At 65.2% G+C, this 57,046-nt stretch carries 50 protein-coding genes, 1 tRNA gene and 4 pseudogenes (1 of these 55 running past the window's edge); 25 read left to right on the forward strand and 30 right to left on the reverse strand.

Annotated features, from left to right (window positions below; genetic code table 11):
- Positions 1-29 precede the first annotated feature (29 nt).
- Together DIE13_RS13240 and DIE13_RS13250 are read left to right on the forward strand one after the other, a co-directional pair.
- Positions 30-1,859, forward strand: coding sequence for a glycoside hydrolase family 15 protein (locus tag DIE13_RS13240; RefSeq protein WP_124827629.1), 1,830 nt, complete (start codon positions 30-32; stop codon positions 1,857-1,859).
- A gap of 211 nt (positions 1,860-2,070) precedes the next feature.
- The gene (locus DIE13_RS13250) at positions 2,071-3,570 is read left to right on the forward strand and encodes a polyhydroxyalkanoate depolymerase (RefSeq protein ID WP_124827631.1); all 1,500 of its coding nucleotides are present in this window, start codon (positions 2,071-2,073) and stop codon (positions 3,568-3,570) included.
- Positions 3,571-3,660: 90 nt separating this feature from the next.
- Here the strand turns inward: DIE13_RS13250 and DIE13_RS13255 are convergent, their stop codons facing one another.
- The gene (locus tag DIE13_RS13255) at positions 3,661-4,293 is read right to left on the reverse strand and encodes a TetR family transcriptional regulator (protein WP_124827632.1); all 633 of its coding nucleotides are present in this window, start codon (positions 4,291-4,293) and stop codon (positions 3,661-3,663) included.
- Positions 4,294-4,449: 156 nt separating this feature from the next.
- Here DIE13_RS13255 and rsxB point away from each other — a divergent pair, with 156 nt between their 5' ends.
- Both rsxB and nth read left to right on the forward strand, forming a co-directional pair.
- Positions 4,450-5,409 carry an electron transport complex subunit RsxB gene (gene rsxB / locus DIE13_RS13260; protein ID WP_124827633.1) on the forward strand — a complete coding sequence of 320 codons (960 nt, stop codon included), beginning with the start codon at positions 4,450-4,452 and terminating at the stop codon, positions 5,407-5,409.
- Complete coding sequence (gene nth, locus DIE13_RS13265; protein ID WP_096502058.1) at positions 5,406-6,050, forward strand: endonuclease III; 645 nt, start codon at positions 5,406-5,408, stop codon at positions 6,048-6,050. The genes rsxB and nth overlap by 4 nt, the downstream gene beginning before the upstream one ends.
- 64 nt (positions 6,051-6,114) lie before the next feature.
- On the opposite strand, the gene DIE13_RS13270 is transcribed toward nth, so the two are convergent.
- Positions 6,115-7,044 carry a DMT family transporter gene (locus tag DIE13_RS13270; RefSeq protein WP_124827634.1) on the reverse strand — a complete coding sequence of 310 codons (930 nt, stop codon included), beginning with the start codon at positions 7,042-7,044 and terminating at the stop codon, positions 6,115-6,117.
- A gap of 142 nt (positions 7,045-7,186) precedes the next feature.
- Here DIE13_RS13270 and DIE13_RS13275 point away from each other — a divergent pair, with 142 nt between their 5' ends.
- On the forward strand, positions 7,187-7,654 hold the full coding sequence (locus DIE13_RS13275; RefSeq protein WP_390679620.1) for a DUF1841 family protein: 468 nt from the start codon (positions 7,187-7,189) through the stop codon (positions 7,652-7,654).
- 101 nt (positions 7,655-7,755) lie between these two features.
- Here the strand turns inward: DIE13_RS13275 and DIE13_RS13280 are convergent, their stop codons facing one another.
- Together DIE13_RS13280 and DIE13_RS13285 are read right to left on the reverse strand one after the other, a co-directional pair.
- Entirely contained in the window at positions 7,756-8,112 is a 357-nt protein-coding gene (locus DIE13_RS13280; RefSeq protein ID WP_124827636.1) for a c-type cytochrome, read from the reverse strand.
- Positions 8,113-8,152: 40 nt separating this feature from the next.
- On the reverse strand, positions 8,153-8,512 hold the full coding sequence (locus DIE13_RS13285; protein ID WP_124827637.1) for a c-type cytochrome: 360 nt from the start codon (positions 8,510-8,512) through the stop codon (positions 8,153-8,155).
- 244 nt (positions 8,513-8,756) lie between these two features.
- Between DIE13_RS13285 and DIE13_RS13290 the strand changes: the two genes are divergently transcribed.
- From DIE13_RS13290 to DIE13_RS13310, 5 genes are all read left to right on the forward strand, one after another.
- Entirely contained in the window at positions 8,757-9,599 is an 843-nt protein-coding gene (locus tag DIE13_RS13290; RefSeq protein WP_096502069.1) for an AAA family ATPase, read from the forward strand.
- A 21-nt stretch (positions 9,600-9,620) separates the two neighbouring features.
- Positions 9,621-10,796, forward strand: a complete 1,176-nt coding sequence (locus tag DIE13_RS13295; RefSeq protein ID WP_124827638.1) for a VWA domain-containing protein — start codon at positions 9,621-9,623, stop codon at positions 10,794-10,796.
- 57 nt (positions 10,797-10,853) lie between these two features.
- Positions 10,854-12,065, forward strand: coding sequence for a benzoate/H(+) symporter BenE family transporter (locus DIE13_RS13300; protein WP_124827639.1), 1,212 nt, complete (start codon positions 10,854-10,856; stop codon positions 12,063-12,065).
- Positions 12,066-12,232: 167 nt separating this feature from the next.
- Positions 12,233-13,186 (forward strand): transaldolase, encoded by a 954-nt coding sequence (gene tal / locus DIE13_RS13305; protein ID WP_124827640.1) that lies wholly within the window; start codon positions 12,233-12,235, stop codon positions 13,184-13,186.
- 248 nt (positions 13,187-13,434) lie between these two features.
- Entirely contained in the window at positions 13,435-13,890 is a 456-nt protein-coding gene (locus DIE13_RS13310) for a VOC family protein (RefSeq protein ID WP_124827641.1), read from the forward strand.
- Between the two features lie 76 nt (positions 13,891-13,966).
- Here the strand turns inward: DIE13_RS13310 and mctP are convergent, their stop codons facing one another.
- The 3 genes from mctP to DIE13_RS13325 form a co-directional block, all read right to left on the reverse strand.
- The gene (mctP, locus tag DIE13_RS13315) at positions 13,967-15,517 is read right to left on the reverse strand and encodes a monocarboxylate uptake permease MctP (RefSeq protein WP_124827642.1); all 1,551 of its coding nucleotides are present in this window, start codon (positions 15,515-15,517) and stop codon (positions 13,967-13,969) included.
- Positions 15,514-15,756, reverse strand: a complete 243-nt coding sequence (locus tag DIE13_RS13320) for a DUF3311 domain-containing protein (RefSeq protein WP_096502081.1) — start codon at positions 15,754-15,756, stop codon at positions 15,514-15,516. Before DIE13_RS13320 ends, mctP begins: the two co-directional genes overlap by 4 nt.
- Before the next feature lie 198 nt (positions 15,757-15,954).
- Positions 15,955-16,872: a spermidine synthase gene (locus DIE13_RS13325; protein ID WP_124827643.1), complete on the reverse strand. Its 918-nt coding sequence runs from the start codon at positions 16,870-16,872 to the stop codon at positions 15,955-15,957.
- 167 nt (positions 16,873-17,039) lie between these two features.
- On the opposite strand from DIE13_RS13325, the gene DIE13_RS13330 reads away from it, so the two are divergent.
- From DIE13_RS13330 to DIE13_RS13340, 3 genes are read left to right on the forward strand one after another with little or no spacing between them, the layout of a single operon-like run.
- Positions 17,040-17,318, forward strand: a complete 279-nt coding sequence (locus DIE13_RS13330; protein WP_124827644.1) for a YlcI/YnfO family protein — start codon at positions 17,040-17,042, stop codon at positions 17,316-17,318.
- Positions 17,315-17,623 (forward strand): type II toxin-antitoxin system RelE/ParE family toxin, encoded by a 309-nt coding sequence (locus tag DIE13_RS13335; protein WP_124827645.1) that lies wholly within the window; start codon positions 17,315-17,317, stop codon positions 17,621-17,623. The genes DIE13_RS13330 and DIE13_RS13335 overlap by 4 nt, the downstream gene beginning before the upstream one ends.
- Before the next feature lie 14 nt (positions 17,624-17,637).
- Positions 17,638-17,892: a hypothetical protein gene (locus DIE13_RS13340; RefSeq protein ID WP_124827646.1), complete on the forward strand. Its 255-nt coding sequence runs from the start codon at positions 17,638-17,640 to the stop codon at positions 17,890-17,892.
- 44 nt (positions 17,893-17,936) lie between these two features.
- On the opposite strand, the gene DIE13_RS13345 is transcribed toward DIE13_RS13340, so the two are convergent.
- The 4 genes from DIE13_RS13345 to DIE13_RS13360 all read right to left on the reverse strand — a co-directional run bounded on the left by DIE13_RS13345 (position 17,937) and on the right by DIE13_RS13360 (position 22,533).
- Positions 17,937-18,413: a DNA-deoxyinosine glycosylase gene (locus tag DIE13_RS13345; protein ID WP_124827647.1), complete on the reverse strand. Its 477-nt coding sequence runs from the start codon at positions 18,411-18,413 to the stop codon at positions 17,937-17,939.
- Positions 18,413-19,009 (reverse strand): chorismate--pyruvate lyase family protein, encoded by a 597-nt coding sequence (locus DIE13_RS13350; RefSeq protein WP_124827727.1) that lies wholly within the window; start codon positions 19,007-19,009, stop codon positions 18,413-18,415. Before DIE13_RS13350 ends, DIE13_RS13345 begins: the two co-directional genes overlap by 1 nt.
- A gap of 8 nt (positions 19,010-19,017) precedes the next feature.
- On the reverse strand, positions 19,018-20,916 hold the full coding sequence (gene htpG, locus DIE13_RS13355) for a molecular chaperone HtpG (RefSeq protein ID WP_124827648.1): 1,899 nt from the start codon (positions 20,914-20,916) through the stop codon (positions 19,018-19,020).
- Positions 20,917-21,072: 156 nt separating this feature from the next.
- Positions 21,073-22,533 carry a PLP-dependent aminotransferase family protein gene (locus DIE13_RS13360; protein ID WP_124827649.1) on the reverse strand — a complete coding sequence of 487 codons (1,461 nt, stop codon included), beginning with the start codon at positions 22,531-22,533 and terminating at the stop codon, positions 21,073-21,075.
- Positions 22,534-22,761: 228 nt separating this feature from the next.
- On the opposite strand from DIE13_RS13360, the gene DIE13_RS13365 reads away from it, so the two are divergent.
- The 7 genes from DIE13_RS13365 to DIE13_RS13400 all read left to right on the forward strand — a co-directional run bounded on the left by DIE13_RS13365 (position 22,762) and on the right by DIE13_RS13400 (position 31,133).
- Positions 22,762-23,454 (forward strand): VOC family protein, encoded by a 693-nt coding sequence (locus DIE13_RS13365; protein WP_124827650.1) that lies wholly within the window; start codon positions 22,762-22,764, stop codon positions 23,452-23,454.
- Between the two features lie 67 nt (positions 23,455-23,521).
- Positions 23,522-24,430 (forward strand): DMT family transporter, encoded by a 909-nt coding sequence (locus DIE13_RS13370; protein ID WP_124827651.1) that lies wholly within the window; start codon positions 23,522-23,524, stop codon positions 24,428-24,430.
- A 152-nt stretch (positions 24,431-24,582) separates the two neighbouring features.
- Positions 24,583-25,764: a PLP-dependent aminotransferase family protein gene (locus DIE13_RS13375; RefSeq protein WP_124827652.1), complete on the forward strand. Its 1,182-nt coding sequence runs from the start codon at positions 24,583-24,585 to the stop codon at positions 25,762-25,764.
- Positions 25,765-25,810: 46 nt separating this feature from the next.
- Complete coding sequence (locus tag DIE13_RS13380) at positions 25,811-26,269, forward strand: RidA family protein (RefSeq protein ID WP_124827653.1); 459 nt, start codon at positions 25,811-25,813, stop codon at positions 26,267-26,269.
- Between the two features lie 13 nt (positions 26,270-26,282).
- Positions 26,283-27,164: a PhzF family phenazine biosynthesis protein gene (locus DIE13_RS13385; protein ID WP_124827728.1), complete on the forward strand. Its 882-nt coding sequence runs from the start codon at positions 26,283-26,285 to the stop codon at positions 27,162-27,164.
- A gap of 218 nt (positions 27,165-27,382) precedes the next feature.
- On the forward strand, positions 27,383-29,722 hold the full coding sequence (locus DIE13_RS13395) for an EAL domain-containing protein (protein ID WP_124827654.1): 2,340 nt from the start codon (positions 27,383-27,385) through the stop codon (positions 29,720-29,722).
- Positions 29,723-29,924: 202 nt separating this feature from the next.
- A complete protein-coding gene (locus DIE13_RS13400; RefSeq protein WP_124827655.1) occupies positions 29,925-31,133 on the forward strand; it encodes a chromate transporter in 1,209 nt (402 codons plus the stop codon).
- 51 nt (positions 31,134-31,184) lie between these two features.
- Here DIE13_RS13400 and DIE13_RS13405 read toward each other — a convergent pair whose 3' ends face one another.
- Positions 31,185-31,631: a multidrug/biocide efflux PACE transporter gene (locus tag DIE13_RS13405; protein WP_124827656.1), complete on the reverse strand. Its 447-nt coding sequence runs from the start codon at positions 31,629-31,631 to the stop codon at positions 31,185-31,187.
- A gap of 112 nt (positions 31,632-31,743) precedes the next feature.
- Between DIE13_RS13405 and DIE13_RS13410 the strand changes: the two genes are divergently transcribed.
- A complete protein-coding gene (locus DIE13_RS13410; RefSeq protein ID WP_124827657.1) occupies positions 31,744-32,628 on the forward strand; it encodes a LysR family transcriptional regulator in 885 nt (294 codons plus the stop codon).
- Between the two features lie 46 nt (positions 32,629-32,674).
- Here DIE13_RS13410 and DIE13_RS13415 read toward each other — a convergent pair whose 3' ends face one another.
- The 5 genes from DIE13_RS13415 to DIE13_RS13440 all read right to left on the reverse strand — a co-directional run bounded on the left by DIE13_RS13415 (position 32,675) and on the right by DIE13_RS13440 (position 40,763).
- Positions 32,675-33,133, reverse strand: a complete 459-nt coding sequence (locus tag DIE13_RS13415) for a CopD family protein (RefSeq protein WP_096502111.1) — start codon at positions 33,131-33,133, stop codon at positions 32,675-32,677.
- A 249-nt stretch (positions 33,134-33,382) separates the two neighbouring features.
- On the reverse strand, positions 33,383-35,704 hold the full coding sequence (gene parC / locus DIE13_RS13420; RefSeq protein ID WP_124827658.1) for a DNA topoisomerase IV subunit A: 2,322 nt from the start codon (positions 35,702-35,704) through the stop codon (positions 33,383-33,385).
- A 224-nt stretch (positions 35,705-35,928) separates the two neighbouring features.
- The gene (locus DIE13_RS13425; protein ID WP_124827659.1) at positions 35,929-37,911 is read right to left on the reverse strand and encodes a DNA topoisomerase IV subunit B; all 1,983 of its coding nucleotides are present in this window, start codon (positions 37,909-37,911) and stop codon (positions 35,929-35,931) included.
- A 268-nt stretch (positions 37,912-38,179) separates the two neighbouring features.
- Positions 38,180-40,165, reverse strand: a complete 1,986-nt coding sequence (locus DIE13_RS13430; RefSeq protein ID WP_175751222.1) for an ATP-binding cassette domain-containing protein — start codon at positions 40,163-40,165, stop codon at positions 38,180-38,182.
- 193 nt (positions 40,166-40,358) lie between these two features.
- Positions 40,359-40,763 carry a DUF4399 domain-containing protein gene (locus DIE13_RS13440; RefSeq protein WP_124827661.1) on the reverse strand — a complete coding sequence of 135 codons (405 nt, stop codon included), beginning with the start codon at positions 40,761-40,763 and terminating at the stop codon, positions 40,359-40,361.
- Between the two features lie 197 nt (positions 40,764-40,960).
- On the opposite strand from DIE13_RS13440, the gene DIE13_RS13445 reads away from it, so the two are divergent.
- The 4 genes from DIE13_RS13445 (at position 40,961) to DIE13_RS13460 (ending at position 42,238) form a co-directional block, all read left to right on the forward strand.
- Positions 40,961-41,143 carry a rubredoxin gene (locus DIE13_RS13445; RefSeq protein WP_006478164.1) on the forward strand — a complete coding sequence of 61 codons (183 nt, stop codon included), beginning with the start codon at positions 40,961-40,963 and terminating at the stop codon, positions 41,141-41,143.
- A 156-nt stretch (positions 41,144-41,299) separates the two neighbouring features.
- Positions 41,300-41,374: transfer RNA gene (locus DIE13_RS13450), tRNA-Arg, on the forward strand.
- A 205-nt stretch (positions 41,375-41,579) separates the two neighbouring features.
- The gene (locus tag DIE13_RS13455; RefSeq protein WP_124492260.1) at positions 41,580-41,756 is read left to right on the forward strand and encodes a type II toxin-antitoxin system HicA family toxin; all 177 of its coding nucleotides are present in this window, start codon (positions 41,580-41,582) and stop codon (positions 41,754-41,756) included.
- A gap of 59 nt (positions 41,757-41,815) precedes the next feature.
- The gene (locus DIE13_RS13460; RefSeq protein WP_124827662.1) at positions 41,816-42,238 is read left to right on the forward strand and encodes a type II toxin-antitoxin system HicB family antitoxin; all 423 of its coding nucleotides are present in this window, start codon (positions 41,816-41,818) and stop codon (positions 42,236-42,238) included.
- 14 nt (positions 42,239-42,252) lie between these two features.
- On the opposite strand, the gene DIE13_RS13465 is transcribed toward DIE13_RS13460, so the two are convergent.
- The 13 genes and pseudogenes from DIE13_RS13465 to DIE13_RS13525 form a co-directional block, all read right to left on the reverse strand.
- Positions 42,253-43,149: a hypothetical protein gene (locus DIE13_RS13465; protein ID WP_124827663.1), complete on the reverse strand. Its 897-nt coding sequence runs from the start codon at positions 43,147-43,149 to the stop codon at positions 42,253-42,255.
- A 105-nt stretch (positions 43,150-43,254) separates the two neighbouring features.
- Entirely contained in the window at positions 43,255-43,737 is a 483-nt protein-coding gene (locus tag DIE13_RS13470; protein WP_124827664.1) for a DUF2514 family protein, read from the reverse strand.
- Positions 43,734-44,183: a D-Ala-D-Ala carboxypeptidase family metallohydrolase gene (locus tag DIE13_RS13475; protein ID WP_124827665.1), complete on the reverse strand. Its 450-nt coding sequence runs from the start codon at positions 44,181-44,183 to the stop codon at positions 43,734-43,736. Before DIE13_RS13475 ends, DIE13_RS13470 begins: the two co-directional genes overlap by 4 nt.
- Before the next feature lie 2 nt (positions 44,184-44,185).
- Complete coding sequence (locus tag DIE13_RS13480) at positions 44,186-44,470, reverse strand: phage holin family protein (RefSeq protein ID WP_124827666.1); 285 nt, start codon at positions 44,468-44,470, stop codon at positions 44,186-44,188.
- A gap of 56 nt (positions 44,471-44,526) precedes the next feature.
- A complete protein-coding gene (locus tag DIE13_RS13485) occupies positions 44,527-45,243 on the reverse strand; it encodes a hypothetical protein (protein ID WP_124827667.1) in 717 nt (238 codons plus the stop codon).
- Entirely contained in the window at positions 45,243-45,551 is a 309-nt protein-coding gene (locus DIE13_RS13490; RefSeq protein WP_185731199.1) for a hypothetical protein, read from the reverse strand. The genes DIE13_RS13485 and DIE13_RS13490 overlap by 1 nt, the downstream gene beginning before the upstream one ends.
- A pseudogene (locus tag DIE13_RS33820) lies at positions 45,551-46,288 on the reverse strand (DUF1983 domain-containing protein); the annotation flags it as partial. The gene DIE13_RS13490 and the pseudogene DIE13_RS33820, both read right to left, overlap by 1 nt.
- A gap of 4,302 nt (positions 46,289-50,590) precedes the next feature.
- Positions 50,591-53,158: pseudogene (locus DIE13_RS33690) on the reverse strand (host specificity protein J); the annotation flags it as partial.
- On the reverse strand, positions 53,155-53,718 hold the full coding sequence (locus DIE13_RS13505; RefSeq protein WP_124827669.1) for a tail assembly protein: 564 nt from the start codon (positions 53,716-53,718) through the stop codon (positions 53,155-53,157). The gene DIE13_RS13505 and the pseudogene DIE13_RS33690, both read right to left, overlap by 4 nt.
- Positions 53,715-54,467, reverse strand: a complete 753-nt coding sequence (locus DIE13_RS13510; RefSeq protein WP_124827670.1) for a C40 family peptidase — start codon at positions 54,465-54,467, stop codon at positions 53,715-53,717. The genes DIE13_RS13505 and DIE13_RS13510 overlap by 4 nt, the downstream gene beginning before the upstream one ends.
- Positions 54,468-54,515: 48 nt before the next feature.
- Positions 54,516-54,863: pseudogene (locus DIE13_RS13515) on the reverse strand (phage minor tail protein L); the annotation flags it as partial.
- Positions 54,864-55,700: 837 nt separating this feature from the next.
- Positions 55,701-56,036 (reverse strand): annotated as a pseudogene (locus DIE13_RS13520) (phage minor tail protein L); the annotation flags it as partial.
- A protein-coding gene (locus tag DIE13_RS13525; protein WP_124827671.1) for a hypothetical protein crosses the window boundary here: on the reverse strand, positions 56,033-57,046 show its 3' portion. 207 nt of this gene lie beyond the right edge of the window; the window shows 1,014 of its 1,221 coding nt (coding positions 208-1,221); its start codon lies off the right edge, out of view — the gene reads right to left on this strand; its stop codon occupies positions 56,033-56,035. The gene DIE13_RS13525 and the pseudogene DIE13_RS13520, both read right to left, overlap by 4 nt.

Raw genomic sequence — 57,046 nt, forward strand, 5'->3', positions numbered from 1 at the left:
GAACTCGAATATCCAAGGACCGCTTGCCCATGCCCGCCCTGATCGAAGACTACGCCCTCGTCGGCGACGGCCACACCGCCGCGCTGATTTCGAAAGACGGCTCCGTCGACTGGCTGTGCTGGCCCCGCTTCGATTCGGGCGCCTGTTTCGCGGCGCTGGTCGGCACCCCCGAGCATGGCCGCTGGCTGCTCGCGCCGGCCGCCGACGCCGCGATCACGCACACGACACGCCGCTATCGCGGCGACACGCTGATTCTCGAAACCGACTACGAGAGCGCCGACGGCGCCGTCACCGTGATCGACTTCATGCCGCCCGGCAACGGCTGGTCGGAACTCGTGCGGATCGTCGTCGGCCGCCACGGCACGATGAAGATGCGCATGGAACTGGTGTTGCGCTTCGACTACGGTTTCTCGATCCCGTGGGTCACGCAGTTGTCCCGCGAGAGCGGGATGAAGGCAATCGCCGGTCCCGATACGGTCGTGCTGCGCACGCCGGTGGCCCTCACCGGCAAGAACCTTCACACGCTCGCCGAATTCACGGTGAGCGCCGACGAGCGCATCCCGTTCTCGCTTGGCTATGCGGCGTCGCACCTGCGGCTGCCGCCCGCGCGCGATCCGCTGTCGATGCTCGCCCGCACCGAGAACTACTGGCTCGAATGGTCGGGGCGCTGCCAGGTGCAAGGCCGCTATGCGGCCGCCGTGCGCCGCTCGCTGATCACGTTGAAGGCGCTCGCATACGAGCCGACCGGCGGCATCGTCGCCGCGCCCACCACGTCCTTGCCCGAGAAGATCGGCGGCAACCGGAACTGGGACTACCGCTATTGCTGGCTGCGCGATGCGACGATCACGCTGCTCGCGCTGATGCGCGGCGGCTACTACGACGAGGCGCGCGCGTGGCGCACCTGGCTCGGCCGCGTGATGGCCGGCTCGCCCGAGCAGATCCAGATCATGTACGGGATCGCGGGCGAGCGCCGGCTGCCGGAAATGGAGCTCGACTGGCTGCCCGGATATCAGGATTCGAAGCCGGTGCGCGTGGGCAACGGCGCGGCGAACCAGCTCCAGCTCGACGTGTTCGGCGAAGTGATGGCCGCGCTGCACCTCGCGCGCGTAGGCGGTCTGCAGGCCGACGACACCGTGTGGTCCGTGCAGTGCTCGCTGCTCGACCATCTCGAGAAGATCTGGCAGGAACCCGACGAGGGCATCTGGGAAACGCGCGGCGGCCGCCGTCATTTCACGTTCTCGAAGGTGATGGCGTGGGTCGCGTTCGACCGCGCGATCAAGTCGGCCGAGATGTTCCGCCTGCCCGCGTCGCTCGACCGCTGGCGCGCGCTGCGCGACCGCATCCACGCGGACGTATGCGACAACGCATGGCACGAAGGCAAACAGGCGTTTGCACAGAGCTACGGCAGCGACGAGCTCGACGCGAGCGTGCTGATGATGCCGCTGCTCGGCTTCCTGCCGCCGGAAGACCCGCGCATCGTCGGCACGGTGGCGGCGATCGAGCGGGAATTGCTGCACGACGGGCTGGTGATGCGCTACCGCACCACCGAGTACGACGACGGCCTGCCCCCCGGCGAAGGCACGTTTCTCGCGTGCAGCTTCTGGCTGGTCGACAACTACGCGCTGCTCGGCCGGATCGACGACGCTCACCGGCTGTTCAGCCGGCTGCTCGCGCTGTCGAACGACCTCGGGCTGCTCGCCGAGGAGTACGACCCGGTCGGCGGGCGGCTCGTCGGCAATTTCCCGCAGGCGTTCTCGCACGTCGCGCTCGTGCATACCGCGATGAACCTGATGCACCACGAAGAGGCAATGGCCCGCGCGGCCGGCCAGCCCGTGCCGGCCGTGGCGACGGGGCGCTGAGCGGCGCCAGGACAGCTTCGTCAGAGAACGTCAATTCGCAAAACTTTGATGAAAAATCGGGGAAATGTTGCATTGCAACACCGATCGTTGTCCGATATGATCGACGCGATTGTCCGGCCGCAGTGCAACATGGCCGGCCGCTGACCCACACGGCACGCGGCGACACCCCAAGCCGCCCTGCGCACCGTCCCCCCACGCGGGAGTAGTCTGCATGCTTTACCAACTGCACGAATTCCAGCGGGCCATGCTGAGTCCGCTCACGGCCTGGGCCCAGGCTGCCTCCAAGTCGTTCGCCAACCCGTCCAGCCCGTTCTCGCTGATGCCCGGCGCGCCGCGCATGGCCGCCGCGTACGAGCTGATATACCGGCTCGGCAAGGACTACGAGAAGCCCGAATTCAACATTCACCAGATCGTCAAGGACGGCCACAACATCCCGATCGTCGAGCAGACGATCGTCGAGAAGCCGTTCTGCCGCCTGCTGCGTTTCAAACGCTATTCGGACGACGCCGACGCCGTCACGCAACTGAAGGACGAGCCGGTCGTGCTGGTCTGCGCGCCGCTGTCGGGCCACCACTCGACGCTGCTGCGCGACACCGTGCGCACGCTGCTGCAGGATCACAAGGTGTACATCACCGACTGGATCGATGCGCGGATGGTGCCGGTCGAGACAGGCCCGTTCCACCTGCACGACTACATCGCGTATATCCAGGAGTTCATCCGTCACATCGGCGCGCGCAACCTGCACGTGATCTCGGTGTGCCAGCCGACGGTGCCGGTGCTCGCGGCGATCTCGCTGATGGCGAGCCGCGGCGAGGACACGCCGCTCACGATGACGATGATGGGCGGCCCGATCGACGCGCGCCGCAGCCCGACGTCGGTGAATTCGCTTGCGACACAACACTCGACCGCGTGGTTCGAGAACAACGTGATCCATACGGTGCCCGCGAATTATCCGGGCGAAGGCCGTCAGGTGTATCCGGGCTTCCTGCAGCACACGGGCTTCGTCGCGATGAACCCGGAGCGGCACGCACAATCGCACTGGGATTTCTACCAGAGCCTGCTGCGCGGCGACGAGGACGACGCCGAAGCGCACCGCCGCTTCTACGACGAATACAACGCGGTGCTCGACATGGCCGCCGAGTATTACCTCGAGACGATCCGCGTCGTGTTCCAGGAATTCCTGCTTGCGGAAGGCACGTGGGACGTCGAAGGCGAGCGCGTGCGTCCGCAGGACATCAAGCACACCGCACTGATGACGATCGAAGGCGAACTCGACGACATCTCGGGCAGCGGCCAGACACACGTCGCGCACGAGCTGTGCACGGGCATTCCGCAAGACGACCGCCGCAGCCTGACCGCCGAGAAGTGCGGCCACTACGGGATCTTCTCAGGTCGCCGCTGGCGCACGATCATCTATCCGCAACTGCGCGACTTCATCCGCGAGCATGCACCGGAACCGAAGAACGGCGCGACGAAGGCGCCCGCCGACGCACCGGTAGCAGCCCCCGTCGCCACGCTGCCGATCAGCCAGCCGCAGGCAGAAACGGCAACGCGCGCCACCGCCACCGTCACCGCTGCGAAGCGCACGCGCGCGAAGGCACCGGCCGCGACGGTCGCCCCCGCCAGGACGGCAGCCGCGAAGACCGCACCCGCTGCGAAACGCGCAGGCAGCACGCGCGCCAAACCGGCTCGCGCACGCAAGGCCGCCTGACGCACCGCGTTCGGATAAAAAAACACCGCCGTTGCTTACGCACGGCGGCGTTTTTTCATTCAGCGATCGCAGTTGGTGCAGTTCGGCGGCTCAGCGCCGCAGCAGATACGCGAGCAGTACCTCGGTGTTCATCCTGACCATCTCCGAGCGCTCGTCGGCCTCGCTGAAGTCGCGGCCGAGCGTCGCGGCGAGCGTGAAGCGGTTCGACACGATGTAGTAGCCGAGCCCCGACAGCGTCACGTAGAAGCGCAGCGGATCGACGTCGCTGCGAAACAGCCCGGCCTTCTGGCCGCGCATCAGCACGTTGCCCAGCTTCGCGACGATCGGCGACATCATTTCGCGGATCCGCGTCGACTTGTGCAGGTAGCGCGCTTCGTGCAGATTCTCGTTGTTGATGAGCCTCAGCAACTCCGGATGATCGCGGTAGTAATCCCACACGAAATGCGCGAGCCGCGTGACGGCTTCGACGGGCGCAACGCCATCGAGATCGAGCACGCGCTCGGCCTCGGTCAGTGCGGAGAACGCGTGTTCGAGCACGGCCGTAAACAGCTGCTCCTTGCTGCCGAAGTAGTAATAGAGCATCCGCTCGTTGGTTTCGGCCCGGCGGGCGATCTGGTCGACGCGCGCGCCGAACAGCCCCCCACTCGCGAACTCTTCGGCTGCCGCCATCAGAATGCGGCGGCGCGTACCTTCAGGATCTCTTTTGATTTTTGGCTGATTCATGGTGGCGTTTTGCTATGTGAGCCGCGTGATCCGGACCGGCACCCCCACCGCCTTGGCGCCGACTGCCGTGGAACGGGCGCGCCGCATGCGGCCGCCCTCCTGCTGAGCCCCTGCAAAAAAGCGGTTTGATTATGCGCACAGACGGCGTCCAGCGCAATGCGGGAAATCGGCGATAATCGAGCTTTGGCAAACCTTTCCGGCCGCGCCAGACGCGGCCGAAAGCCAGTCGGCGCCGCAGCGCCCGTTGTCACCGTGACCGATTCCAAGACCCTCGCGGATCGCATCGAAGATCTGCTTCCCCAGACGCAATGCACGAAGTGCGGCTATAACGGTTGTCGTCCGTACGCCGACGCCATCGCCGCCGGCGACGCGAACTACAACCAGTGCCCGCCCGGCGGCGCCGAAGGCATTGCACGCCTCGCCAGCCTGCTCGGCAAGCCCGTGATCCCGCTGAACCCCGTCAACGGCAGCGAACATCCCCGCGCAGTCGCCTTCATCGACGAGAGCCTGTGCATCGGCTGCACGCTGTGCATGCAGGCGTGCCCGGTCGACGCGATCGTCGGTGCACCGAAGCAAATGCACACGATCGTCGAGTCGCTGTGTACCGGCTGCGACCTGTGCGTGCCGCCGTGCCCGGTCGACTGCATCGCGATGGTGCCCGTGACCGGCGATCGCACCGGGTGGGATGCGTGGTCGCAGGCGCAGGCGGACGCCGCACGCGAACGCCACGACCGCCGGCTCGCGCGCCAGCGCCGCGACCGCGAGGCCGCCGAAGCGCGCGCCGCCGCACGTCGCGCGGCGAAGCCCGCGCCGGATGCCGGACAGCCCGACACGCAGCCGACCGCGCCGAGCGCCGCCCCGGCCGACGACGCCGACGCAAAGAAACGCGCGATCATCGCCGCCGCGCTCGAACGCGCACGCAAGAAGAAGGAAGAGCTGTCCGCGCAAGGCGCCGGGCCGAAAAACACCGAAGGCGTGAGCACGGCCGTGCAGGCCCAGATCGATGCGGCCGAAGCGCGCCGCAAGCGACTCGCCGAGCAGCAGGCGCGGCGCGACGCCGAAGGCCGCGACGACCAGAGCGGCACATCCACGCCGCCCGACCACGACACGCCATGAACGCCAGCAAACGACGCGCGATCTACGAAACGCTGCAAAGCCTCAATCCGCATCCGACAACCGAGCTCGAATACACGACGCCGTTCGAGTTGCTGATCGCGGTGATGCTGTCCGCCCAGGCGACCGACGTGTCGGTCAACAAGGCGATGCGGAAGATGTTTCCGGTTGCGAACACTCCGCGACAAATCGTCGCGCTCGGTGAAGAAGGCGTCACCGACTACATCAAGACGATCGGCCTGTACCGGACCAAGGCGAAGAACGTCGTAGCGACGTGCCGGATCCTGCTCGAGCGCTACGACGGCGAGGTGCCGGCCGATCGCGAAGCGCTCGAAAGCCTGCCGGGCGTCGGCCGCAAGACCGCGAACGTCGTGCTGAACACCGCGTTCGGTCATCCGACGATCGCGGTCGACACGCACATCTTCCGCGTCGCGAACCGCACGGGGCTCGCCCCGGGCAAGGACGTGAAGGCCGTCGAGACCGCGCTGGAGAAGTTCACGCCGAAAGAATTCCTGCAGGACGCGCATCACTGGCTGATCCTGCACGGCCGCTATGTGTGCAAGGCACGCAAGCCTGAATGCTGGCATTGCGCAATCGAGCCGCTGTGCGAATTCAGGCCGAAGACGCCGCCGCCGAACGAGTGACCGCCGGCAGGCTGACGCGCCGCAGCGGCGCCTGCGGTGTTGCCCTTCCCTTTTCCTTTTCCCGCTATGCGTTCGATGTCGCGGTCGCGTCGTCGGCTGCCGCACCGCCCGCGCGCACGAGCGCCAGCACCGCCGCGAGAATCGCGACGCCGCCCGCCCACTGCAGCGGCGACAGCGCTTCGCCGAACAGGAGTGCCGCGAGCGCGACCGTCACGACCGGCTCGAGCGTCGACAGCATCGACGTGCGGGCCGCGCCCAGCCGCTCGAGCCCGGCGAAGAACGCGAGCATCGCCGCGACCGTCGACACCAGCGCGATCGCGAGCATCGCCGCCCAGCCACCGGCCGTCACCGGCCAGCGCGGCGGCGCGCCTAACATCGTGGTCCGCACGAGCGCGATCGCGAGGAGCGTGGCGGTCGCCGACAGGCAGATGATCGCGGTGGTCGCGAGCGGATCGACGCCGCGCGTCGCCTTCGTGCCGCCGACGATGTACAGCGAATAGATCACTGCGGCCGCCAGCGCGAGCGCGATGCCGAGCGGCTCGCCGTGACCGCCGCCGACCATCAGCGCGGAACCCGCGACGCAGAGCACGAGCGCGACGGCCTTCGCGCGCGTGAGCCGCTCGCCGAGCCACCACGCGGCCAGCAGCGTGACGAAGGCCGGATACAGGTACAGCAGCAGCGCGACGAGGCTCGCCTGCGCATGCTGGAGCGCGCTGAAGTAGCAGAACGACTGTCCGACGTAGCCGAGCGCCCCCATCGCGACGAGCGGCACGAGCGCGCGGCCGCGCGGCCATGCGACGCGGCGGTGGCGGGCAATCGCGGCGAGCACCGCGCCGCCGATCGCGAAGCGCACGATCAGCAAGCCGAGCACGTCGACGCCTGCCGCATAGGCATAGCGGCCGAAGATCGCCATCGCGCCGAACGCGACGGCGGACAGTGCGACGTAGAGCGCGCCTTGCAGCGCGGAGGACGGTGAGCGGGCGGTAGCGGACATGAGGAAACGGCGCGAGCGCAACGACGGATGTCGTGGGAGTGTAGCGGCGCGGCGGCCGGCAGCCTAGTCGGCGCTTACCCATTGCGCGGCGCAGCCGCCGCCAGCACCGCGCGCCGACCCGGCGTACAATGCCCGACGCGGCATGACGCCGCCCGAATCACGACGTTTCCCCACCATGTTCAATCCGAGTCGCGACGAAGTCCGCCGCTTTTTCACCGAAACCTGGCGCAAGCAGCGCGCCGGCGAGATCCTGACGCCGCTGGAAGCGATGGCGGCCGACTGGATCGTCGAGCACCCCGAATACCACGCCGACCTCGCGGACGCCGACGGCGCCGCCGCGCGCAACTACACGCCCGAGGAAGGCCGCACGAACCCGTTCCTGCACCTGTCGATGCACCTCGCGATCAGCGAGCAGCTGTCGATCGACCAGCCGCCCGGCATCCGCGCCGCGCACGACAAGCTGGCCGCGAAGCTCGACTCGACTCACGAAGCGCAGCACGTGATCATGGAATGCCTCGGCGAGACAATCTGGGAAGCGCAGCGCACCGGCACGCCGCCCGACACGGACGCGTACCTGCAACGCATCCTGCGTCGCGCATCGCGCGACTGAGTGCCGCTGCCGTGCCTGACTGCGGACAAACAACGCGGACAAAAAAATACCCCGCCGTGGCGGGGCATCCTTGCTGCGCGGGCCGGCGAGGCCCGTCGCGCTTACTTCTTGAACACGAGGTCGCCCTTGAGCGACTCGATGTAGGCCGCGATGTCCTTCATGTCGCTGACCGACAGGTTCTGGACCTGTGCCTGCATGATCGCGTTGTTGCGACCGAGCAGCGGGTTGGTCAGGCCCATCTGGTACTGGCGCATCGCCCACACGAGGTAGTCGGCGTGCTGGCCCGCGAGGCGCGGATATTCGGCGTTGATCGGCTGGTTCAGTTGCGCGCCGTGGCAGGCCGCGCAGTTGTGCGATTCAACCAGATCCTTGCCCTTCGACGTGTCCGCCGCATGCGCGGTACCGATCGCGAGGCCGGCCGCCAGTGCAACCGCCGCCGTCTTGAATGCGTTGTTCATGAATGCTCCTGTCCCGCCGGCGAGATTGGCGGCGCGCGCTTTACTTGTAGGGATTGTCCTTCGAGTCCGCCTTCTGGGCAGCGTAGTAGGCTGCCAGATCGGCGATGTCCTGGTCCGTCAGCGAACCGGCGATCGCGTTCATCGACGGGAAGTGACGATCCTTCTTGCGATAGGACTTCAGCGCGTTCTCGAGGTATTGCTGGTTCTGGCCGCCGAGGACGGGTACCCGGTAGACCTCCGGATAGGCTGCGCGGTAATCCTGGATGCCGTGGCAACCGATGCACATGGCGGCCTTGCCCGCCCCGTCCTTCGGGTTGCCGACCACACCGGCCGCCTGCGCGCTGCCCGCGAGCGCCACGAGCGCTGCGACAACGACGTGTTTGCCGACGAATTTGTTCATAGCTCTTGTAACCTAGCTTGAGGGGAAACTGGCGCCGAAGCGGCAACGGCCCGCGCCGTTTTGCTTATCGGATCGCCACGCAGGCCAAAAAAAACGGCCAGATTGTACCGCGTCGGCGGGGAACGCGTCCATATGGCGCCCCGGTCCACCCCGCCGCAGCCCCGCAACGATACGCGGGCCCGGCCGAACCGGACAGCCCTTCTGACTTATACTGGGTTTTTTTGCGATTAAGAAGAGCGCCGCCATGCGTTTCGAAGGATCCTCGCACTACGTTGCCACCGACGACCTCAAGCTCGCAGTCAACGCCGCGCTGACGCTGCAACGCCCGCTGCTCATCAAGGGCGAGCCCGGCACCGGCAAGACCATGCTCGCCGAGGAAGTGGCCGCCGCGCTCGACATGCCGCTGCTGCAGTGGCACATCAAGTCGACGACGAAGGCGCAGCAGGGCCTGTACGAATACGACGCGGTGTCGCGGCTGCGCGATTCGCAACTCGGCGACGCGCGCGTGAAGGACATCGCGAACTACATCGTGAAGGGCGTGCTGTGGCAGGCGTTCGACGCCGAGCACCCCAGCGTGCTGCTGATCGACGAGATCGACAAGGCCGACATCGAATTCCCGAACGACCTGCTGCGCGAGCTCGACCGGATGGAATTTCACGTGTACGAGACGCGCGAGACCGTGCGCGCGAAGCACCGCCCGCTCGTGATCATCACGTCGAACAACGAGAAGGAGCTGCCGGACGCGTTCCTGCGCCGCTGCTTCTTCCACTACATCCAGTTTCCCGATCCGTCGACGATGCAGAAAATCGTCGGCGTGCACTTCCCGAACATCCGCGAGGAACTGCTGCGTGCGGCGCTCGAAAGCTTCTTCGAACTGCGCAGCGTGTCGGGGCTGAAGAAGAAACCGTCGACGTCCGAACTGCTCGACTGGCTCAAGCTGCTGCTCGCCGAGAACATCCCGGCCGACGCGCTGCGCGGCGCCGACGCGAAGCAGATCGTGCCGCCGCTCGCGGGCGCGCTGCTGAAGAACGAGCAGGATCTGAGCCTGCTGGAGCGGCTCGTCTACATGAACCGGCACAACCGGTAACCCACCCGCGAAGGCCCGGCCATGCTGCTCAATTTCTTCTACGCGCTGCGCGCAGCCAAGCTGCCCGTCTCGGTGAAGGAATACCTGACGCTGCTCGAATCGCTGAAGGCCGGGCTGATCTCGCCGTCGATCGACGCGTTCTACTTCCTCGCGCGGATGACGCTCGTCAAGGACGAGCAGTATTTCGACAAGTTCGACCAGGCGTTCGGCGCATATTTCCATGGCGTGTCCGCGCTGCCGTCCGAAGCGTTCGACATTCCGCTCGACTGGCTCGAGAAGCGCCTCGAGCGCGAGCTGTCGCCGGAGGAAAAGGCGCAGATCGACGCGATGGGCGGGCTCGACAAGCTGATGGAGCGCCTGAAGGAACTGCTCGACGAGCAGAAGGAGCGCCACGAAGGCGGCAACAAGTGGATCGGCACCGGCGGCACGTCGCCGTTCGGGCACGGCGGCTACAACCCCGAAGGCATGCGCATCGGCGGCCCGTCGAACGGCAACCGCACCGCGGTCAAGGTGTGGGAGGCCCGCGCATTTCGCGACTATGACGATTCGGTCGAGATCGGCACGCGCAACATCAAGGTCGCGTTGCGGCGCCTGCGCCGCTTCGCGCGCGAAGGCGCTGCCGAAGAGCTCGACCTGCCCGGCACGATCCGCAGCACGGCAGCGAACGCCGGCTGGCTCGACCTGCAGATGGTGCCCGAGCGGCACAACAACGTGAAGGTGCTGATGCTGCTCGACGTCGGCGGCTCGATGGACGACCACATCAAGCGCACCGAGGAGCTGTTCTCCGCCGCAAAGGCCGAGTTCAAGCACCTGGAGTTCTACTATTTCCACAACTGCGTGTACGACCATCTGTGGAAGAACAACCGCCGCCGTCACTCGGAGCGCACCGCGACGTGGGACGTGCTGCACAAGTTCACGCCGGACTACAAGCTGATCTTCGTCGGCGACGCGACGATGAGCCCGTACGAGGTGCTGCAGCCCGGCGGCTCGGTCGAATACAACAATCAGGAGGCCGGCGCCGTGTGGCTGCGGCGCCTCGCCGACCAGTTTCCCCATCATGCATGGCTGAACCCCGAGCCCGAGCGGCTATGGGAATACCGGCAATCGGTCGCGGTGATCCGCGACCTGCTCGGCCAGCGCATGTATCCGCTTACGCTCGCGGGCCTCGAAACCGCGATGCGCGCACTCAGCAAATAACGAACCCGCCCTGCAGACACGAAGGCCGCGTCCGAGCGGCCTCCCTCCGGAGATAGCATGAATCCCTCGCCCACCGCGAGCGCTGGCCGCGCCGGCGGCCGCCGCTTTTTCAACGATACGTCCGTGTCCGCGCTCGTCGCCGGCTTCGTCGCGATGATGACGGGCTACACGAGCTCGCTCGTGCTGATGTTCCAGGCCGGCCGCGCCGCACACCTGAGCGACGCGCAGATCTCGTCGTGGATCTGGGCGCTGTCGATCGGCATGGCGCTGACGACGATCGGGCTGTCGCTGCGCTTTCGCGCACCGGTGGTCGTCGCGTGGTCGACGCCCGGCGCCGCGCTGCTGATCGCGTCGCTGCCTGGCGTGCCCTACCCGGAGGCGATCGGCGCATTCGTCGTATGCGCGCTGCTGCTGACGGCCGTCGGTGTGAGCGGCCTGTTCGACACGCTGATGCGGAGGATCCCGGCCGGCATCGCAGCCGCCTTGCTCGCGGGCATCCTGTTCGAGATCGGCATCGAGATCTTCCGCGCCGCGCAGTTCCAGACGGCACTCGTGCTCGCGATGTTCTTCACGTACCTGATCGTCAAGCGGCTCGCGCCGCGCTACGCGATCGTCACGACGCTGATCGTCGGCACCGCGGTGGCCGGCGGCCTCGGCCTGCTCGACTTCAGCCATTTCCACATCGCGCTCGCGCAGCCCGTGTTCACGATGCCCGCCTTCTCGATCGCGTCGATCGTCAGCATCGGCGTTCCGCTGTTCGTCGTCGCGATGGCGTCGCAGAACGTGCCGGGCATCGCGGTGCTGCGCGCGGACGGCTATCAGACGCCTTCATCGCCGCTGATCGCGACCACCGGCCTCGCATCGCTGCTGCTTGCGCCCTTCGGCTCGCACGGCGTGAACCTCGCGGCGATCACGGCCGCGATCTGCACGGGCCCCGAAGCACATGAAGATCACGCGAAGCGCTACACGGCCGCCGTGTGGTGCGGCACCTTCTATCTGATCGCCGGGATCTTCGGCGCGACGATCGCGGCGCTGTTCGCCGCGCTGCCGAAGGCGCTCGTCGTATCGGTCGCCGCGCTCGCGCTGTTCGGCTCGATCATGAGCGGGCTCGCGAACGCGATGCAGGACGCGAAGCAGCGCGAAGCCGCGCTGGTCACGTTCATGGTCACGGCTTCGGGCCTCACGCTGCTGTCGATCGGCTCGGCGTTCTGGGGACTCGTCGCGGGGATCGTCACACAGGTGATCCTGAACGCCCGGCGTCCCGCCTAGCCCCGTATAGCGGGGGCCTGCCGCACCGGCGGCAGGCCAAAACGTGCACGACACGAATCGGGCCTAAAATGATGGCTCGGAGGCGGTGCCCGCGCCGCCTCGCTTCGCTGCCGCGCTCGCGCGGCCCGTGAGAACCCCGGCGCCCCGCGCCCTCCTCCCGAATCGCCATGACTACCGCACTCGACCAGCTGAAGCAGTACACGACCGTCGTCGCCGACACGGGCGATTTCCAGCAGCTTGCGCAGTACAAGCCGCAGGACGCGACCACGAACCCGTCGCTGATCCTGAAGGCCGTCCAGAAGGATGCGTACAAGCCGATCCTCGAGAAAACCGTCCGCGATCATCGCAACGAAAGCACCGACTTCATCATCGACCGCCTGCTGATCGCGTTCGGCACCGAGATCCTGAAGCTGATCCCGGGCCGCGTGTCGACCGAGGTCGACGCGCGCCTGTCGTTCGACACGCAGCGCTCGATCGACAAGGGTCGCGAACTCATCAAACTGTACGAAGCCGCCGGCATCGGCCGCGAGCGCATCCTGATCAAGCTCGCGTCGACGTGGGAAGGCATTCGCGCGGCAGAAGTGCTGCAGAAGGAAGGGATCAAGTGCAACATGACCCTGCTTTTCTCGCTGGTGCAGGCCGCCGCGTGCGCGGAAGCCGGCGCGCAGCTGATCTCGCCGTTCGTCGGCCGCATCTACGACTGGTACAAGAAGCAGGCCGGCGCCGACTGGGATGAAGCGAAGAACGGCGGCGCGAACGATCCGGGTGTGCAGTCGGTACGTCGCATCTACACGTACTACAAGACGTTCGGCTACCACACCGAAGTGATGGGCGCGAGCTTCCGCACGACGAGCCAGATCACCGAGCTCGCGGGCTGCGACCTGCTGACGATCAGCCCCGATTTGCTGCAGAAACTGCAGGACAGCACCGACACGGTGACGCGCAAGCTGTCGCCGGACGCGCTGCACGACAAGCCGACCGAGCGCGTCGCGATCGACGAGGCATCGTTCCGCTTCCAGTTGAACGACGAAGCGATGGCGACGGAAAAACTTTCCGAAGGTATTCGCGTGTTCGCCGCCGACGCGGTGAAGCTCGAGAAGCTGATCGACGCGCTGCGCTGAATCGTGCAGCCCGCGCCTGCCGCTGTCAGTTGAGCTGTCAGCAGCACTGACAACAGGCGTCAGCAGGCATCGCCGACGGCCGCGAACCCTGTGTTCGCGGCCGTTTTATTTTTCATTCCACCGTCAAGCGCGCGCACTACAATCCACGTCACGAGTGCGCCGGCCGCGTCCCGGTGCGCTCTTCCCGGTCAATCTTGGATGTACCCGAGCCGGCGCCGACGTGCCTGCCCGGACCACAGGAGACAACGATGCAAGTCCAACCGTATCTGACGTTCTACGGCCGCGCGGAAGAAGCCCTTCAGTTCTACGAAAAGGCGCTCGGCGCGAAGACGATGTTCAAGATGCACTTCAAGGATGCGCCGCCGAACCCCGATTACCCGATGTCGCCGGAGATGGGCGACAAGGTGATGCATGCGAGCTTCACGATCGGCGACTCGATGATCATGTGCTCGGACGGCGACTGCAGCCAGCCGAGCGGTGGCGCGCACGCGGGCTATTCGCTGTCGCTGAACCCGGCAACGGTCGACGAAGGCCGGAAGCTGTTCGATGCGCTCGCCGACGGCGGCGAAGTGACGATGCCGTTCGGCAAGACGTTCTGGGCGCTCGGCTTCGGGATGGCGAAGGACCGTTTCGGCGTGCACTGGATGGTCAACGTCGAGGACCTGTCGCAACGCGACGCTCTCGCGAAGCGCGCGGGCCAGTAACACCCGCGCACCAAGCAAAACGCCCGCGACTTGCGTCGCGGGCGTCGTGTCGAAACTGCAACAGAAGGCGGGCCGATCAGCTCTCGACGACGTCGAGATAATCCTCCGGCCGCGTGCGGTCCTCCGCATGCGCCATGCCCATCACACGCACCAGCACGCTCACCACCACCGACACCACCAGGTTCACGATCAGCGACCACACCGCCGCGTAGCCCGGAATCGCGAGGCCGAACAGGTGGATCGTGAAGATCGAGCCGGCCAGCTTCAGCGAGATCGCCATCCACGTGCCGCACACGATGCCCGCGGCCCAGCCGACCAGCAGGCCGCGATGGTCGAGCACGCGCGTGTACAGGCCGAGCACGATCGCCGGCAGCGTCTGGATGATCCAGATCCCGCCGAGCAGTTGCAGCTGAATCGCATAGGTCAGCGGCAGCCCGAGGATGAACGCGACCGCGCCGACCTTCACGATCAGCGACACAAGCTTCGCGACGTGCGTCTCCTGCTCGTGCGTCATGTTGCGGTTCACGAACTCGCGGTGAATGTTGCGCGTGTACAGGTTCGCGGCGGCGATCGACATGATCGCCGCCGGCACCAGCGCGCCGATGCCGATCGCCGCGAACGCGACGCCGACGAACCACGACGGGAAGTAGTTGAGGAACAGCGCGGGCACCGCGAAGTTCGGGCCGAACGCCTTGAAGTACGGCGCGTACTGAGGCATGTCCTTCACGCCGGATGCGAGCGCCATGTAGCCGAGCAGCGCAAGCAGGCCGAGCACGAACGAATACGCGGGCAGCATCGCCATGTTGCGGCGGATCGTGTTGCCCGACGACGACGACAGGATCGCCGTGACCGAGTGCGGATACAGGAACAGCGCGAGCGCCGAGCCGATCGCGAGGGTCGCGTACGCGCTGTAGCCGTTCAGGCTCATCGCATCAGGCGCCTTGAGCAGCAGCTTCGCGGGCGGCACCGCCGCGAAGATGTGGCCGAAGCCACCGAGCTTCGCGGGGATCACGATGATCGCCGCGGCGATCGTGATGTAGATCAGGATGTCCTTCACAATCGCGATCATCGCCGGCGCGCGCAGCCCCGACGTGTACGTGTACGCGGCAAGAATCGCGAATGCGATGATGAGCGGCAGGTCGCCGACGAAGCCGGTCGTGTCGAAACCGAGCGCACCGATCACCACTTCGATGCCGACGAGCTGCAGCGCGATGTACGGCATCGTCGCGACGATGCCCGTCACCGCGATCGCGAGCGCGAGCATCCGGCTGCCGTAGCGTGCGTTGACGAAATCGGCTGCCGTCACGTAGCCGTGACGCTTGGCGATGCTCCACAGTTTCGGGAACACGACGAACGCGAACGGGTAGATCAGGATCGTGTACGGCAGTGCAAAGAAGCCCATCGCGCCGGCACCGAACACGAGCGCGGGCACCGCGACGAACGTATAGGCCGTGTAGAGATCGCCTCCGAGCAGGAACCATGTGACGATCGTGCCGAAGCGGCGACCGCCGAGGCCCCATTCGTCGAGATGGGCGAGATCGCCGCGCCGCCAGTTCGCGGCGAGAAAACCGAGGACCGTGACGCCGATGAACAGGAGAACGAATACGAAGGTAGCGCCGAGATTCATCGCGCACCTCCTTGCGTGCCGTTCGCCTTCCACGCGTTCTTGGTCTTGTGATACACGAACGCGGTGATCACCGCGCTAATGAACACCCAGAGCAACTGGTACCAATAGAAGAACGGAAAACCCAACCATTGCGGTTCGATCTTGCTGTACGACGGCACCCAGACCATCGCGATCAGCGGCACCACCAGCAGCCAGAGCCAGCGCTTGGCGGCCCGATTGGCGTCGGCATCGTGAGCCATGACGTCTCCTCATCTTTCCCGGTTATCGATCTTGTTGAGCGGGTACGGCGGCGAGAGGAGCGACAAAACGGGTAAGCTGCGGCTCCCCTGGCTTCGCGCCAGTATAGGAGCCGCGAGCGCGCGGTCAAGCGGGGGCGAACCCGAGGTGATCCGCCCCTAGTCATGCGGTTGCACCGGCATGCGGCCGGCGCGCGAGCGTCAGATCGCGAACGAGGATTCGCGTGCGCCCGTCGTTTCTTTCAAAGCTTTCACCCACTTGCGCGCGGGCAGCTTCAGCGTGTCCTCGATCAGCTTCGCGCGGGCTTCCAGTTGCGCATACGGCACGTCGAGCGCCGGGCCCGAGAACGCGATCGCGATCCGGTTGCCATCGTGCACTTCCGGCAGCGCGATCACGCGGTGGTCGAACGCCGCGTTCAGGTGCTTCATGTTGCGCACGAAACTCGGATGGTCGCCGAACAGGTTGATCGTCGCGATGCCCGCATCCGCGAGGCAGCCGCGCACCGCACGGTAGAACGCGACGCTGTCGAGCACCGGGCCGCGCGCGGTCGCATCGTACAGGTCGATCTGAAGCGCGCCCGTCGTGCCGCGATTGGCCGCGTCGTTGACGAAGTCCCATGCGTCGGCTTCATGCACGACGAGGCGTGCGTCGTCGGGCGGCAGCGCGAACATCGTGCGCGCCGCGACGATCACGGCCGGGTTCAGTTCGACCGCCTCGACCTTCGCGTGCGGCAGGAAGCGGTGCGAGAACTTCGTCAGCGCACCGGTGCCAAGCCCGAGCTGGACGATCCGCTCGGGCGTTTCGAGGAACAGCAGCCACGCCATCATCTGCTGCGCGTACTCGAGTTCGATATGCAGCGGCTTGGAGATCCGCATCGCGCCCTGCACCCATTCGGTGCCGAAGTGCAGGAAGCGCACGCCGCGCTCTTCAGAGAACGTGACGGGCGCGAAACGCGGCTTGCGCGGTGCGTCGAGGACGGGCACGTCGTCGTGTTCGTCGATCTCCGGGCGGCGCTTCACGCGCGGTGGCTGGAGCTTTTCGGAACCGTTGTACGCGGACGGCTTGCGTTGCTTGAACGCGCGCGCCTCGGCGGACGCGCGCTTGATCAGTCGGGTCATGTTGAATCTCGCTGGGTGATGCTGGATAAGCGGACGAGAGGATAGCATTGGTGGGGCGCCGGACCGTCGGAGGAGTGCGCGGCTCGTCGGCTGGCCATTCGGGCGACTTGCAGGCGACAGGGGCACGCGGGATAATGTATCGCAATTGCGACGCAAAAGAGATCACGATGAAAACTGCGACTTTTCCATCTATCCGGGTCGAGCCGGAATTGCGCGATGCCGCAGAGAATGTCCTTCAGGAAGGCGAATCACTGTCGAGCTTCGTCGAGCAATCGATTCGCGAAGGCATCGAACGTCGACGGCTCCAAAGCGAATTCATTGCGCGCGGCATTGCATCACGGGATGAAGCTCGACGGACCGGCGAGTATGTCTCTTCGTCCGAAGTGCTGGAACGGCTGGGTCGACGACTCGATACGCTGCGTGACAGGAAGCGGCAGACTCGATGACCTATACGGTTCGCTTTACGTCCGACGCATCGGACGACCTGGACCGGCTTTATGCTTTCGTCGTCGACCGTGACGATGCGGAGGTCGAACGGGCTGAACGCGCGTTGTCAGCCATTGCGTCAGGAATCGCCACGCTTGAATCGTCGCCGTTCACCTGCCGCAAAGTTCATCCGTCCATGCCGTTTCTCCGGGAACTGATCATTCCATTCGGCGCATCCGGCTACGTCGCATTGTTCGAGATCGACGACGGCCAAACGGTGACGATCCTTGCAGTCCGCCACCAGCGGGAAAGCGACTACCACTGACGACGAGGAATCACATGACCTCGAACGGCAAGAAGATCTGGTTTCCGGCGAAACGCTACGGCTGGGGATGGGGGTTGCCGGTCGCGTGGCAAGGGTGGGTCGTGCTGCTGCTGTTCGTGATCGGGATCATCGCGAGCGCGTGGCTGGCACCGCCGCACCGGTCGCCGGTCGCGTACGGTGCGTGCATCGTGATGCTGATCGCGCTATTGACCGTCGTGTGCTGGCTCAAGGGCGAAAAACCCCGGTGGCGATGGGGAAAGGACAAGTAGGTGTGCGTCGGGGGCAATGGACGCCGCCGCCGCTCGATTCGGCGTCAATCGGGTATCGCCCGCCACTGCACCAGCTTCTGCTCGAACGACAACATCGCGTTCGCCGGGCTCGACGACGGCAGCACGAGCGTGTCATACCCGGCCTGCCCGATCACGTCGGCAAACCGCCCCGCCGTCTTCCCGTTGAAACACACCTTCTTCAGCAGCGGCGCATGCTCGCGCAACGACGCGAAGTCGTTCGGTTTCGCATGGCGGATCGCGGAATCGAGACTGCCTTCGCGGTGGCAGGCATCGAGCACATCCCAGATGCCGATGCCGTGCGACAGCACACGCTCGAGCCGCGCGTCATACGCAAGCTCGTGCAGTCCGGGCTCGTCGAGCACCGCGCCCAACAGCCGCCAGAACTGATTGCGCGGATGCGCGTAATACTGCGCGGCATCGAGCGACGCCTCGCCCGGAAAGCTGCCGAGAATCATCGTATGCGTATTCGGCCCGACGACCGGCGCAAAGCCTTGCAGCATCACACGCCTGCGCGCGGCCCGACGGATCGCGGCCCGTCGCCGTGCGCATCGAGATGACGCCACAGCGCGGGCAGCATGCATTCGGTGACCATCAACGGCTTGCCGTGACGCTGGAACACCGAACGCCGCGCGGCAAACGCATGCGGCGCCCGCTCGCCCGCGAGCGCATGGCTTGCGAGCGCGTACAGCGGATGCCCGGCGATCACGCGCCGGCTGACAAGCGCCGAGCGCTCGACCTGCGGATCGCTGTACAGCAGCTCCGCGAGCGGTCGCGTGCGCAGCCGCCGCATCGCCTGCCAGACTCCCTTGCTGGCCGCGAGCGGCGCGATGCTGTGCGCGGCGACGTACGGCGTGCCGTCGACCGACAGGATCACCTCGCGCACCCACATCGGCGCGCGCGGCGCGCTGTCGAGCGCCGCCGGCTCGTCGAACCACGGGCAATCGACGGCCTCGCGCGTCACGCGCACCTTCACGCCGCCGAGCCGCGCGAGGTGCGCGGTCAGCGAGCCGCCGCGCGTCAGCCAGTCGCGCTGGTCGAGCGTGCAGCCGGGCCGGGGCGTGTCGCGCCAGCCCGCCTGTGCGCCGTCGAATCGCATCCGCACGTTCACGCGGTGCGCGACAGCAGCAGCGCGTTGGTCCGCTTCACGAAGCTCGCCGGATCGTCGAGCATCCCGCCTTCGGCCAGCAACGCCTGATCGAACAGCAGATGGCACCAGTCGCCGAAATTGGCGCTGTCGGCATTCAGCTGCTTCACGAGCGCGTGCTCGGGATTGATCTCGAGAATCGGCTGCATCGCCGGCGCATTCTGACCGGCCGCCTTCAGCATCCGCTGCAGGTAGCCGCTCATGTCGTTGTCGTCCGCGACGAGACACGACGGCGAATCGGTCAGCCGGAACGTGACGCGCACTTCCTTCACCTTGTCGCCGAGCGCTTCCTTCATCTTCTCGACGACCGGCTTGATCGCCTCGCCCGCCTGCTCCTGCGCCTTCTTTTCCTCGTCGTTCAGCTCGCCGAGGTCGAGATCGCCGCGGGCGACGCTCGCGAGCGGCTTGCCGTCGAATTCATGCAGGAACGACAGCATCCATTCGTCGACGCGATCGGTCAGCAGCAGCACCTCGACGCCCTTCTTGCGGAACACTTCGAGATGCGGGCTGTTCTTCGCGGCCTGCCACGTATCGGCGGTCACGTAGTAGATCTTGCTCTGCTCGGGCTTCATGCGCGACACGTAGTCGGCAAGCGACACGTCCTGCGCGTCGGTATCGCCATGCGTCGATGCGAAGCGCAGCAGCTTCGCGATGCGCTCGCGGTTCGCGTGATCCTCGCCGAGGCCTTCCTTCAGCACCTGGCCGAAGGCACCCCAGAACGTCTTGTACTTCTCCTTGCCGGCATCCTCTTCCGCGTTCGCCAGCTCTTCGAGCATCGACAGCGCACGCTTGGTCACGCCTTCGCGGATCGCCTTCACGTCGCGGCTTTCCTGCAGGATTTCACGCGACACGTTCAGCGGCAGGTCGGCCGAATCGACGACGCCTTTCACGAAACGCAGGTATTGCGGCAGCAACTGCTCGGCGTCGTCCATGATGAACACGCGCTTCACATACAGCTTCAGGCCGCCGCGATAGTCGCGGTTCCACAGGTCGAACGGCGCGTGCGCCGGCACGAACAGCAACTGCGTGTATTCGCTGCGGCCCTCGACGCGGTTGTGCGTCCACGTGAGCGGATCCTGGTGGTCGTGCGCGATGTGCTGGTAGAACTGCGTGTACTGCTCGTCGGTGACGTCGCTCTTCGAACGCGTCCACAGTGCACTCGCCTGGTTGACGGTTTCGTCCTCGTCCTTCAGGACCATCTCGCCCTTTTCCTGATCCCACTCTTCCTTCTGCATCAGGATCGGCAGCGCGATGTGATCGGAATATTTCTGGATGATCGACTTCAGGCGGTGCGACGACAGCAGTTCGTCCTCGCCTTCACGCAGGTGCAGCGTGATCGTCGTGCCACGCTGCGCGCGCTCGATCGCGTCGATCGTGAAATCGCCCTCGCCCGCGCTTTCCCAGCGCACGGCTTCGCTTGCCGGCAGGCCCGCACGGCGGGTCTCGACGGTGATCCTGTCGGCGACGATGAAGCCCGAATAGAAGCCGACGCCGAACTGGCCGATCAGCGCGGCGTCCTTCTGCTGGTCGCCGGACAGCTTCGTGAAGAATTCCCTGGTGCCCGAACGCGCGATCGTGCCGAGGTTCGCGATCGCCTCGTCGCGGCTCATGCCGATGCCGTTGTCCTCGATCGTGATCGTGCGCGCGGCCTTGTCGAAGCCGATGCGGATACGCAGGTTCGGATCGCTCTCGTACAGCGCGTTATTCGCGAGCGCTTCGAAACGCAGCTTGTCGGCCGCGTCGGACGCGTTCGACACCAGTTCGCGCAGGAAGATTTCCTTGTTGCTGTAGAGCGAATGAATCATCAGGTGGAGGAGTTGCTTGACCTCTGCCTGAAAGCTCATCGTTTCGTGTGCCATGGATGCTGTTTCCTCTTACTTGAACTTGAATGGTGTGGCGCAGGCGCCCGGCGCGCGATGCCGGCGGGCCCGTCAAGGACAACCGCCTGGCGCAAGCGGTTTGCGCGGGTATCTGGGGACGCGCGCCGCGATTTCAAGGGGCGGCGCGCCGCGGCGTCACGATGCGCGCCGCGCCGCCGATTCGATATAGCGCGCGAGAAACCCCGGCAGCGCCGGATCGCCGCAGTTCGCGACGTTAAAGCGCGTCCACGTCGACGGCGACTGCTGCGGCGAGAACAGGCTTCCCGGCGTCAGCAGGAAGCCTGCCTCGTGCGCGGCGGCCGCGAGCGCGTCGGAATCGACGCCCGTATCGGCCCACAGGAACATCCCGGCCGCGGGCATCGTGAAGAGCTTCAGCCCGGTGCGCTCGAGCATCCGCGCGGTCTTGTCGCGCACGCCGTCGAGCCGTGCGCGCAGGCGCTCGACGTGACGCCGGTAATGCCCTTCGGTCAGGATCTTGTAAAGCACGCGCTCGTTGAGTTCCGGGGTCGTCATCCCGACCAGCATTTTCTGGTCGGTGATCGCCTTCGCGATCTCCGGCGCGCATGCGACGTAGCCGACCCGCAGGTTCGCCGCGAGCGTCTTCGAGTAACTGCCGAGGTAGATCACGCGCTTCAGCTGGTCGAGGCTCGCGAGCCGCGTGGCCGGGTAGCTCGGCGGGCACAGGTCGCCGTATACGTCGTCCTCGACGACGAGGAAGTCGTACGCCTCCGCGAGCTTCAGGATCCGGAACGCCTGCGCGGCCGACAACGACGTGCCGGTCGGGTTCTGCAGCACCGAATTGATCACGAGCATCTTCGGCCGCCACATCTGCACGAGCGTCTCCAGCGCGTCGAGATCGGGGCCGTCCGGCGTGTACGGCATCCCGACGAGCTGCGCACCCTGCGACGCGAAACGGCCGAACATCTGGAACCATGCCGGATCGCCGACGATCACCGCATCGCCGGGCTGCACGTAGATCCGCGAGATCAGGTCGATCGCCTGCGTGATGCCCGACACCAGCACGAGCTGCTCGGGCTTCGCGCCGATCTCGACTTCCGCGAGCCGCGTCTGCAGTTGCTGACGCAGCGGCAGGAAGCCCTGCGGCGTGCCGAAGCCGAGCATCTGCGCGCCGGACTGGCGCCCGAGCGCGCGCAGCGAGCCGGTGATCAGCTCGCCGTCGAGCCAGCGGCCCGGCAGGTAGCCCAGACCCGGCCCTTTTTCCGGACTGGCGGTATGCAGCATGTTGCGCAGCAGCCAGACGACGTCGATCGTGTTGTGTACCGGCGCGGCCTCCGCCACGCGTGCCACGCTGTCGACCGGCTGCGGGCCGACGGCCGTGCGCTCGCGCACGTAGAAACCGGAACCCCGCCGCGAATCGAGATAACCCTGCGCGACGAGCCGTTCGTATGCCTCGACGACGGTGAAACGCGACACGCTCTTGTCGAGCGCGAGCTTGCGGATCGACGGCATGCGCATGCCGGGCCGGAACACGCGCTCGTCGATGCGGCGCCGCGCCCACTGGACGAGCTGGTCGACGAGCGTGAGCGTGGCCGTGTCGTGCGGCGCGGGAATCTGGGCGAGGGGAACGGTGAACATGGGCGGCGCTCCAACTGTACCGAAGGCTATCGCGGCGATTGTACCGTTACTGTGCCGGTGCGGACGATTACAGTTGACCGGAATGGCGCGCGTGCGGCCGCCGCTGCGGCCCTGCCGCACTGACGCCGCGCCGGCCGGCCTGCCGCGCGGCCCGTGCGCCGGCGGGTTCCGCAACCGCCCGGCGCCTCGCCCGACTACCATGACACTTCCGCTTCCCGACCGACGTTCATGCCAGCCCGTTCCCTGACCCTCGACCATCTCGTGATCGCCGCGCGCACGCTCGACGAAGGCGTGCGCCACGTCGCCGACGCGCTCGGCATCGAACCGGCCGGCGGCGGCCGCCATCCGCTGATGCGCACCCATAACGCGCTGTTCGGCGCATGGGGCGGCCTGTACCTCGAAGTGATCGCGATCGATCCGGACGCGCCCGCCACGGGCGACGACGGCACGCCGCCGCGCACGCGGTTGTTCGGCCTCGACGATCCGGCGATGCGCGAACGGCTCGCGCAGGGGCCGTTCCTCGCGCACTGGGTCGCGCGCGTCGACCGCCCGCGCCAGCTCGCGCTGTGGCAGAGCCAGTATCCGGCCCGGATCGCACCGGTCGTCGCGATGCGGCGCGGCGACCTCGGCTGGGGCCTCACGGTGCCCGACGACGGCGCGTTCCCCGCATGGCAAGGCGCCGGCGACGGTCTGCTGCCGTCGCTGATCCAGTGGGACAGCCCGCGCCACCCGGCCGAATCGCTGCCGAGCGACGGCGTCGCACTGAAGGCGCTCAAGGGCGCCCACCCGCGCGCGGACGCGCTCCGCGAACAACTCGACTGGCTCGGTGCCGCCCACCTGCTCGATCTCGAGACCGCCGACGGCCCGCCCGCGCTCGTCGCCGAATTCGACACGCCGCAGGGCGCACGCACGCTGCGCTGACGCTGCACGCACGGCCGCCCTTCCCGTCACACCCTACGCACCTCACGAATACGGAGACACCCACGACATGAATTCGCGCGAAACCCGGGGCATGCTGCTCGGCCTCATCGGCGTCATGATCTTCAGCCTGACGCTGCCGATGACGCGTATCGTCGTCTCCGAACTCAATCCGCTACTCAACGGGCTCGGCCGCGCGCTCGCCGCGGCGGTACCGGCCGGCCTGCTGCTGTGGTGGCGCCGCGAACGGCTGCCCACCCGCGCGCAACTGAAAAGCCTCGCGGTCGTGTCGGCCGGCGTGATCATCGCGTATCCGGTGTTCTCCGCGTGGGCGATGAAAACCGTGCCGGCGTCGCACGGCGCCGTCGTCAACGGCCTGCAGCCGCTGTTCGTCGCGCTGTACGCGGCATGGCTGTCGCACGAACGGCCGTCGAAGGCGTTCTGGGCCAGCGCACTGGCCGGCAGCGCGCTCGTGATCGCGTTCGCGTTGCGCGACGGCGGCGGCACCGTGCAGGCGGGCGATGCACTGATGCTCGTCGCGGTCGGCATCGGCGCGCTCGGCTATGCCGAAGGCGCGCGCCTCGCGCGCCAGATCGGCGGCTGGCAGGTAATCTGCTGGGCGCTCGTCGTGTCCGCGCCGTTCCTCATGCTGCCGGTCGGCTGGCTCGCATGGATGCAGCATGCCGCGCACCCCGGCCCGCTCGCGCTGCGCACGTGGCTAGCGTTCGTCTATGTGACCCTCTTTTCGCAATTCATCGGCTTTTTCGCGTGGTATGCGGGGCTCGCCATGGGCGGCATCGCGCGCGTCGGCCAGGTGCAATTGCTGCAGATCTTCTTCACGATCGCCTTTTCCGCGCTGCTGTTCGGCGAGACGGTAACGTCGTCAACGTGGCTGTTCGCGGCCGCCGTGATCGCGACCGTCATGCTCGGCCGGCGCTCGTCGGTGGCCACGGCCCCGCGCCCCGCTCGCGCCGGTTGATGAGGTGCGCCATAATGTTCGTTTTGCCTGAACGGTTTTGCCCACCCAGCCGCGACGGCCTGATCGCGCTCCCGCGTGCCCACCCGGCCGCGTCGACGCAATCTGCCTGACCGACCTTTCTTGACTGACCACGATATCCGAACGAGGAGACTATGAATCCGAGCGACCTGCATCCGCCGCACTGGCAGCTTTCCGAACGCGCACGCAAGCTGACGAGCTCCGCGATCCGCGAGATCCTGAAGATCACGGAACGCCCCGAGGTCATCTCGTTCGCCGGCGGCCTGCCCGCTCCCGCGACGTTCCCGGCCGAACGCATGCGCGCCGCGGCCGACCGCGTGCTGCGCGACTCTCCCGCCGCGGCGCTCCAGTACAGCGCGACCGAAGGCTACCTGCCGCTGCGCGAATGGATCGCCGAACGCTACAGCGTGCGCGTGTCGCAAGTGCTGATCACGACCGGCTCGCAGCAGGCGCTCGACCTGCTCGGCAAGGCGCTGATCGATCCGGACAGCCCGATCCTCGTCGAAACGCCGACCTACCTCGGCGCGCTGCAATCGTTCTCGCTGTACGAGCCGCGCTACGTGCAGGTGCCGACCGACGAGCAGGGCCTGCTGCCCGAAGGCCTCACGCCCGAACTGACGCAAGGCGCGCGCCTGCTGTACGCGCAGCCGAACTTCCAGAACCCGACCGGCCGCCGCCTGCCCGTCGAGCGCCGCCGCGCGCTCGCCGCGTTCGCGCAGTCGAGCCCGTTCCCGGTGCTGGAAGACGATCCGTACGGCGCACTGAACTACCAGGGCGAGCCGCTGCCGACGATGCTGTCGATGGCGCCGGACCATGTCGTGCACCTCGGCACGTTCTCGAAGGTGCTCGCACCGGGCCTGCGGATCGGCTACATCATTGCCCCCGAAGAACTCCACTTCAAGCTCGTGCAGGCCAAGCAGGCCACCGACCTGCACACGCCGACGCTGACGCAGCGCATCGCGCACGAAGTGATCAAGGACGGCTTCCTCGACGAACACATCCCGACGATCCGCCAGTTGTACGGCGCGCAATGCGAGGCAATGCTCGCGTCGCTCGCGCGCCACATGCCGGAAGGCGTCACGTGGAACCGCCCGGACGGCGGGATGTTCATCTGGGTGAACCTGCCCGCGCGGATCGACAGCATGAAGCTGCTCGAAGCGGCGGTCGAGAACCACGTCGCGTTCGTGCCGGGCGCGCCGTTCTTCGCGAACGATCCGCAGCAGAACACGCTGCGCCTGTCGTTCGTGACGGTGCCGCCCGAAAAGATCGAGGAAGGCGTCGCACGCCTCGGCAAGCTGCTGCGCGAGCGTCTCTGATCCCCTTTTTCCTGTCACGCACGACTCTCTACGAGGAATCGAACACATGGCTAACGTCTACGACAAACTGAAGTCGCTCGGCATCGAGCTCCCAACCGCCGGCGCACCGGCCGCCGCCTACGTGATGAGCGCGCAAAGCGGCAACACGGTCTACCTGTCGGGCCACATCGCGAAGAAGGACGGCAAGGTCTGGGCCGGCAAGCTCGGCGCCGATCTGCAGACGGAAGACGGCAAGGCGGCCGCCCGCTCGATCGCGATCGACCTGCTCGCGACGCTGCACGCGCACACCGGCGACCTGAACAAGGTCACGCGCATCGTGAAACTGATGAGCCTCGTGAACTCGACGCTCGAGTTCACCGAACAGCACCTCGTCACGAACGGCGCGTCGGAGCTGATCGCGGAAGTGTTCGGCGATGCGGGCAAGCATGCGCGCTCGGCATTCGGCGTCGCGCAGATTCCGCTCGGCGCGTGCGTCGAGATCGAACTGATCGCCGAAGTTGCGTAACGCAACCGTCACGATGACCGGCCGCCGCGTTCGCTTCAAGCAGGTCGACGTCTTCACGTCGGTGCCGTTCAAGGGCAATGCGCTTGCCGTGGTGTTCGACGCCGATTCGCTCGGCGACGACGACATGCTCGCGATCGCCCGCTGGACGAACCTGTCGGAAACGACGTTCGTCTGCACGCCGACGGATCCGGAAGCCGACTACCGCGTCCGGATCTTCACGACGGGCGGCGAGCTGCCGTTCGCCGGTCATCCGACGCTCGGCACCGCGCACGCGTTCCTGGAAAGCGGTGCGCGACCGCGCACGCCGGGCCGGCTGATCCAGCAATGCGGAGTCGGCCGGGTCGAACTGCGCGAACGGGCCGATGGCTGGGCATTTGCCGCACCGCCGGCACGGTTCACGCCGCTCGACCGCACCGACTACCCGGCACTGGCAACCGCATTGCGATGCGATGCGATCGATCCGGATACCGAACCGTGTGCGGTCGACAACGGCGCGCCCTGGCTCGTCGTGCGGTTGACGTCGGCCGACGCCTGCGTCGGCCTCGCCCCCGATCAGGCCGCATTAGAGGCAATCACCCATCGCTATGGCACGGACGGCCTTGCGGTCTACGCGCCGCACCCGGATGGCGGCCCCGCCACGTTCGAAATCCGCTGCCTGATGACGGGCGGCAGCTTCGGCGTCGGCGAGGATCCCGTCACCGGCAGCGCCAATGCCGCGCTGGCCGGCCTGCTGAGCCGCCAGCAACGCCGCCCCGGCCCTTCGTATACGGTGCGCCAGGGCACGGCGATCGGCCGCGACGGCCGCATCTTCGTCCACTATGACGACGACGACACGATCTGGATCGGCGGTCACGTCGTGACGGTCGTGGACGGCACGTTCCAGGCGCCCGCCTGACGTTTCGCGATGTGCGACGGTGCCGGCCAAGCCGGCACCCTACGATTCCCCCGTCTATCGCAAAAGCCGTCCAGCCAGTAATATCGGGCCTAATCCGTCGCTTCGGCGGGTCTGTCCATGGTTGCGCATCCCGCGAACGAACAGACGCCGGTGCGCCCAACCATAGCCGGCCATCCCGACGGGGGATGGCTCACGCGAGCAGGACGCCGCCCTTTTCGATGAGCTCCGCCCGGTCTAACCACACGCCGCCGAACCGGCCGCTACGCGCGCCGCGCAAATCGCGCCGGCGTGCGCTGTTCGCGATCCCGCTGCTCGGGATGCTGGCGCTCGCGCTGCTGTGGGCCGTGATCATCGCGCGACTGTCGGTCGAAAAGGACAGCGCGTACAAGGAAGCGGCGGCATCCGCCGCCATCCTGTCGTCCGCGCTCGAACAGCATACGGTCAAGGCAATCCACCAGGTCGACCAGATCACCCGCTTCGTCAAGTTCGAGTTCGAGAAGTCGCCCGCGCATTTCAACCTTGCGAGCGCAGTCGAAAAAGGCGTCGTGCCGAGCGACACGCTGATCCAGGTCTCGCTCGTCAACGCGAAGGGCATCCTGTTCGCGAACACCGCCGAACTCCATCCGAAGCCGATCAACCTGTCCGACCGCGAGCACTTCAAGGTGCATCTCGCGAACAACGACGACCGCCTGTACATCAGCAAGCCGGTGCTCGGCCGCGTGTCGAGCCACTGGACGCTGCAGATGACGCGGCGCCTGAACAACCCGGACGGCAGCTTCGCGGGCATCGTCGTCGTGTCGGAAGACCCGAGCTACTTCACGAACGACTTCTACAACAATGCGGCGATCGGCAAGGAAGGCGTGATCGCCGTCGTGTCCGACACGGGCGCCGTGCTCGCGCGCCGCACCGGCTCGGTGAGCAACGCGCCGGGCGCGTTCTCCGCATCGGGCGTCTACCCGATCGCCGAGCGCGTGACGGGCACCATCATCGACCCGCTCGACGGCGTGACGCGCATCGTGTCGTACCGCCACCTCGACGGCTACCCGCTCGCGGTGATGGTCGGGCTGTCGCAGACCGAGGAATTCGCGGACTACTACCACACGCGCAACGTCTACCTGCTGATGACGAGCTTCATCACGCTCGCGATGCTCGCGTTCTTCGGCGTCGCGACGGGGCTGATCGGCAAGCTGCTCGGCCGCGAGCGCGAGATGACCCAGCTCGCCGAATACGACCTGCTCACCGGCCTCGCGAACCGCTACGCGACGCTGCGCGGGCTGCGCAACGACGTGTCGATGCCGTCGAGCCTGTCGCGGCTCGGCCTGCTGTTCATCGATCTCGACAACTTCAAGACCGTCAACGACACGCTCGGCCACAACGCCGGCGACATCGTGCTGCAGATGACCGCGTCGCGCCTGTCCGATGCGGTCGGCGACGAAGGCTCGCTCGCGCGGATCGGCGGCGACGAGTTCGTGGTCGTGATGAAGGGCGACGACGTCGAACGGCGCGCGGTGCGGCTCGCGGAAGCGATCATCCGGTTGTTCAGCGAACCGTTCGACGTGCGCGGCAGCTCGTTCGTCCTGCATGCGAGCATCGGCATCGCGCTGCACACCGTCGCGAACGAAAGCGAGATCGATCTGCTGAAGAAGGCCGACCTCGCAATGTACAGCGCGAAGGACGCCGGCAAGAACTGCTATCAGTTCTACGCGCCGCACCTGTCGCACCGCGCGGATCACCTGATGCGCTGGGAACAGCAATTGCGCGTCGCGCTCGCCGAAGGGCAGCTCTTCCTCGCCTACCAGCCGAAGATCGACCTCACGCAGCGCACGATCACGGGCTTCGAGGCGCTCGCGCGCTGGGATCATCCGGAGCACGGCATCATCTCCGCGAACGAATTCATTTCGATCGCCGAATCGACCGGCCTGATCGTGCCGATCGGCGACTTCGTGATCCGCACCGCATGTGCGCAGATCGCGCGCTGGCGCGACGACGGCCACGACACCCTGACGCTCGCGGTCAACATCTCGCCCGTGCAGTTCTGGCGCGGCGACCTGATCGAGACGATCTCGCAAGCGCTGCTCGATACCGGCATCGACGCGAACCGGCTCGAGCTCGAAATCACCGAGACCGCGATGATGGAATATCCGGAGCTCGTCTCCGAGAAGATCGTCGCCCTGAAAAAGCTCGGCATCCGGATCGCGCTCGACGATTTCGGCACCGGCTACTCGTCGCTGTCGTACCTGCACCGCTTCTCCGTCGATACGCTCAAGGTCGACCGCTCGTTCGTGCAGGCGATCCCGAACGATCGCAGCGTATGCGTGATGGTGTCGTCGATCGTGCATCTCGCGCGCTCGCTCGGTCTCACGGTCGTCGTCGAAGGCACCGAAACCGAGGAGCAGATCGCATGGCTGTCCGCGCTCGGCGAGATCGAAGCGCAGGGCTTCCTGTTTTCGCGGCCCGTACCGGCCGACGCGATTCCCGCGTTGATCGAACGCTTCGGCGTGCGCGGCGAGCAAGCGAACGTGATCGCACATCGCGCGGCCGGCAACGCCGGCGCGTAAGCACACCACACACCGCACACGGCACGCGTCGTGCCGCACGCCGATCATTTCGGCTTCCGATCCGATCGTTTAGTTCATTAACTAGCGTTTTCGCGCATGGCAGTGTCACGATGCGCGGCGGACAATTGGGAGGGCCATCGTGCCGGCAGGCCGCCGGCATGTCCCTATGCGCGAGATCGGGCCCTGCGCCAACAGCACAATCATGACAACCGTCGAAGTCGAAGCGGCCGAACGTGTCGAGCGGGCACAGGCATCCCTGTGGACCTTGTTCAAGGTCGTCGCCGGCATTTCCGCGGTGTCGTGGGGCGGGCTGTCGATGATGGCGCAGCTCGAACGTCACTATGTCGACCGCTTGCAGCGCATCGAGCCGCACCAGTTCGCCGATCTCGTCGCGCTCGCATGGCTCGTGCCAGGTCCGGTCGGATGCAACGTCGCGGTGCAGGTCGGCCAGACGCTGCACGGGCGCGCCGGCGCATGGATCGCCGGCATCGCGAGCGTGCTGCCGTTCTTCGTACTGATGACGCTGTTCGCGACCTTCTATCGCACGCCGCTCGTGCGCTCGCTCGCCGCGCCGATGCTGATCAATCACTTCGGGATGGTGCTCGCCGCGCTGATCGGCGTCACGTGGCTCAAGCAGTTGCGCACGCTTGCGCGCACGCGGCTCGAACAGCTGATCGCCGCGCTGTCGACGATTCAGCTCGCTTTCGCGCATAGTCCGGCTGCGTTCGTCGGGATTCTCTGCGCTGCGTTTGCGGCAGGCTGGCTCACCGGGCCGCCGCAACACGACGCAATCGATTTCACGCTGTCCCGGCGCGATCGCAACCTGCTCGTGCTGCTCGCCGTCCTCGTCGCGCTGTTCGCGCTGCCGCTGCCCGGCGACTACCAGATGGCGCTGCTGTGGCCGCGGCTCGCGGGCGCCGGCATGACGCTGTTCGGCGGCGGCTTCTCCGCATTGCCCGTGCTCAAGGCGCTATTCGTGTCGCCTGCGACCGGCATCTCCGATCACGACTTCACGCTCGCCTTCGCGTTGTCGCCGGTGTCGCCGGGGCCGCTGCTGAACGTCGTGCCGTTTCTCGGCTACCTGACCGACGGCTGGGTCGGCGCGCTGTTCGCGACCGCCGCGCTGTTCATTCCGTCGGGTTGTCTCGTCGTGTTCGCGAAGAACCACCTGTTCCGGCTCAAGCGCCATTCGCGCTTCGAGCACGGGATGCGGCTGCTGCGCGCGGCGACGACGGGCTTTCTTGTGGTCGCCGTCGTGAAGATCCTGCATCGCGAACCGGCCGATCCCGTCTATTGGCTCACGGGCGCGTTCGCGACGCTGTGCTTCGCACGCTTCAAGGTGCCCGTGTATGCCGTCTACGGCGCCGTCGCGATCGTGTGCGGCGTGTGGCTGTGGGCGGCCGCCCGCTGACGGACGGCCGAGATCGCGACGGCGCCCGCCCGCTCGACATCCCCGCCCCGCTCAGCCCGCCTGCACCGCGACGCGGCGTGCGACCCAGCGTGCGCGCAGCGCGTCGTACGCGAGGTTGAAGCAGAACGTGTAAGGCAGGAAGAACAGCACGATGCCGAGGTCGAGCAACAGCGCCTCGACGAGGCTCACGTCCAGCCACCAAGCAGCAACCGGCACCACCATCGCGACCAGACCCAGTTCGAACGCGACCGCATGCGCGACCCGCATGCCGAGCGTCCGCGTCAAGCCCGCGCGCCGTTCGAGGCGGTCGAACAGCGTATTGAATGTCATGTTCCACGCCATCGCGATCAGCGACACCATCACCGTCAGCACGCCGACGTGCGATACCGGCATGTCGAGCAGCCATGCGCCGATCGGCGCGCACAGTGCGATCGCCACGAGTTCGAACGTCAGCGCATGCACGAGGCGTTCCGTCACCGTTTTGTTCACCTGTTTCATGATTCCCTCCGGTTCGTATATTCAGTTCATGCGGCCATTTTGATCGGCGAAACCATACCAATCCAGTTTGATATCATCGGTTTTACCGATATAACGCCGTGAGGATCGCTGCATGCGCCATGCTCCCGAAGCCCTGCTCGCGTTTGCCGAAGCCGCGCTGCTCGGCTCGTTCACGGCCGCCGCACGCAAGCTCGGCAAGCGCCAGTCGACGATTTCCGAGGCGATCGCGAACCTCGAGATCGACCTCGGCGTGCAGTTGTTCGATCGCTCGACACGCACCCCGACGCTGACCGACGCCGGACGCGCGCTGCTGCCGCAGGTGCAGCGTGCGCTGGAGGCTGGCGCGGCGATCGACCGCATGGCGGCGCGGCTCGCGCAAGGCGAGGAAGCGCGGCTCACGCTCGTCGTGTCCGACACGTACCAGTCGAAGCGTTACGAGGAAACGTTGATGGCACTCGAACAGCGCTTTCCGGCGCTCGAGCTCGAATGCCAGATCGCCGAGCACGAGGACGTGCTCGACCTGATCCAGCAGGGCCGCGCGCAACTCGGGCTGATGGCCGCGCGCGCGGGCTATCCGCCCGATATCGGTGCGGCGACGGTGGCGGAGGAATCCGAGATCGGCCTGTTCGTCGGGCGTATGCATGCGCTTGCGCAATACGGCGACGCCGACGTGCCGCATGCGGCGCTGCGCGACGCGCGCGAGCTGCGGCTCAATACCTATGTGAAACCGGAGGATCGCAGCGCCGACGACCGGATCGTCGTCGGCACGCAGCGCTGGCTCGCGCCGAGCTATCTGATGCTGCTTGAGATGGCCGTGCTGGGGTTCGGCTGGGCCGAGCTGCCGCGCTGGATGGTGGAGCACTTCGCGCGCGATCGCCTGTGCGAGCTGCGCTCGCGCGGCTGGCCGCGCCGCGTGCGGGTGGATGCGGTGTGGTCGCGCAACCGGCCGCTCGGCCCGGCCGGCTCGTGGCTGCTCGACGCGATGCTGGCCACGTAGCGGCGCGGCACCGCGCAGGCAATCGGCGCCGGGCGGCGCCGCAGGCTCAGAAGCCGCGCGACAGCACCGCCGCGCCGATCGTCACGACGCCCAGCACGAGATTGACGACGACGAGCAGGCGCACCGTGTTCACCGCGCGCGCGCCGTCCGGCCAGTTCTGCGCCTGTACCGCACGGCGGATGCGCGGGAACAGCGCGAAGCGGATATGACCGAAGATCAGCATCATCACGACGCCGAGCCCGGCCATCGCGTGCAGGGTCCACGTCGCGTGCGCGCCGCCGAACGCCATGAGCAGGAAGCCGCCGGACAGCAGGATCACGATCACCGAGCCGGACACCCAGTTGAAGAAACGGCCGAACACGCCCTCGATCAACGGCAGCCGCAGTTGCGGCGTCAGGTCGGACAGTGCCGGGCGCAGGCAGAAGTTCGCAAAAACCATGCCGCCCACCCACACGGCAACGGCCAGCAGATGAAGAAACAACGCGACGGAAACAGCGTGGGACATGGCGGCAATCCTGTGATGGGTTGAGTGCAACGAACAGCCGCGTCACGCGCGGTATCAAGCGACATTCGACCGGCGGACCGCCGCTCGGTTCAGACCCCTGGCAGCATTTCACAATATTTTGCAAGTTCCGCGCGACGGCGCCACTCTCGCCTACCTGAATACGGCGTCGCCGCAAAAGGAAAGGCCGCACGCCCGCCGAAGCGGAGGTGCAGCCTTCGATGCCGGTCGAGCCGGCGAGCGGATCGAGCGTCAGCCGAGCATCGGACGCAGTTCGTTGACGACCTTGAGCTTCGTGTCCGGCGCGCGGCCCTTGCGCGCGCGCTTGCCGATGTGCGGCGCGAGCCCCGCATACGACAGCGTGTCGTCCTGCGCCTTGCCGCCGCGGCCGGTGCCGATCAGCACGACGCCGGCCGGATCGATCGCGAGCGCCTGCACGAGCGTTTCCTTGTCCTCGAGCGCCATCAGGATCACGCCGCGCCCGCCGCCGGACAGCGTCTTCATCTCGTCCATCCCGAACACCAGCAGGCGACCGCCGCTCGACAGACACGCGACCTGCGTCGCGTTCGGCAGCACCGGCATCGGCGCGAGCGGCACCGCGCCCGTGTCGATCGTCATGAACGACTTGCCGGCCTTCACGCGGCTCACCATGTCGCCGACCTTCGCGAGGAAGCCGAAGCCGTTGCTCGACGCGAGCAGCAGTTGCTGGTCGACCGGCGCCGCATAGTAGTGCATCAGGTGCGAGCCCGATTCGAGCTCGATCAGCGACGTGACCGGCACGCCGTCACCGCGCCCGCCCGGCAGCACCGATACGTCGACCGAGTACACGCGGCCGCTGCTGCCCCACGCGATCAGACGATCCGGCGTGCGGCACTGGAACGCCGCGTACAGGCTGTCGCCGGCCTTGAACGAGAAGCTCGCCGGATCGAGCCCGTGGCCTTTCAGCGCACGCACCCAGCCCTTTTGCGACACGACGACCGTCACCGGCTCGTCGACGACCTTCGCCTCGAACGTCGCGCGCTTTTCCTGCTGGATCAGCGTGCGGCGATCGTCGCCGTACTGCTTCGCATCGGCCTCGATCTCCTTGATCATCAGCCGCTTCATCGCGCTTTCATTCGCGAGCAGTTCCTCGAGCTTCGCCTTCTCGTCGCGTAGCGCGTCGAGTTCCTTCTCGATCTTGATCTTCTCGAGCCGCGCGAGCTGGCGCAGGCGGATTTCGAGGATATCCTCGGCCTGCCGCTCGCTGAGGCCGAACGCGCTCATCAGCGCGGCCTTCGGCTCGTCCGATTCGCGGATGATGCGGATCACCTCATCGATGTTCAGGAAGACGATCATCCGCCCTTCGAGGATGTGGATGCGGTCGTCGACCTTCGCGAGACGATGGCGGCAACGGCGCGTCATCGTCAGCTGGCGAAACTTCACCCACTCGTCGAGGATCGTCAGCAGGCCCTTCTGGCCCGGCCGGCCGTCGGCGCCGATCATCACGAGGTTCAGCGTCGCGTTCGATTCGAGGCTCGTATACGCGAGCAACGTGTTCACGAATTCCGTCTGGTCGATCGTGCGCGACTTCGGCTCGAACACGAGCCGCACCGCCGCCTCCTTGCCCGACTCGTCGCGCACCGCATCGAGCAGGTCAAGCATCGCCTTCTTCGTGTTCAGCTGTTCGGGCGTGAGCGTCTTCTTGCCGAGCTTGAGCTTCGGGTTGGTGAGTTCCTCGATTTCCTCGAGCACCTTCTGGCCCGACGTGTTCGGCGGCAATTCGGTGACGACGAGCTGCCACTGGCCGCGCGCGAGATCCTCGATCTTCCATTTCGCACGCACCTTCAGGCTGCCGCGGCCGGATTCGTATGCCGCCGAGATTTCGGCGTCGCTCGAGATGATCTGGCCGCCGCCCGGGAAATCCGGGCCGGGAATCAGGTTCATCAGCTCCGCGTGCGTGAGCTTCGGATTGCGGATCAACGCGACTGCCGCCGCCGCGACTTCGCGCAGGTTGTGCGACGGAATTTCCGTCGCGAGACCGACTGCGATGCCCGACGCGCCGTTCAGCAACACGAACGGCATGCGGCTCGGCAGCGTCTTCGGTTCCTCGAACGAGCCGTCGTAGTTCGGCATGAAATCGACCGTGCCCTGGTCGATCTCGTCGAGCAGCAGTTTCGAAATCGGCGTGAGCCGCGCTTCGGTGTATCGCATCGCCGCCGCGCCATCGCCGTCGCGCGAGCCGAAGTTGCCCTGCCCGTCGATCAGCGGGTAACGCAGCGAGAAGTCCTGCGCGAGACGCACGAGCGCGTCGTACGCCGACTGGTCGCCGTGCGGGTGGTATTTACCCAGCACGTCGCCAACCACGCGCGCCGATTTCACCGGCTTCGCATCGGGGCCGAGGCCCATTTCGTTCATCGCGAACAGGATCCGGCGCTGCACCGGCTTCTGGCCGTCGCACACGTCGGGCAGCGCGCGGCTCTTCACGACGCTGACCGCATAGCTGAGATACGCCTGCTCCGCGTAGTTGCCGAGCGTCAGCGCATCGGCGTCCGGTGCGTCGGACCCGGCGAAGAGATCGGAAGTATTGTCGTCCATCTGAATTCCGTATTCGTAAGTGGCATGAGGCCGGGCCGGGCGTCATGCCCGGCCGCGCAGGCGCGGTGTAGCGTTCGATGCCAGACGGTGCCGATGCGCCAGCGGGTTCGCGTTCGCGGCAAGAAGCAAACCGCAGCGATGCCAGACGGCATCACAAGGATTTGCGACGCCGCCACGGGCGCGAACCCGCTGCGCATCAGTGCCGATCGGCGTCGAACACTGCACTAAATATCCGCTTCGACGTCGTTGCCCTTTTCCTCGAGCCAGCCGCGCCGCGCGGCTGCCTCGCCCTTGCCCATCAGCATCGTCATCCGCGCGACGGTCGCCTCGTAGTCGAGCTCGCCGAGCTTCACCGGCATCAGGCGGCGCGTGTCGGGGTTCATCGTCGTGTCCCACAGCTGCTCGGCGCTCATTTCGCCGAGCCCCTTGAAGCGGCTGATGCTCCATTGCGTGTCGCGCACGCCGTCCTTGCGCAGCTTGTCGAGCGTCGCTTCGAGTTCGCCTTCATCGAGGGCATAGAGCTTCTGCGCGGGCTTCTTGCCGCGCGCGGGCGCATCGATGCGGAACAGCGGCGGCCGCGCGACGTGCACGTGCCCACGCTCGATCAGCTGCGGGAAATGCTTGAAGAACAGCGTGAGCAGCAGCACCTGGATGTGCGAACCGTCGACGTCAGCGTCCGACAGGATGCAGATCTTGCCGTAGCGCAGGTTCGACAGGTCGACGGTGTCGTCGGGGCTGTGCGGATCGACGCCGATCGCAACCGAGATGTCGTGCACCTCGTTGTTCGCGAACAGGCGATCGCGCTCGGTTTCCCATGTGTTCAACACCTTGCCGCGCAGCGGCAGGATCGCCTGGTATTCCTTGTCGCGGCCCATCTTCGCGGAACCGCCCGCCGAGTCGCCCTCGACGAGGAACAGTTCGTTGCGCGCGATATCTTCCGTCTCGCAGTCGGTCAGCTTGCCCGGCAGCACCGCGACGCCCGAGCTCTTGCGCTTCTCGACCTTCTGGCCCGCGCGCGTGCGCGCCTGCGCCTGCTTGATCACGAGCTCCGCGAGCTTCTTGCCGTGCTCGACGTGCTGGTTCAGCCACAGTTCGAGCGCGGGACGCGAGAACGACGACACGAGCTTCACCGCGTCGCGGCTGTTCAGGCGTTCCTTGATCTGCCCCTGGAACTGCGGATCGAGCACTTTCGCGGACAGCACGAACGACACGCGCGCGAACACGTCTTCCGCGAGCAGCTTCACGCCCTTCGGCTGCAGGTTGTGCAGCTCGACGAAGCTTTTCACCGCCTGATAGAGACCGTCGCGCAAGCCCGACTCGTGTGTGCCGCCGGCCGGCGTCGGAATCAGGTTCACGTACGACTCGCGCACGAGGGAGCCTTCCTCGCTCCATGCGACGACCCACGATGCGCCCTCGCCCTCGGCGAACGTGTCGTCGGCCGAACGCGCATCGGCGAAGCGCTCGCCTTCGAACAGCGGGATCAGCAGCTCGCTGCCGTTCATCTCGTCGAGCAGGTAGCCGCGCAGGCCGTCCTCGTACTTCCATGTCTGACGCTCGCCGGTCTTCTCGTTGACGAGCACGACCTCGACGCCCGGCAGCAGTACGGCCTTCGAGCGCAGCAAGCGCTGCAGTTCGCCGAGCGGCAGGTTCGGCGAGTCGAAGTACTTCGGATTCGGCCACACCTGCACGCGCGTGCCGGATTTCTTCTCGCCGCGGCCCGCGCCTTGCGTCACGAGCGGCTTGACGACATCGCCGTCGGCGAAACCGAGCTCGGCGATCTTGCCGTCGCGCCAGACCGTCACGTCGAGGCGCGTCGCGAGCGCGTTCGTCACCGACACGCCGACGCCGTGCAGGCCGCCCGAGAACGTATATGCGCCGCCGGCGGCCTTGTCGAACTTGCCGCCTGCGTGCAGGCGCGTGAACACGATCTCGACGACCGGCACGCCTTCCTCGGGATGCAGCCCGAACGGGATGCCGCGGCCGTCGTCCTCGACCGACACCGACTGATCGGCGTGCAGCGTGACCGTGATCTGCTTGCCGTAGCCGCCGAGTGCCTCGTCGGACGCGTTGTCGATGACTTCCTGAATGATGTGCAGCGGATTTTCGGTACGGGTGTACATGCCGGGCCGCTGCTTGACCGGCTCGAGGCCCTTGAGCACCTTGATCGATGCTTCGCTGTAGGCCGCGCTGGGCTTCTTCGTTGACATAGGCGCTGAATTTCGTCGTTCATCGGGACGTTTTCCACATCTCGTGTGGATAACGTCGTGGACAAAGCGTTGAGTTCCGTAAAAAAGCGAATCGAAACAACGGTGTGCTTGGACTGCTCCGAAAGCGGGCGCGCGGCATGCGCTGCGCGGCCCGGGACGCGCGGTATTTTACTGGTTCCGCGTGGCGCGCCACCGCAAGATCGTCACACCGCGCCACCGGCCGGCCACCGCGCGTGCGGCACCGGCCCGGCGGCCCGCGTGCCGTGGGTCAGACCGGTTTGCGTTTCGCCTCGAGCGTCTCCCACCGCTCGAGCGCGGCGAGCAGTTCGTCGTCGATCGCCGCGAACCGCTCGGTCAGGCGCGTGCCTTCCTGCGGATCCTTCGCGAAGATCGAGCCGTCCTCGAGCTGCGCGTTGATCGTCTTCTGTTCTTCCTCGAGCGCGGCGATCTTCTCCGGCAGCGCATCGAGTTCGCGCTGCTCGTTGAACGACAGCTTCACCGTGCGCTGCGCGTTGCGGCCGGCCGCGCTTTTCGCCGCCTCGTCCTTGACCGGCGCCGCGTCTTTCACGGCGCGCTTCGCCGCTTCCTGCTGCGCGAGCTGCTGCGACCGCTCGCTCTGGATCTGCCAGTCGGTGAAGCCGCCGACGTACTCGCGCCACTTGCCGTCGCCTTCGGCCGCGATCACCGACGTCACGACGTTGTCGAGGAATGCGCGGTCGTGGCTGACGAGCAGCACCGTGCCGTCGTAATCGGCCAGCAGCTCTTCGAGCAGTTCGAGTGTCGGGATGTCGAGGTCGTTGGTCGGTTCGTCGAGCACCAGCACGTTGGCCGGGCGCGCGAACAGGCGTGCGAGCAGCAGCCGGTTGCGCTCGCCGCCCGACAGCGACTTCACCGGCGAACGCGCGCGTTCCGGCGCGAACAGGAAGTCGCCGAGATAGCTCATCACGTGCTTGCGCACGCCGCCGATCTCGACCCATTCGCTGCCCGGGCTGATCGTGTCGGCCAGGCTCTTTTCCTGGTCGAGCTGCGCGCGCATCTGGTCGAAGTAAGCAACCTGCAGGTTCGTGCCGGTGCGCACCGTGCCTGCGTCGGGCTTCAGCTCACCGAGGATCAGCTTGAGCAGCGTCGTCTTGCCCGCGCCGTTCGGGCCCACGAAACCGATCTTGTCGCCGCGCATGACCGTCGTCGAGAAAGTGTCGACCACCGTGCGATCGCCGTAGCGTTTCGTCACGTCGGTCAGCTCCGCGACGATCTTGCCCGACTTCTCGCCCTGCGCGACGTCGAGCTTCACGTTGCCTTGCGCGTTGCGGCGCTCCGCGCGATCGTTGCGCATCTGCACGAGCCGCGCGATGCGCCCGACGCTGCGCGTGCGGCGCGCCTCGACGCCCTTGCGGATCCACACTTCTTCCTGCGCGAGCAGCTTGTCGAACTTTTCGTTTTCCACGCGCTCGACTTCCAGCTGCTGCGCCTTGCGCGTCTGGTACGCCGAGAAATTGCCCGGATACGACAGCAGACCGCCGCGATCGAGGTCGACGATGCGCGTCGCGACGCGGTCGAGGAACGCGCGATCGTGCGTAATGAACAGCAGGCCCGCGCGCTGCGTGACCAGCAGCTCTTCCAGCCAGCGGATGCCGTCGAAGTCGAGGTGGTTGGTCGGTTCGTCAAGCAGCAGCACGTCGGGCTGCAACACCAGCGCGCGTGCCAGCGCGACACGCTTCTGCATCCCGCCCGACAGCGCGTCGACCTGTGCGTCGCCGTCCGTCAGGCCGATCTGTGCGAGCGTCATCGACACACGCGTGCGCCAGTTCCACGCGTCGTGCGTATCGAGCGACGACTGCAGCGCGTTCATCCGCGCGAGCAGCGCGTCGTGCTCGGCACCTTCCGGCGTCTCCGCAAGACGGTGCGCGATCGAGTCGTATTCTTCGAGGACTTCGCGCGTATGCGTAAGCCCCGACGCCACCGCGTCGAACACCGTCGCGCCGGGCTCGAATTCGGGCTCCTGCGGCACGTAGACGGTCACGAGCTCCTGCTGGCGCGTGATCAGCCCGTCGTCGGGCTTCGCCAGCCCTGCAACGATCTTCAGCAGCGACGACTTGCCCGCGCCGTTGCGACCGATCAGGCCGACGCGCTCGCCGGCCTCCAGCGAGAAGTCCGCGTGGTCCAGCAACGCGACGTGACCGAACGCGAGTTGCGCGCCGGTAATGGAATAGAGCGACATGGGGAGACGGCGAAGAGAGAAATCGGAAGCGCCCATTGTACCGGTGGCGGACGTCCGCGCCGGGATGGCCGAACGGACTAGGCCGATGTGCGCTTCTTTTTACGCTGCGGGTGCGTGACGGCGTGTGCCCGGTGGAGGGGCCCGCATGCGATGCCTTGGCGTTGCGCAAGGCCTGCGGCGGACATCCGGCCGCAGTTCCCGGCCGGGCGTCCGCTGCGGGCGGCGCGTTTTACTGCACGTTGATCGTGATCGTCGAGCTCATTTCCGGACCGTACGAACGGTGTGCGCCGTCGCCGAATTGCAGCGTCAGCGTGTGCTGGCCAGGCGGCAGCTTCAAGTCGGTTTCGGTCTGGCCCTTGCCGAAGTGCAGCGAATGGTCGGTGGCCGGGATCACGTCGCCCTTCGGCACCGGCTTGCCGTCGATCAGCAGGTGATGGTGGCCCGTGTCCGGCGTCATGTCGCCGGCCGGCTTGAGTTCCATCCCTTCGAGGCCGAATTTCACGTGCACGGGGCTCGATACCGTCGCGCCGTCCTTCGGCTCGACGAAGAACACGCGCGCCTCGGCACGCGCGAGCGTCGACATGGCCAATGCCGCGACACAAACCGCGCCCGCGATCCATTTCTTGTTGAGCATCGTTTCCTCCTTCAGATTGAAAGGCTCACGAAGCATACACTGCGTGCCCGACCCGCGCGACGACGGCGGTTGTTCGCGATGCGTACGTTTAAAACGACGTTGCCGAGGCGTTCGGCGAAATTCCGGTACCATTGCGCCTTTCATCCGCCGGCCGTGCCGCAAGCGGCATCACCGACTTTCATCATCCCGAGCGCCACATGAGCGAAGTAACCGAATACCAGAGCTGGGTCTGCCTGATTTGCGGGTGGGTCTACAACGAAGCGGAAGGTCTGCCCGATGAAGGCATCCCCGCCGGCACCCGTTTCGCCGACATTCCCGCCGACTGGCGCTGCCCGCTGTGCGACGTGGGCAAGGAAGATTTCGTCGTCGTCGATTTCTGATTCCCGATTCTCGATTCCCGACCACGTTTTAACGCGCCAGCCGCGCATCGGCACGCATTCCGTGCGCCGATGCGCCGCGCGTTTGCTATACTCTGCGCGCTGTCCACACAGCCGTCCCGTATCGCGTGTTCAACACACGATACCGCGGACATGGCTCTCCCCGTAGTTCAATGGATAGAACAAGCGCCTCCTAAGCGCTAGATACAGGTTCGATTCCTGTCGGGGGGACCAAGAAGCCCCGCCCTTTCCTTTCCCAGCAAGCCTCCCCACGTAGTTTGGCGTAATTCTGGCGTAGCGCCAGATCATTTACACGCACATATCGCGCGCCCCTCCGGTTTAGCTCGGCGAGCCCGTAACGCCATGGCATAAACAAAAATGCTTGCGATGATAAGCATTTTTGTTTATAGTGTCTCCATGTTCACAACACGGAGGAACGGTGAAGCAGAGTGAATTCAAGAGGTGGCTCGCCGAACAGGGCGTGCGATTCGAAGAAGGTGCGAATCACACAAAGGCGTACCTGAACGGCAACCGGGCCACACTTCCACGACACCCGAGCAAGGAATTGAAGAAAGGGACGATGGAAGGAATCAAGAAGCAACTCGGTTTGAAATGAGGGAGGGCCCCGCAAGGGGCCTTCCCGACACCGTTTCTCAGCAGCAATGGAGAATGACTATGTTGCGCTATCCCGCGCGGTTTGAGCCGGACAATGAAAGCGGCGGATACGTCGTCACGTTCCGGGACATCCCCGAAGCAATCACTCAGGGCGACACTCTCGACGAGGCTCGCTCTATGGGCGCCGACGCATTGTTGACGGCGATGGATTTCTATTTCGAAGATAAGCGACCGGTTCCTCCGCCATCGAAAATCGAGAAGGACGAGGAGCTTATCGCGCTGCCTGCGAGCGTGTCCGCAAAGGTTCTGCTCTTGAATGAAATGCTGGCACAAAGTGTAACGCCAGCCGAACTGGCGCGCCGTATGGGCACCCGTCCGCAGGAAGTTACGCGGATCATGGATCTAGCCCATACGACGAAAATCGACACGCTTGCCGAGGCACTTGCCGCACTCGGCAAGCGTCTCGAGATCAGCGCCATATAGCAATCGGCCGGGCGTTACTTCTTCACCGGCTCAATGCCCCAGCACTGCGCAGACCGACCGTCCTCCGGGATGGCCTCCGGGTTGTACTTGCATTTGTTGATCGTATCCAGCGCGACGCTGTAGCGCTGGACCAACGGATCAGCAATGCCCGCGATTTGCACCTCGGTCACGGTCTGATCCGGCGTCGAGCAATCGGCGCCCATATGGGCCGGGTCCGGATTGAGCACCCCGCCCACCGTATCAAACTTGAATACGTTCGCGTTGCCCGTCGCAGCCGCATTGATTGCCTCATAGAGCGCCTTCGATGCTGTCGGGATAGCCGTCGCAATTGCATTGCCACCGCTATCGGCCGACGTCACAACCCGGTCGGCCGCGCACGACACGATCGGCAGTGCCGCGAACACGACGCGTCCTTTCAGGTACTCACGCCCGACATACGTGTAGATGTCTTTTTTGAACTGAGCGACTTGCGCGCGCTTCTCGTCCGTGTCGACGTAGCCGGACATGTCGTCCAACTCGAAGTTCACCAGCACCCACTCGCTGATGTTGACGTTTGCCTTCGCGAATTCCTCCACCGTCGGCGCCACGTCGTTTCCATCGGCCATGACGAGCTGGTGCAACGTCGTGCCATCAATGACGCCCGGGAATACGCCGATGTCTGCGCCTCGTGCCTGGAATGCCCCCTGCAACGCGGCGACGGTCGCCTGTGCGCCACCCGGCACCACCGCAGACGCGCCAGCTTCCGCCGCCGCCATTGCACGCGCTCGCGCCCCGGACGCGAGCGGCACACCCGAATATGTCAAACGAATCGCCGGACCAGCCACTGCCGGCGTCGACTCATCGCCGCCACCGCCGCCGCAAGCCGAAAGCGCGATCCCCGTCAAAACAGCTGCAATCAAGGTCTTTTTCATTGTGGTTCTCAGGTCGAAAATTGTTGTGTCCCCGGATTCCGTATTTTACATATAGATTACGAAGCCGGAAAAGCAGTAAGCCCATGGCAAGCATGGGCCGAGCTGCTAATGCGCCACCGCCCCCATCAGGGAGTCGTAGTCTCTTTCGCATTGCCCTCCGGCAATGCCCCGCTGGTCAGCGATTTGCGCGAACTCTCCCGCAGCCTCGTCAGTCCGGCCGAGCACGTCGGCGAGCAGATCGAGGGCGTCACCGGTTGCCTCGCTTCCGGCCTGAGCGGCGGAACCTCGCGCGCGCTCGACGAGCTCGGCGACTTGCTTGCGCAGGCCGTCAGCAGCAGAAGCAGCAGCGGCAGCATCAGCGACCGCCTGATCACGTTTCTTCGAAGCATCTTCAGCATTTCCTTGTTGTTGGCGAGCGATTCGATCGCTTTCGTCGCGCTCGCCGACGAGCTCGCGAATGCGCTGCGCTTGCATTTCTACCGTGTGCGATTGGTCGGCATCACGATGCCCCCTGAAATATCCGGTCGCGGCGCCGACGACCACCGACAGCACGATCGCCATCCACACCCGCGGATCGAGCCAGGTCATAGCCCCTCCGAATACGTCGTAGTCGCCGAGCCAAACGATGCTGTCAGCACCTGCCGACGCGGCTTCACGCCGGCTGTTGCGAGCCCGATATGCACCCACGTTCCTTCCTGGATGAGCTGATCGAATTCGATCGGCGACCGACTGATCACCCTGCAAATATCGAGCGGCGCCCCGAACTTCGGGCACACAAAGTCAGCGGCCAGCCCCGCCTGGTGAGCGCTGTTCGGGACACCGCCGACCGCGCGATTCAGCGCTGGCGATCGATAGCCCGACGTAATAATCACCGGTCGACCGCCGAGCAATTCACGCACGCGCTCGAGCGCTTCGGCGGTCCTTCGCAGGTTTGCCGCCACCGCCGCAGTTGGCGTGTTGTCGATCCCGCGCCGGCGCGCCGTGTCGCTCGCGATCAATTCGTCGAGCGTGAAATGTGCCGTGATATTTCCCATCTTCATTTCCCTCCGAATACCCGCTTTGCATTTCGTCGCAGCAGCACCTCGAGGTACTGCGAGCCGACGATGCCCAATGCACTGCCGAGGCCGAGCAGCGCGATCGGCGGCAAATCGGGGATCTGCAGGAGCGCAAGCCCCGCGACCATCGACGTCGCCGAACCGAGCACCGCACGCCCGACCACCAGTCGAACAGTCAATTGCTCGCTACCAACCAAAACTTTCGCAATGCCAATTAGTCCGCCCATAAGGATCAACTCCAAGATCGTCTTTTCGTGCTCTTGCATTACCGCTCCCCGTTCCCTGCCCGTAAAAAGAAAGGCCGCCAAGTGGCGGCCCCTCATCAAATAATTCCGGTTGCGTCCAACACCATAAAGCGCGAGTGCCATTGCTCCCGGAACCCAGTCCAATTTGGTTTTCGCCCCCCTCCGTACATCGTTGCTCCCCAAGAAACCGTATTGCCGCTTACGCGAATCGAACTCAGCTCGAGGCCCGCAGGGTCGTAACTCCACACCTGCCGAACTGGATAGATCCCGGACACGATCACCGGAACGCCATACGTCCTAGAGTCCCAAGGCGCCCCCGGTGCGCCGAGCACCGCCCAACCCGTTCCCGGCAGGTACTCGTTGTAGATCACATCGAGCACACGGAGAAACGGCTTCGACGAATCTGCGATCAACTCGCCGCGGTCATTGAAAACCTGCAGTCCGAATTTCCCGGCCGCCGTCGGCACGCGATCGAACAGGAAAAAGTTGACCGTGCACGGACGCTCAGTAATAAACGTTAGCGTGTACGTATTTCCGTTTACCGAAGTGCTCCATACCGTGATTCCGACACCGTCCGATGCATAGACGCCATACATCGGTCCCGCGGCGGCATTGAACGTGAACGAAACGTTCGGAAGCGTCGTATAGAACGGCCTGCCGACGTTATTAGTCGCGAGCAGAAGCACGCCATCCGCCGAGCTGGCCGACATCGCCTGCACCATCTGGTAGTTTGGTGTCGAACCGTCGATCTGATACATGCCGGTATCAGTGAATGCTTGAAATCCTGCCCCCATCAATACACCCCAAAAACGATCCAACCCGGCACCCGAACATATGCGGGGGAATTATCGGAATTCGCGCTGTAGCTCCAACTGACGCCGGACCTATCAATCGACACAACCGGCGACGGCTCGGCGCCAGATACTCTGTAAAAAATCTGCTGCGGCATAAACGCCCAAAACGGTTCGCCGCCGGACATGTCGGCGGCCACCCTCCCATCGACTCCTCCGGTCGGCACTATTCCGATAACTCGCCCCGCACGCGACTTCGCGTCGAGAATCAAACGGCCGGAGCCGTCAAAAATCTGAAGTCCGGCCGTCATCACCACATCCCCATGCGCACGCGAAGCACGCCGTTACCGTCATAAACCCGAACGCTGCTCCCATCGACCACCAGGCGATTTCCGCTTCCGTCCGAGGCGTTGATTTCGAACAGGCCGCTCTTATCGAGCCGCCAGCCCTGCCGCCCCGCGATGTAGTTATCCGACTGGATGTAACTGCCGATCATCGCGTTCGTAATCCAGCCGGTCCCGATCATTGCCTGACGGAGAAACACCTGGCCGCCCTGCACGACGAACGGCACGATCGACGATCCGCCGTTGTTCGGATCGACCACCGCAAACCGGCTCGCCGACACCAGCACCTGCGACTCGACAACACCATCGTTGTTGTCGATCCCGATGCCGATCCCTGCGATGTACGTCTTGCCGTCCGTCGTAACCTGCGTCTTGATCTGGTAGGACGCTGCGACACGTCCATTCAGATCCGCGTACGACTGCGCGACCGTCTGTACCGCCGCTTCGTTGTCGTTCGCTTTCGCACTGATCGTTGCAATCTGCGAAGCCTGCGCGCTGTCGGCATCCACTCGAGCCTGAGTCTCGACTTGGATACCGGCGAACAGATCCGCCTGATCCGACTGCAGCTGCGCGGTAACGGTATCGATCCGTTGTGCGAGCGCCATATCAGCCTCGGCTCGCGCCGACTGCTCCGAATAGACACCGGCCATGACCTGCGTCGAGCCGGCCGCCTGCCCCGTATCGCCGGCCATCGGCACGTTAATCTGTGCCGACACGCTTTCGATACGATTCGACAACGCGCTGTCGGCATCTGCCCGAGCCTTCTGCTCCGCCCCGATATTGGCGGTGTTCTGACCCACGGCCGCATTGATTGTGTCGATGCGACCGGACAAAGCGCCATCGGCGCTCGCACGCGTACTTGCCTCACTAGAAATCGCCGCGTTAGCGTCAGCGACCTTGCTCGACAGCGACGAGATCGCGCTCGCGTTGGCCGAGTCTCCGTCAGCGCGCGCTTTCTGTTCGGCGACGATCGCCGCGGTGTTACCGCCCGCAGTCGCCGTAACCGAGTCGATCCGCTTGCCCAGTGCCGAATCGGCATCGGTGCGTGCCGTTTGCTCCGATGCGATCGCCGACTTGTTGCTGTTCGCCGTCGACGTCACCGCATCAACGCGAGACGACAGTGCACTGTCTGCGTCGGCCCGAGCTTTTTGCTCAGTGACGAGTGCAGCCGAGTTTGCAGCCGCAGATGCACTGACGGTATCGATACGACCCGACAGTGCATCGTCGGCAGTGACCCGCGCGCTCGATTCCGTCGAGATCGCCGCCGCGTTGTTGGCGAGCCCGATATCCTGCGACAACGCCCAGGCCGCGCCATCCCACACCAACAGGCTGTTGTTCCCCACCGTGCTAACGGCATCGTTCCCAGTCGGGATATAGCGTCCCGCGCCCGCGAGCGCTTCGAGCTGCTGCCCCCATACGTAGATACCGCTGGTGCCGTCTCCCGCATACGTCGTCGACCCGTTGTACACCTGCGTGCGCAGAATGATCGACGTGTCCGACGTGGTGAACTGCGCCGTATAGATGACGCGCCACCAACCATCCGACAGCGGCACCGCTCCGTACGAATGCGTTCCCTTGGACAAGCCCGGCGCGGAAAACGCCCCGCTGGTCGCGTCGAATACGACACCACCAAACGTGCCGGTGTTGTTGCGGCAAAACACCTTGATTTGCAGCTTGGCGCGCTCGCCCGCCTTCACGTACAGCGAGCGGGTAAACGGCCGCGTCGGATCGATGTTCGGATATTGATCGACGTAGTGCTCACCGTCGTCCGTCGACTCCACCAGCTTCTGCGCCTTCCCGGAACCTGCCGGCGCAGCGATCGCATCCTTCACAATCGAGCACCGCACCTTCGACCACGCCCCGTTCGTGTAGTCCTCCGAATACCGAATCAGGTTCGTGCTGCCGAGATCGATCCATACGTCGTTCACCGCCTTGGCGACTGGCGTGATCGACTGTCGGAACGTCGTGTTTTTCGCATTGGTCTGTGCCTGCACCAGTGCGATGCTCTCCGCGTTTGCCGCGTCTCCGTCGGCGCGCGCAGTCTTTTCTTGCGTGATCGCGGCACCGTTCGCAGCGGCCGTCGCCGCGACCGTGTCGACACGCTTTCCGAGCGCTGTGTCGGCGTCCGCTCGGGCTTGCTGCTCCGTCGCGATCGCCGACTTGTTCGCACCGACGTCCGCCGTCACCGAGTCGACACGCTTACCAAGCGCCGAGTCGGCGTCGGCCCGCGCTGATCGCTCGGCCGAAATCGCAGCGGTATTGCCTGCCACAGTCGAACCGAGCGAATCGATACGCGTCGACAAAGCCGTATCGGCCGATGCGCGCGCCGACGTCTCGCTGCTGATCGCGGCCTTGTTACCGTTCGCCGTGGCCGTCACCGCGTCGATTCGGGTAGACAGCGCACCATCCGCGTCCGCCCTCGCCTTTTGCTCCCCGGTAATCGCGGCGGAATTCGCCGCTGCGGACGTCGTCACGCTATCGATTCGAGTCGCCAGAGCACTGTCCGCGGACACACGCGCATCGGCCTCGGTCGCGATCGCCGCTGCGTTGTTGGCCAACCCGGCATCCTGCGACAACACCCAATCAGTGCCATCCCAGACCAACAGACTGTTGTTACCGACCGTGCTGACGATGTTGGCGGCCGTCGGGACATAACGCCCGGCGCCGGCCAGCGCCTCGAGCTGCGCGCCCCACACGTAGACCCCGCTCACGCCGTCGCCGTTGTAATTGAAATCGGTGGTGTTGAGTGCCACACCGGTGCGAACAATAAAGGCCGTGTCGACCGTAGTGAATTTCAGTGTCTGAGAAATCCTCCACCAGCCGTCCGCCAGCGGGAACGCGGCGTACGACTGAACTCCGTTGGTAATCGCGGCACCGGAGAACTTCCCCGTTTCCGCACTGAAGATGACTCGCGCGTAAGAACCCGTGTTATGGGCGCAATACACCGCGAGAAACACACATGACCGCTCGGCCGCCTTGACGAAGACTGAACGCGTGTACGTGCCAGTCGTGTCGAGCCCTGCCGGCGTCTGGTCGAAATAGTGCGCGCTGGAATCCGTATTGGTAGCTTCCACCAACCGCTGCGCCGTCTGTGTTCCATCCGGCGCGGCAATCGCGGCGGCCACCACGGACGCGCGCTGCTTCGACCACGAACCCGTCGTGAAATCCTGTGAACTACGCAACAGGTTCGTGCTGCCAAGGTCGATCCAAACGTCATTGATCGCCTTGGCAATCGGCGTCACCGACTGCCGGAACGTCGTATTCTTCGCGTCGGTTTGAGCCTGCACCGCCGCGATGCTGTTGGCGTTCGCTGTGTCGCCATCGGCACGCGCAGATTGCTCCTGCGTAATGGCCGCTGCATTCGCGGCAGCCGTCGCCGTAACTGCGTCGACACGCTTACCAAGCGCGGTATCTGCATCTGCCCGCGCCTGCTGTTCAGCCGTGATCGACGCCTTGTTCGCGCCGACATCTGCCGTCACCGTGTCGATGCGCTTCCCGAGCGCCGTATCAGCGTTCGTTCGGGCCGTTACTTCACTGCTGATATCGGCCTTGTTTGCGTTCGTCGTCGCGGACACGGTATCGATCCGAGTCGACAACGCCGCATCCGCAGTCGCACGCGTATTCGATTCCGTTTGAATCGCACCCGCGTTTTGACCGACCGACACTTGCAACGAAGTAATCGCCGATGCATTCGCCGAATCCGCCGCAACGCGAGCGTTTCGCTCGTCGACGAGCAGTCCGCTTGGCAGCGACTCCAACTTCCCACCGGTCGGATCCTGCAACCCCGTGAGCTTCACCGACAGCTGCTGTCGCGCGGTCGTTTCGGCCGTGTCGGCAGTCGCCCGCGCCATCGCTTCGCTGGTGAGCGCAGCACTGCTTGCGCCCGGTGCAGGACGACCGACCGCAACCCAATCGATTTCGAAAAAATCCTTTGCCGTCGGCGCCAGCGCCAGATACACCCGAAGCTGGCTGACACTTCCGCTCCACGCATCGTTGAGCATCACAACCGCAATGCCGCTCTCATCGTAGTCCGGTTCCGGGATCTCCAAGTTCGACCACGTACCCGCGATGTTGCGACCGACGAATCCATACCAACCCGGATTACCGGTCTTGCGAATACGTAGACGAACCTGCCGGTACTCGTCGCCATTAATGTCGAGCGATGCCGGCGACTGCACGTAGCCCTTCGCGACCGACGGAGGCTTCATCCAGGACGCCGTTACCGTCGGTGTACCAGATTGCGCGGTCCACCCATCAACCCCGTTCGTGAAGTACCAGATCTGCGCGTAATCGAACTGCTCGCCGACTCCCGCCTGCAGTTGCGTGATTTGCTGCACGACCGACTCGTATTGCGTCACCCGTGCGTCACGTTCCTGCCCGATCAGGCCGCTCGTTACCTTACTGAGATCGGCACCGTCGTATCCGCCGCGAAGCTGTGTAGCCAGCAACTCACGTTGGTTTGCCTCCGCGTCGACTGCGGACGCGCGCGCAACCTGCTCGGACTGAATCGCGGACGTGTTCTTACCAATCGCCGCAGTGTTCGTGTCGATCCGACTCGACAGCGACGAGTCCGCCGATTGCCGTGCGGATTGCTCCGACGCGATCGAGGCGCCGAGCTTCGCTGCCTGATCGGCCAGTTCGCGCGCCTGCACATCGGACGCAGCCTTGATGGCCGCATCGCGTGCCGACGCCTCACCGGCGATCGCCGTCGTCCGAGCCGACGTCTCGGCCGCCAGCGCCGCCTGCCGCTCCTCCGCCTCCTTCTTGATGGCCGCAATACGGTCAGCGACCTCCTGCTCAATCTGTGCCGAGCGAACCGTTGCCTCTGCAGCGATCGCCGCGTTTCGTGCGAGCACTTCGTCCGACAGTGCTTTCGCGCGAGCTGCCGCCTCCGCGTTATCCGCGTTCGCACGAGCGGTTGCCTCTGCCGTGATCGCGCTGGTGCGATCCGATACCTCCTTCGCGATTGCCGTTGCGTTGCTCGATACGTCCTTCTGGATGCCCGGAATCGCATCGATCGGCTTCTTCAGGTCGTCCGAGAGGGCCGAATGCGAAATCTGACCTGCGAAGTACTTTTCGTACTCGGTTTCATCCGTCGTCGGCTGCCCCTGCACGCCCGGCCCGCTCGCCGGGAACCACGATCCGACGTTGCCGGACCGGTCGACGAGCCGCGCCCAGAAGTAGAACACCTGACCAGGCGCGAGACCTTGCATCGACGTCGACGCCTGCGGATACGCAAAATCCGACAGCTTGATTGCGTCAGCGCGATTCGTCGTGCGACTCTGCCAAATCTCCGTGCGCTGCGTATCGGCAGCTGTGCCGTCTGCCGGGAATGCCCAATCCAGATTGATCCCGTAGACTGCACCGACCGCCTTCAACGACGCGACGGCCGGCGGCGGCGTCGTTTTCCCGTTCAGCGCCGTTTCCGCACTGACGGCCGGCAGCGACGTTACGTTCATCACGTTCTGCGCACGCACGCGCGCCACGTACCGCCCTTGATAGATGCCCGGGATCTCGACTTGCAGGCCGCCCGTCTGTGCGACGCTGACCCAGTCGCCGTTATCCTTCCGCCATTCCGGCAAATAAGTCACCGCCTTGTCGGCGGCATCCCACGCGATCACCATGTTGGTTTTCGCGATGCCTTGGTCGATCACCGAATACGTCGTGATCCGGACATTGCTCGGCGGCGCCTGTACCGACGGCGGAACGACCGTAATCGGACGTTGCTGAATCTGTGCGCCGTCGTCGATCGCCGCGTACTTGCCCGGTTCGTGCTTCGTCGCGGTGACCGTGTATGCGATCTGCCCTTCGTCGTCGCTCTCCTGCACACTGACGACGCGGTAGAGCTGCGCGGCGAGCTTGTCGCTTTCCAGCATCCACACCGCACCCGGGATCGGATCCGCATCGAACCGATCAACCAAGGTCAGCACATCACCGTCGACAGACTTCACCGCGCGAGTTTGTGCGAGCCCCGACGGCAGAATTGCTGTGAAGCGATCGCCTGCCGCAACCGCGGGCGCCTTGTCCAGCACGATCACGTTGCCGACCGCCGAACGGAGTCGACCGCCCATGCGCGCGCCGGCCTTCTTCGGATCGGCAATCGCGATCACTTGCCCCGGTCCGACCAGCACGCCGTCCATACCGACCTGGAACGACACCGAGCCGGACTCATATCGCGACGTCAGCAGGATCCACAGCCCCAGGCGATGCGCCTGAGCCTGCGACGTGCAACCGAACGCCGTTACCTGCGTCTTAACGACGCCGTAGCGCGCGATACCATCGTCGTCCGGGACGTACTCGACAGCCTGCTTGTACTGATTCGTCGGGTCGTTGTAGCTCACGAGCGCGACCGTGTACCGCGTCTTGCGCTCGCTGCCGACATACCGAAACGCGCCGTCGATCACGTTGGCGGCGGTGTACACGTACACCGGATCGGACGGCATGTCGGCTGACGCGACAACCGCGCCCGGCCCCCAATACGCGATCCCACGAAACACGCTCGCCAGATCCTGCAATACCTTGAACGCGTCGGCCGCCGACTGGATCACGCAGTTACACGTAAATCGTGGCTCAACACCGCCACGGCCGTCCGACACCATCACGTCGCAATACCGCGCGATCTCGTACAACCCCCACTTGTCGACCATCGATGCGTCGACGTTTTTGCCGAGACCGTAGCGCGCATTCAGCAGCAGGTCATAGAACACCCATGCAGGGTTGTTCGACCACGCCATCTTGAATGTACCGTCCCACACCCCCGAATACGTCCGCGTCGTCGGATCGTAGTTCGACGGAACACGGATAATCAAGCCGCGCACGCCGTACGAGCGCACCGGCACCTGCGAAAACGATCGCGCGTCGAACGTCATGCCGACGAGTGCCGTCATCGGATAGCGCAGCTTGCGATCGATGACTTCCGCGATCGCTTCGATGTTTACCGTGTCGGCGATCAGCGCGCTATGCGCGTTCGGCGTGATACGACGCACACGCACCAGCCACCCTGTTTTTGCACGCGGCAATTCGATCCGATGCGATCGCTCATAGAGCGACGTCGTCTTGCCGTCGAACGCGCCTTGCAAGACCTGCGCATATGAACCGCCGTCGACCGACAGATCGATCGCATATTCCACGCGATAGCCGACCGCGCCGGCCGACGGGTCGTTTTTCTGCAGGGCCGGCAGGCCGAATCGAATACGCACCGCCGTGAGCTGCGTGTTCTGCACCTGACGCACCCACGGCGCGTCAGACGTCAGCGGTACGCCGACGGCCGATTCACGCTCGACCGCTGGAAAACCTGCTATGAAGTCCTGATCGACCGTGCCAGTTCGGACGTCGACGCTGTAATTCTGGAAGTTGACCGAGCCGTCCGCGTTCTGGATCGGAGTGCCATCGAGATACACCGACTGCAGGCCGTTGATGAGACCTTCGATTTCGCCTTCCGAGACAATGTCGAGCACCTTCGCGCGTGCGATGGAATGCAGGCTGTCGGGCGACTCGCTGCCACCACCACCGCCACCACCGCCCTTTGCGCCACTGATACGTTTCGGGCCAGACTCTGCATATAGCTTTTTCACACCTGATCCTCTGTGTAGATGCCCGAACTCGCGACCTTTGAACCCACGACCAGCTCGCCGTAAGTGAGCGACACCGGCTCGCCTTGCGCCGGACTATTCACCGGCCCATTGAAGTAGTAGGACGTGCCGTTGTCGGCCACGCCTGCGAGTCCTGGCTGCTGCGGGCTTAACATCTGCGCAACGCCACCAAGCGCCAGTGAGGCACCCATCCCGATCAACGACGGCTGCTCGAACACAAATCCGACCACCATCAACGCGGCGCCCAGAATCGTTTGAAACAAACCGCCGGCCTTGCTGCCGATAATTACGGGCGCGATTCGAATCGCGTCACTCCCGACAGGCGCGTCGAGATCGTCTTTGCTCAAGTTTCGGCGCCCGTTGAACACCGCGAACGTCAGCCCCTTTCCGCGCGCCTCCAACAGAAATTGCCGAAAGCCCGGAATCAGTACCGACAGCGCGCGCACCGCCTCCGCGGTCGACGACACCGCTAGGCGATGCACTCGCCCGAACCGCGTACCCGCGATCCCGTAGAGCCGCACCTCCCGCAATCGCTCGCTCATCGCGCACCTCCGACATACCGGAGGACCGTCGTGCACGAGTCGCGCCACATCGAGCCCCACACCGCGCGACAGGACAGCCGCCCATACATGTGATGCGCGAACATGCCGTCGCCGAGATACACGCCCGAATGGTTCGGCACGCCGTTTTTGCTCCGCACCTGCATCAGCAGCACGTCGCCCGGCTCGAGCACGGCATCACGGCCCACGTCGAGAAATCCTGCGTCCTGGTAGTGCGCGATATACAGATTCGAGTAGCCGTCGTCCCACCAGCCATCCTTGCGCTCGAAGTCCGGGAGCACGGTCCCGCGCTCGGCGAGATACCAGTCGCGCACCAGCGCATAGCAGTCGAGTACGCCATGCACGTACTCGCGGCCGTACAGCGGCGCGACGTAGCCACTCGGCGCGAACTCGCACCAGTCGTCGACTCCGATCGCCCCGTCGGCCTGCACACCGAGCGAGACGATCACCCACGATGCGATGCCCGCGACTTCGCACATCGCGAGATCCCCCATGCTCGGCTGGGCTGTCGCGTTCGGATGCGAGTGCACGATCGCGACAATCGCGCCGACGTCTTCGGCCGCCGCATAGTCTTCGGGTGCGAGCACGAATTGCTCGGTCGGCGACTTCGCGACGTTCTGGCAAGGCACATACTCGTCGGCCGTCTCGCCCCTGACGATCAGGCCGCAGCACTCGCGCGGGTACTCCGCAATCGCGTGCTGCGCGATCGCTTGCTTGATTCGTTCGTCCATTAAAAAACCCGCCAGAAGGCGGGTCCGTGAAGAGAGATTGATCGACGGCTAGGCGAGCGTGTCGCACAAAAAGCCGCCCCACGATAGCGGGTTATTGACGCCAAATCGGCATTCGCATCCACTGGTTTTCTGGCTGCAACGATCCAAAGCAGGATCGCCTACCGGCATATCGTTCTTGTCGAAAAACACCATTGCGGTGTACCCACATTCAGGGCCGCGATAGCGCCACTGACACATGCCGACCATCTGCCGCGCCGGCACCTGTTGTCCACCAAAGTCGAGCGGCGACGACAGCGTGAACTCGACCTGTACGCCCGGTTGCTCGTCGCTTTTCTGTTCGATTCGCCACTGTTCGTCGGGCCACTTCTCATTCGGGTCAGCAGTCGGGTTATTGCCTGCGACACCGGACCCTGACCACGTGAGCGCCGAAGACCTTGCCGGCGCGGACGCAAACTGCACGACCCCATCCGGGGCCAGCGCATAGTCGGTTGCGGTCTTCGCCGCTCCCGCCGTCGGAATGTATGCCCCCGCAACGTCACCAAGCTCGCAGTGCTGCGCCCAGTGGTACAAGAAGCTCGTGCCGTCGCCCGCATACATCTGCGTCGGGACATCGAGCGTCCCGGTCCACACGATCGCCCGGAAAATGTGATCCGTCCCGGTGTCAGCGGGAAATGCGACCGTCTGCCCGATTTCCCACCATCCATCGCGCAGGCCATTGACCCAGTACGTTCGCTCGTACGTCCCGTTGCCTATCGTTTTGAACTGCCCCGTTTTCAGGTCGACCAGAATTCCAGAGTAGGAATTCGTCGGCGACCCGTAGACGCGCAATTCGATCAGATTGAGCGAGCCCGCTTTGAAGAAGCCGTATCGCGTCGCCTTCAGCCCGGCGTCGTAAGAAGCGTGCTGATCAAGATAGTGCGCACCGCTTGCTGTTGACGGAATCAACCGCTGAACACCGCCCGCATCGTCGGGATTAGGCGATGCCATTCCGGGATCGCTCGACACGCTCAACAGCGAACGCTGCCAGCCCGAAGCCGCAAAATTCTGCGAGTTGATGAACTGATTCGTTCTCGGCGTCGGATAAAGCAACCGGTCGCCCTGCCAGTCGCTTCGACGAATCGCGCTCACGTTCACATCGCGCACGACCGGCAAGCTATCCGGTCCGACGAGCTGGTACGCACGTGTTACGCCGTCGCCAGTCGCGAACCGCTGATTCGATACCACCTGTTCGACAGGGAAGTTGATCGCATCCAGGTACTTCGCGAGCGTGCGCCGCCGGAACACCTTCGCGCCGACCAGATCATCGAGCGCGATACACAGCGCCGTGATCGTGCCGTTGATGTCGCCGACCGTGAGTGTCGGCGACGGTTGCCGCGCATCCGACGTTCGCTCAAATCCGGCCCCCTGAATCGGCCAGGGCTTATATTCGAGCCCCTGCCAAGCGATCGACTCCGACTGCGAATGACCATGGAATCGAAGGACGTCACCCCCGATTTCCGAACAGTCGACCTCGAAAAGCTGGATTCGATGACCGGGCTCGAGCGACTGAATATCTGCTGTGATCGTCACGTTGTAATCCCCGCGATCCTCATAACCCGCGGATAGAGCGGTCCGACCGGTTGAGTCTTCTTGAGCAAGAGCTGCAGCGTGTACTTCTTACCCGGCGTAAGCCCGTCCTTTGCGAGAGTAGCCACAAGCTTTTCGCGTCCACCCAAGCCCGCATCCGCCGCCGCGACGGTCGAAACGTCGTCCTGCCCGTCGAACACAACGGTCGCGCCGTCCGCGATGCGGAACCGCATCAGCACGTCCGTCGCACCCCCGACACCAGCCGCTAGATTCAGCGCGGCTGTTGCAGTCGCCATGATGGTCCCGCCCGCACCGACTACAACGTCTACCGATAGACGGGTTTCATAGGCACTCGGGTTGAGGTCCGTTTCCGTTCCGCCGTTGGCGCTAAACACCGCCGGCCGCGTCATATTCCCGGCATGCCACGGGCTCACCAGATTTCCGTTGTCCCACGGCGTTTTTCCTGCGAAGGTCGGACGCGACCCGATCGAGCATCCCGCGCCCGTTCCGTCGATCGTCACCTTGTCGTCTTTCAGGCTGTAGGTGAATGGACGAGCGGTATCCCAGTTTCCGAACTGGTCCCCGGCCGCCGTACGCATCAGGTAGAGCGCGGTACTATCCTTCCGCCAGAACGTCCCGTAATCGCCGCTGGATACCATGCGATAGGCGTTTGTCGAGCGACACTGCATCTCGCCGGTTGCGAGTACCTTCCCACCGACCGTCACGTCTCGCCCAATGCTCGCGTCCGTGCCGATCGTCGCACTACCTCCAACGGACTGATTGCCGATAACGGTTTCGTCCGGGGTATACGAACGGCCCCGCATGAGGATTCGCCACGATTTCACGCCGTCGGTGTCCAACAGCACGCTCTCACCCGAGTTGAGTCGGCCGAGCGCCAGAGAATCACCAGAGCCGGCGGCCACCGCGAGCGAAAGCACCCCACCGCTCACGTTTCGAATAAGCATCACGCCATCCGCCGGACACGTCGACGCGACCGGCAGGTTGATCGTGCC

The organism is Burkholderia sp. Bp9016, from assembly GCF_003857765.1.
Lineage (GTDB): Bacteria > Pseudomonadota > Gammaproteobacteria > Burkholderiales > Burkholderiaceae > Burkholderia.

Coding starts and splice junctions, on each gene's coding strand:
- DIE13_RS13240 (WP_124827629.1), top strand. CDS start 30: ATGCCCGCCCTGATCGAAGACTACGCCCTCGTCGGCGACGGCCACACC.
- DIE13_RS13250 (WP_124827631.1), top strand. CDS start 2,071: ATGCTTTACCAACTGCACGAATTCCAGCGGGCCATGCTGAGTCCGCTC.
- DIE13_RS13255 (WP_124827632.1), bottom strand. CDS start 4,293: ATGAATCAGCCAAAAATCAAAAGAGATCCTGAAGGTACGCGCCGCCGC.
- rsxB (WP_124827633.1), top strand. CDS start 4,450: ATGCGGGAAATCGGCGATAATCGAGCTTTGGCAAACCTTTCCGGCCGC.
- nth (WP_096502058.1), top strand. CDS start 5,406: ATGAACGCCAGCAAACGACGCGCGATCTACGAAACGCTGCAAAGCCTC.
- DIE13_RS13270 (WP_124827634.1), bottom strand. CDS start 7,044: ATGTCCGCTACCGCCCGCTCACCGTCCTCCGCGCTGCAAGGCGCGCTC.
- DIE13_RS13275 (WP_390679620.1), top strand. CDS start 7,187: ATGACGCCGCCCGAATCACGACGTTTCCCCACCATGTTCAATCCGAGT.
- DIE13_RS13280 (WP_124827636.1), bottom strand. CDS start 8,112: ATGAACAACGCATTCAAGACGGCGGCGGTTGCACTGGCGGCCGGCCTC.
- DIE13_RS13285 (WP_124827637.1), bottom strand. CDS start 8,512: ATGAACAAATTCGTCGGCAAACACGTCGTTGTCGCAGCGCTCGTGGCG.
- DIE13_RS13290 (WP_096502069.1), top strand. CDS start 8,757: ATGCGTTTCGAAGGATCCTCGCACTACGTTGCCACCGACGACCTCAAG.
- DIE13_RS13295 (WP_124827638.1), top strand. CDS start 9,621: ATGCTGCTCAATTTCTTCTACGCGCTGCGCGCAGCCAAGCTGCCCGTC.
- DIE13_RS13300 (WP_124827639.1), top strand. CDS start 10,854: ATGAATCCCTCGCCCACCGCGAGCGCTGGCCGCGCCGGCGGCCGCCGC.
- tal (WP_124827640.1), top strand. CDS start 12,233: ATGACTACCGCACTCGACCAGCTGAAGCAGTACACGACCGTCGTCGCC.
- DIE13_RS13310 (WP_124827641.1), top strand. CDS start 13,435: ATGCAAGTCCAACCGTATCTGACGTTCTACGGCCGCGCGGAAGAAGCC.
- mctP (WP_124827642.1), bottom strand. CDS start 15,517: ATGAATCTCGGCGCTACCTTCGTATTCGTTCTCCTGTTCATCGGCGTC.
- DIE13_RS13320 (WP_096502081.1), bottom strand. CDS start 15,756: ATGGCTCACGATGCCGACGCCAATCGGGCCGCCAAGCGCTGGCTCTGG.
- DIE13_RS13325 (WP_124827643.1), bottom strand. CDS start 16,872: ATGACCCGACTGATCAAGCGCGCGTCCGCCGAGGCGCGCGCGTTCAAG.
- DIE13_RS13330 (WP_124827644.1), top strand. CDS start 17,040: ATGAAAACTGCGACTTTTCCATCTATCCGGGTCGAGCCGGAATTGCGC.
- DIE13_RS13335 (WP_124827645.1), top strand. CDS start 17,315: ATGACCTATACGGTTCGCTTTACGTCCGACGCATCGGACGACCTGGAC.
- DIE13_RS13340 (WP_124827646.1), top strand. CDS start 17,638: ATGACCTCGAACGGCAAGAAGATCTGGTTTCCGGCGAAACGCTACGGC.
- DIE13_RS13345 (WP_124827647.1), bottom strand. CDS start 18,413: ATGCTGCAAGGCTTTGCGCCGGTCGTCGGGCCGAATACGCATACGATG.
- DIE13_RS13350 (WP_124827727.1), bottom strand. CDS start 19,009: ATGCGATTCGACGGCGCACAGGCGGGCTGGCGCGACACGCCCCGGCCC.
- htpG (WP_124827648.1), bottom strand. CDS start 20,916: ATGGCACACGAAACGATGAGCTTTCAGGCAGAGGTCAAGCAACTCCTC.
- DIE13_RS13360 (WP_124827649.1), bottom strand. CDS start 22,533: ATGTTCACCGTTCCCCTCGCCCAGATTCCCGCGCCGCACGACACGGCC.
- DIE13_RS13365 (WP_124827650.1), top strand. CDS start 22,762: ATGCCAGCCCGTTCCCTGACCCTCGACCATCTCGTGATCGCCGCGCGC.
- DIE13_RS13370 (WP_124827651.1), top strand. CDS start 23,522: ATGAATTCGCGCGAAACCCGGGGCATGCTGCTCGGCCTCATCGGCGTC.
- DIE13_RS13375 (WP_124827652.1), top strand. CDS start 24,583: ATGAATCCGAGCGACCTGCATCCGCCGCACTGGCAGCTTTCCGAACGC.
- DIE13_RS13380 (WP_124827653.1), top strand. CDS start 25,811: ATGGCTAACGTCTACGACAAACTGAAGTCGCTCGGCATCGAGCTCCCA.
- DIE13_RS13385 (WP_124827728.1), top strand. CDS start 26,283: ATGACCGGCCGCCGCGTTCGCTTCAAGCAGGTCGACGTCTTCACGTCG.
- DIE13_RS13395 (WP_124827654.1), top strand. CDS start 27,383: ATGAGCTCCGCCCGGTCTAACCACACGCCGCCGAACCGGCCGCTACGC.
- DIE13_RS13400 (WP_124827655.1), top strand. CDS start 29,925: ATGACAACCGTCGAAGTCGAAGCGGCCGAACGTGTCGAGCGGGCACAG.
- DIE13_RS13405 (WP_124827656.1), bottom strand. CDS start 31,631: ATGAAACAGGTGAACAAAACGGTGACGGAACGCCTCGTGCATGCGCTG.
- DIE13_RS13410 (WP_124827657.1), top strand. CDS start 31,744: ATGCGCCATGCTCCCGAAGCCCTGCTCGCGTTTGCCGAAGCCGCGCTG.
- DIE13_RS13415 (WP_096502111.1), bottom strand. CDS start 33,133: ATGTCCCACGCTGTTTCCGTCGCGTTGTTTCTTCATCTGCTGGCCGTT.
- parC (WP_124827658.1), bottom strand. CDS start 35,704: ATGGACGACAATACTTCCGATCTCTTCGCCGGGTCCGACGCACCGGAC.
- DIE13_RS13425 (WP_124827659.1), bottom strand. CDS start 37,911: ATGTCAACGAAGAAGCCCAGCGCGGCCTACAGCGAAGCATCGATCAAG.
- DIE13_RS13430 (WP_175751222.1), bottom strand. CDS start 40,165: ATGGGCGCTTCCGATTTCTCTCTTCGCCGTCTCCCCATGTCGCTCTAT.
- DIE13_RS13440 (WP_124827661.1), bottom strand. CDS start 40,763: ATGCTCAACAAGAAATGGATCGCGGGCGCGGTTTGTGTCGCGGCATTG.
- DIE13_RS13445 (WP_006478164.1), top strand. CDS start 40,961: ATGAGCGAAGTAACCGAATACCAGAGCTGGGTCTGCCTGATTTGCGGG.
- DIE13_RS13460 (WP_124827662.1), top strand. CDS start 41,816: ATGTTGCGCTATCCCGCGCGGTTTGAGCCGGACAATGAAAGCGGCGGA.
- DIE13_RS13465 (WP_124827663.1), bottom strand. CDS start 43,149: ATGAAAAAGACCTTGATTGCAGCTGTTTTGACGGGGATCGCGCTTTCG.
- DIE13_RS13470 (WP_124827664.1), bottom strand. CDS start 43,737: ATGACCTGGCTCGATCCGCGGGTGTGGATGGCGATCGTGCTGTCGGTG.
- DIE13_RS13475 (WP_124827665.1), bottom strand. CDS start 44,183: ATGGGAAATATCACGGCACATTTCACGCTCGACGAATTGATCGCGAGC.
- DIE13_RS13480 (WP_124827666.1), bottom strand. CDS start 44,470: ATGCAAGAGCACGAAAAGACGATCTTGGAGTTGATCCTTATGGGCGGA.
- DIE13_RS13485 (WP_124827667.1), bottom strand. CDS start 45,243: ATGGGGGCAGGATTTCAAGCATTCACTGATACCGGCATGTATCAGATC.
- DIE13_RS13490 (WP_185731199.1), bottom strand. CDS start 45,551: ATGACGGCCGGACTTCAGATTTTTGACGGCTCCGGCCGTTTGATTCTC.
- DIE13_RS13505 (WP_124827669.1), bottom strand. CDS start 53,718: ATGAGCGAGCGATTGCGGGAGGTGCGGCTCTACGGGATCGCGGGTACG.
- DIE13_RS13510 (WP_124827670.1), bottom strand. CDS start 54,467: ATGGACGAACGAATCAAGCAAGCGATCGCGCAGCACGCGATTGCGGAG.